Here is a 57,671-nt window from a genome sequence, read left to right as displayed (position 1 = left end):
GCATCCTGGAACGCCTCCGGCGGCGGCTTGTCCGTGACGATGCTCAGTTTCTCGGCAAGGCCGAAGGTGCAGAGATTGGCCTGGCGCCCGAACTTGCGGGAATCGGCGAGAAGGACGGCGCGGCGCGACTGTTCCCTCAGGGTTCGCCGAAGGACCGACTCGTGCTCCTCGTAATCCATCCAGCCGTGATCGAGATCGCAGGCGGCGATCCCCATGAAGGCGAGGTCGAAGAAGTAGCGCTGGGCATAGGCCACGGTCTCGTAGCCCACCAGCGCGTTGTCGTTGCTGCGCAAGGTCCCGGGCGTCAGGTTGATCCGGGCCGGACCGCCGCCGAGATGCAGCGCCACGTCCACCGAATTGGTGGTGATCGTGAGGTTGCGCCCGGTGAGCCGCCGCGCCAGGGCCAGCGTGGTGGTCCCGGTGTCGATGAAGACCGACATGCCGTCCAGGATCAGGGCCTCGGCCAGAATCGCCACCCGTCCCTTCTCGCGGGTATTCAGCTTGCCGCGCTCCTGAAGCGGTCGCTCCTGGTCCAGACGCGGCGGCACCGCGCCCCCGTGGATGCGCCGGAGAAGGCCCCGTGCCTCGAGCACCTTCAGATCGCGCCGGATGGTTTCTTCCGAGACCTTGAGGAAGAAGGCCACGTCCGCAACGCCGACCCGGCCCGTCCCATGGAGGCGGGACAGAATTTCCTGGTGGCGATGATCCGTCAGCATGCGCGATGGCCGTTCTCGGGTTCACCGGATGATAACGACGATCCGGCTCCGCGGTCGCGCGGGAATGCGGATGCGGGAAGCCGTATCCCATGCTCGTTTGCGTTGTAATGCAACCTCTGTATCGAATATTAGTCTGATCTGCACTCTGAACGTGTGTGTCGGATCCGTCAGAAGCCACATGCGTGGATTCGGTCTCCGAGCCCCGATCGCCCCTGGGAACGAGCGCGGCTCGCGTGCATCCGGCCCCGTTTCGCGTCCGAATGCACGATCCTGTGGAGATCGTCCGGACGGGACACATCGTGGCCGGCGACGCGCATCCGTCCAGAATTTGAATTTTGTGGTCTTTGTGGAGTTATTGCTCAGGTTTGCGGCAGCCTGCCGCTGCGCTGGGCAGCCTCGGCCGGCGGTTGCCGGCCGGACGCATCGCCTGCGCAAACCAGCACTCGCGCGCCGCGCCCGCTCGGCCTAGCTTGGCCCATCCTCTCCCCTCAGGCGCGACCACATCATGCCCCAATGCCTCGTCTTCCGCGTGCCGACCCGGCATCCCGCCGACGTCTCGGGGGTGATGGATCTCATCGCCGCCGGAACCGTCGCGGCGGACGAGATCGTGGCGATCTTCGGCAAGACCGAGGGCAACGGCTGCGTCAACGACTTCACCCGCCAGCTCGCCGTGATGGCGCTGGAGACCGCCCTCGCCGACGCGATGGGCTGCACGCCGGCGGCGGTCGGCGCGCGGGTCGCCCTGGTCATGTCGGGGGGCACCGAGGGCGGCCTCTCCCCTCACCTCCTCGTGCTGGCGCGCCGCGCGAGTCCCGACGAGGCCGGCACGACGGCGCTCGCCGTCGGCACCGCCTTCACCGCCGATTTCCGCCCCGAGGAGATCGGCCGCATGACGCAGGTGCGGGCGACGGCGGCGGCGGTCACCGAGGCCATGGCCCGGGCCGGGCTCGACGAGGCCGGGGACGTCCACTTCGTGCAGGTGAAGTGCCCGCTCCTCACCAGCGCGCGCATCCAGGAGGCCGCCGAGCGCGGCCAGGGCGTGGCGACCCACGACACCTACGCCTCCATGGGCCTGTCGCGCGGCGCCTCGGCGCTCGGCATCGCCCTGGCGCTGGGCGAGGTGCCGGGCGAAGACCTTTCGGATGCGGCCATCGGCGGGCGGCGGGACCTCTATTCCGGTCGCGCCAGTGCCTCGGCGGGCATCGAGCTGATGCGCAACGAGATCATCGTGCTGGGCAACGCCCGCGGCTGGTCGGGCCCCCATGCCATCGCCCATCGCGTCATGCGCGACGGTATCGACTTGTCCGCGATCCAGGGGGCCCTGGCCGATCTCGGCCTGCCCGCGGCCGGTCAGCTGGAGCCGGAGGCCGCCGGGCGCGTGGTGGCCCTGCTCGCCAAGGCCGAGCCCTCCCATGACGGGCTGATCCGCGGACGCCGCCACATCATGAACGACGACAGCGACATCAACGCCACCCGGCACGCCCGCGCCCTCGTCGGCGGGGTCGCCGCCGCCGCGATCGGGCGCACCGACCTGTTCGTCTCCGGCGGCGCCGAGCACCAGGGGCCGGATGGCGGCGGCCCGGTGGCGATCATCGCCCGCGTGAGGAGCTGAGAGAGATGCCCGACTTCGACCTCGCCATCCGGGGCGGCACCCTGGTCACCGCCACCGACACCTTTCCCGCCGATCTCGGCATCCGCGGCGGGCGCATCGCGGCGATCGGCGCGCGGATCGCGGATGCGGCGCGCACGATCGACGCCTCCGGCCTCCTCGTCCTGCCCGGCGGCATCGACAGCCACGTCCACATCGCCCAGGAATCCGGTCCCGGCATCGTCATGGCGGACGACTTCGCCTCCGCGACCCGTGCGGCGGCGGCCGGCGGCAACACCTGCGTGATGCCCTTCGCGCTCCAGCCCCGCGGCGCCTCCCTGCGCGCGGCGACCCATGCCTACCGCGCCCTGGCGGAGGGGCAGTGCCACATCGACGTGGCCATCCACCTCATCGTCTCGGACCCGACGCCGGCCGTGCTCGGCCAGGAACTGCCGGCGCTGATCGCGGAAGGCTACACCTCGTTCAAGGTGTTCATGACCTACGACGACCTCGTCCTGAACGACCGCCAGATCCTCGACGTGTTCGACCTGGCGCGCCGCGAGGGCGCGCGCGTCATGGTCCATGCGGAGGGCTACGACGCCATCCGCTACATGACCGAGCGGCTCGAGAAGGCCGGCGAGACCCGCCCCTTCGGCCATGCCCTGTCCCGGCCGCAGGTGGTCGAGCGCGAGGCGGCGCACCGGGCGATCAGCCACGCCGAGCTCGTCGACCTGCCGATCGTCATCGTCCACGTCTCCGGCGAGCAGGCCATGGAGCAGATCGCCTGGGGCCGGGAGCGCGGCCTGAAGATCCATGCCGAGACCTGCCCGCAATACCTGACCCTGACCGCCGACCACATGAAGGGCCTCGGCTCCGACGATCCGATGGCGGGGGCGAAGTACGTCTGCTCGCCGCCGCCGCGGGAGGCCTCCAACCAGGCCGCGATCTGGCGCGGGATCCAGACCGGATTGTTCGACGTGGTCTCCTCCGACCATTGCCCGTTCCGCTACGACGATCCGGCCGGCAAGCTGAACCCGAAGGGCCGGACCTCCTTCCGCTGGGTGCCCAACGGCATCCCGGGCATCGAGACGCGCCTGCCCATCCTGTTCTCGGAAGGCGTCTCGGCGGGACGCATCTCCCTCAACCGCTTCGTGGCGCTCACCGCCACCAACCACGCCAAGCTCTACGGCCTCTATCCGCGAAAGGGCTCGATCGGGATCGGCTTCGACGCCGACCTGACGCTGTGGGACCCCAACCGCCGCGAGACGATCCGGCAGGCCGACCTCCACCACGGGGCGGACTACACCCCCTGGGAAGGGTTCGCGGTGACGGGCTGGCCGGTGATGACGCTCGCGCGGGGGACGATCGTCGCCGAGGACGGCCGGGTCACGGGGGCGATCGGGCACGGACGCGTGATCGACCGGGCCGTGGACGCGCCCTGAACCGGCCGGCCGCAGCCCTCTCCTCGCACGAGAGCGGACGGCGCGCGGCGGCATCGGAGGGCGTCTGGCCCGCCCCTTGCTGGAGATCGGGCGGGGAGACCATCATGGACGTCGAGCTGATCCGCCTGACCAAGCGCTACGGCGGCACGACCGCCGTGGACGGCATCGACCTGAAGGTGCGCTCGGGCGCCTATTGCTGCCTGCTCGGCCCCTCGGGCTGCGGCAAGACCACGACGCTCCGGATGATCGGTGGCCACGAGACCGTGTCCTCCGGCGACGTGGTCATCGGCCCGCGCGCCGTGGGCGACGCCACGCCGGCCGAGCGCGGCACGGCGATGATGTTCCAGAGCTACGCCCTGTTCCCCCACCTCAATTGCCGCGACAACGTCGCCTTCAGCCTGAAGATGCGGGGCATCGCGAAGGCCGAGCGCCGCGCCAAGGCGCTGGCGATGCTCGACCTCGTTCAGATGGCCCATCTGGCGGAGCGCTTGCCGGCGCAACTCTCCGGTGGCCAGCAGCAGCGCGTGGCGCTCGCCCGTGCGCTGGTCACCGGACCCAAGGTCCTGCTCCTCGACGAGCCGCTCTCGGCCCTCGATCCGTTCCTGCGGGTGCGGATGCGGACCGAGCTGAAGCGGCTCCAGGCCGAGCTCGGCATCACCTTCATCCACGTCACCCACAGCCAGGAGGAGGCGATGGCGCTCTCCGACCTCGTGGTGGTGATGAACGGAGGCCGCATCGAGCAGGCGGCGGACCCCCGCACCGTGTTCGAGCGCCCCGCCACCGCCTTCGTCGCCCGCTTCATCGGCGGCCACAACATCATCCGGCTGCCCGACGCGACCGAGGTGGCGGTGCGTGCCGACCGCATGCGCCTCGGCCCGCAGGCCGGCCCGGAGGCGGTGCCGGCCCGCGTCGTCTCCGTGGAGTACCAGGGCACCAGCGTGCATGTGGGCTTCGAGGCGGACGGCCTCGGCGGCGAGGCCGCCACCGCGCTCACGGCGGTGATCGACGACCGCGCCTACGCGGGTCATCCCCTGGCCCTCGGCCAGACCGTACCGCTGGGCTGGGACGCCGACGCCGCCCATCGCCTGAGCGCCTGACCCGATCTCGTTTCCCCAGAGGACCCTGCATGACGACCACGATCAAGCTGAGCCGCCGCACCCTGCTCCAGGGCGCGGGTGCCACCGGACTGGCGCTCGGCGCCGGGCCGATCACCGGCTTTCCCAACGTGATCGCCGCCGAGCCCGTGACCCTGCGCTACCTCGGCACCGCCGTGAACCAGTCCGGAGACATCGCCCGCAAGGTGAAGGAGGATCTGGGGATCACCATCGAGTACATCCCCGTCGTCACCGACGAGGTGACGAAGCGCGTGGTGACCCAGCCGAATTCCTTCGACCTCCTCGACACCGAGTTCTTCAGCCTGAAGAAGCTGATCCCGTCGGGCAACATCCAGGGCATGGATGCCCGCCGGATCAAGCAGGCCGACAACATCACCCCGGTCTTCACCAAGGGCGAGGTCGGCGGCAAGAAGATCGGCGACCAGGGCACGGCGCCCAGGAAGGTCTTCTATCTCGAGGGGCAGAACTCGAAGAACTTCGCGGGCTCGCCCACCGAGTGGATCACCCTGATCCCGACCACCTACAACGCCGACACGCTCGGCATCCGCCCCGACCTGATCAAGCGCCCGATCGCGAGCTGGAAGGAGCTCCTGAACCCCGAATTCAAGGGCAAGGCCTCGATCCTCAACATCCCCTCGATCGGCATCATGGATGCCGCCATGGTGATCGAGGCCACCGGCGACTACACCTATCCCGACAAGGGCAACATGACGAAGGCCGAGATCGATCGCACCATCAAGCTGCTGATCGAGGCCAAGCGCGCCGGCCAGTTCCGCGCCTTCTGGCAGGACTTCAACGAATCCGTGAACCTGATGGCCTCGGGCGAGACCGTGATCCAGTCGATGTGGTCGCCCGCCGTCACCAAGGTCCGCAGCCAGGGCGTGGCCTGCACCTACCAGCCCCTCAAGGAGGGCTACCGCGCCTGGGCCACCGGCTTCGGCCTGCCCAAGACCCTGACGGGCCGCAAGCTCGATGCGGCCTACGACTTCATCAACTGGTTCCTCTCCGGTTGGGCCGGGGCCTACCTCAACCGCCAGGGCTACTACTCGGCGGTGCTGGAGACCGCCAAGGCGCATATGGAGCCCTACGAGTGGGCCTACTGGATGGAGGGCAAGCCCGCCGAGAAGGACATCAAGGGGCCGGACGGCAGCGTGCTGGAGAAGGCCGGCGCCACCCGCGACGGCGGCTCCTTCGAGACCCGCATGGGCAGCGTCGCCTGCTGGAACGCCGTGATGGACGAGAACACCTACATGGTCCGCAAGTGGAACGAGTTCATCGCCGCGTGAGCGGCGGCGTAGCACGCCCCTCTCCCCTCGGCGGGAGAGGGGGGTCGCGGAGCGACCGGGCGCGGGGGCGACCTCTCCGGACAGGGCGCTCCCCTCTCCCGACCCGCGCGCACGCGCGGGCCACCCTCCTCCGCAGAGGGGGAAGGGTTTCGCGTGTCACGAGGGCCGAGCCATGACAGACACCGCCCTCTCCTCCCTCCCCACGATCGCGGAAAGTCCGGCCGCTGCAGCCTCCACCGCCAGCCTCACGGCCAAGACCCGGCGCCGGCAGGCGCTCGCCTATCTCCAGGCGGCGCCGATGGCGCTGGTGTTCCTGGTGTTCTTCGTAGTGCCGCTGGCGCTGACCTTGATCGTCAGCTTCTGGGAGTACAACGAGTACGAGATCATCCCGTCCTTCACGGTGCAGAACTACATCGACGTGTTCGAGGGCTGCCTCAACACCGCGGATGCCTGCACCACCGTGCGGACCTATCTCTCGACCCTGAAGTTCTGTGCGCTGACCTGGGCCTGCACCCTGCTGATCGGCTTCACGGTGGCGTATTTCGTCGCCTTCCACGTCCGCTCGAAGACCATGCAGATGGCGCTGTTCCTCGTCTGCACAATCCCGTTCTGGACCTCGAACGTGATCCGGATGATCTCCTGGATCCCGCTGCTCGGCCGCAACGGCCTCGTCAACGACACCCTGATGGGCATGGGGCTGATCAGGGCGCCGATCGAGGGCCTGCTCTATTCCGACTTCTCGGTGGTGCTCGCCTTCGTGCACCTCAACACCGTCTTCATGATCGTGCCGATCTTCAACAGCATGGCGCGCATCGACCGCTCGCTGATCGAGGCGGCCTATGATTCCGGGGCCACCGGCTGGCAGACGCTCTGGAACGTGGTGGTCCCCCTCGCCAAGCCCGGCATCGCCATCGGGTCGATCTTCGTGATCACCCTCGTGATGGGCGATTTCGTCACCGTCGGCGTGATGGGCGGCCAGCAGATCGCCTCGGTCGGCAAGGTCATCCAGGTCCAGATGTCGGCCCTGCAGCTTCCGGCGGCGGCCGCCAACGCGGTGGTGCTGCTGGGCGCCGTGATGCTGATGATCGTGGCCATGACCCGGCTCATCGACCTGCGCAAGGAACTCTGATCGTGAGCGACCGCCCCCGCTCCCCGGCCTTCTATGCCCTGGCGGCGTTCTTCGCCCTGTTCGTCGCCTTCCTGTACGGGCCGACGCTGACGATCCTGGTGCTGAGCTTCCAGGGGCCGCAGGGCGGCCTCACCTTCCCGATGAACGGCGTCTCGACGCACTGGTTCGGCAAGCTCTGGGCCGGGCTCGGCATCGTCGACATCTGGGGCGCCCTGTGGCGCTCGCTCCGCCTCGGCCTCGTGGTCATGCTGCTCACCGTCGTCGTCGCGTTCTTCGCAGGGTTGGCCTTCCGCAAGCGCTTCCGCGGCGAGAGTGCGCTGTTCACCATCGCGGTGGCGAGCCTGGTCGTGCCCTCCATCGTGGTCTCCCTCGGCATCGGCCTGGAATTCCGTCTCCTCGACGAGGCGGTGAAGTGGGCCGCCGCCGAGACCGGCTGGGGCTGGCTGCAGGAGCACGGCACCCTGATGGGGCTCTACACCTCGGCGCTGGGCGCGCACCTGACCTGGACCCTGCCCTTCGGCCTCCTCATCATGTTCGCGGTCTTCAACCGGTTCGATCCGGCCTACGAGGAGGCCGCCCGCGACCTCGGCGCCAGCGGACCCCAGACCCTGCGCCACGTGGTGGTGCCGATCCTCGGACCGTCGCTGGTCGGCGTCGCGCTGTTCGGCTTCACCCTGTCCTTCGACGAACTCGCCCGCACCAGCCAGGCCATCGGCGGCCGCAACACCCTGCCGCTGGAGCTGCAGGGCCTCACCACCACCGTCACGACGCCGGAGATCTACGCGCTGGGCACCCTCACCACCGGCATGTCGCTGGCGGTGATCGGGCTGGCCCTCGGGGCGAGCCTGTATCTGCAACTGCGCAAGGCGAAGGCCGGGTTGCGGCTGGGGTAAGGATCGGGAAAGCCGCTCGCGGTAGGCTTCGGCACCGTTGCGTGACCGGAGCTCGCCCTCGCGATGACGCGTGCCTACCTCCTCGCCGCGGCGACGCCCGCCTGTCTGATCGGACTGTCCTGGGCGGCGAACGGTTACCTGGGTGGCCTGGATCGTCTGCCGATGCAGTGGGGCATCGACGGGCGTCCCAACTGGTTTGCGCCGAGATGGGTCGCGCTCGGCTTCGGGCCGGGGGTGGGCCTCTTCGCCATGGCGACGATGCTGGTGCGGTGCCGGAGGGACTCCGACGGGACGCGGGCGTTCCGGACCCTCTTGCCCATGAGCGCCCTCCTGATCGGCGGGCAGGTGTTCTACCTGTGCATGCTGTGGACGAAGGGAATCGCACAGCCGGGCTGATCCGCGCGACGCCTTCGCGTTTACACCGCCGCGTCCGCCAGCACCGGCGCCCGGTCCCCCTGGAACGCCGCGTGGGCCGCCTCGGTCCGCCAGCAGGCGGCCCGGTGGCCGGGCTGCACGGCCACGGCGGGCGGCGCCTCGACCCGGCAGCGTTCCTCGGCGAGGAAGCAGCGCGGGGCGAAGGGGCAGCCCGGCGGGCGGTTGGCGAGGTCGGGCGGGCTACCGGGAATCGTCTTCAGGCGCGTGCCCTTGGCGAGCGCGCCGTCGGCGCGGCTGCGCAGCAGGCCGATCGTGTAGGGATGATGGGGATCGAGCACCACGTCGCGGGCGGAGCCCTCCTCGACGATGCGGCCGGCATACATCACCGCGATCCGGTCGGCGACCTCCACGGCGGCGCCGAGGTCGTGGGTGACGAAGATCGTCGAGAGACCGAGTTCGGCCTGCAGCTCGCGCAGGAGCAGCAGGATCTGGATCTGCACGGTGGCGTCCAGTGCCGTCGTCGGCTCGTCGGCGAGCAGGACCTGCGGCCGGCAGGCCAGCGCCAGGGCGATCATCGCGCGCTGGCGCATGCCCCCCGACATCTCGTGCGGATAGGCGTCGAGGCGCCGCTCCGGACTCGGGATGCGGACCCGCTCGAACAGCGCCAGGGCGCGCTGGCGCGCCGCCGCCGAGCCGATGCGCTCGTGCTGGCGGATCGCCTCGGTGATCTGCTGGCCCACCGTGTAGACCGGGTCGAGGGCGAGCAGCGGTTCTTGGAAGATCATCGCCACGGCCCGGCCGCGCAGGGCCCGCAGGGCTTTCGGCGACATCGCCATCACGTCGGCGCCGCCGACCCGGATCTCTCCGCCGATCCGCGTCCGGCGCTCCGGGTTCAGGCGCATGATCGCCCGCAGGGTGACGCTCTTGCCCGAGCCCGATTCGCCGATCAGCGCCACGGCCTGGCCGCGCTCGAGGGTGAGGTCGACTCCGTCCACGGCCTCGACCACGCCGCCGAAGACCACCGTCAGGCCGCGGATCGCCACCGCCGGGCCGGGTTCGGATGCGCTCATGCGGCCACCGCCAGGTCTGGGGCGAGCGCGTGGCCCGAGCCCGGCTGGCGGGCGAGGCAGGCGACGCGGTGGCGGGCATCGAGGGCGTCGAGGGGCGGGACCGTACCCCGGCAGACGGGCTCAACCAGGGTGCAGCGGGGATGGAAGCGGCAGCCGGCGGGCGGGTCGATCGGGTTCGGCGGGTCGCCGGCGAGGGGCGCCACCTGCGTCCGGGCATCCGGATCCATCGAGGGCATCGAGGACAGGAGGGCGGCCGTGTAGGGGTGGGCGGGGCTCGCCAGCACCATGTCGGCGGGGCCGATCTCGACCACCTGCCCGAGATACATCACCGCCACCCGGTCGCAGATGAAGCGCACCACGTTGAGGTCGTGGGAGATGAACAGGTAGGTGAGGTTGAATTCCTGCTTGAGGTCCATCAGTAGGTTCAGCACCTGCGCCTCCACCGACTTGTCCAGCGCCGAGACGGCCTCGTCGAGCACCACGAGGCGGGGTTCCAGCGCGAGCGCCCGGGCGATGTTCACGCGCTGGCGCTGGCCGCCGGAGAGCTCGTGCGGATAGCGCGCGGCGAAGCGCGCGGGCTCCAGCCCCACCCGGGCGAGCAGGGAGCGGGCGCGCTCGATGGCCTGGCGCTTCGGGACTCCGTGCACCCGCGGTCCGAAGGCGATGGAGCCCTCGATGGTCATGCGCGGATTGAGGGAGGAGTAGCTGTCCTGGAACACCATCTGGGCCTGGGCCCGGAAGTCGCGCAGGGGCAGCGCCCGGCCGCCGATGCGCTCGCCGTCGAAGAGCAGATCGCCGGAATCGTGCCGGATCAGCCCCATGATCAGCCGGGCGGTGGTGGACTTGCCGCAGCCCGACTCGCCGACGACCCCGAGGGTCTCGCCCTTCAGTATCTCGAAGTCGACGCCGTCCACCGCCCGCACCACCGCCTTGGTGCCGCCCAAGCCCGTCTTGACGGGGAAGTGCTTCACGAGCCGGTCGACGGTGAGGAGGGGCTGGGCCGGGCCGCCCCGGTCGCGGGCGATCGGGACGGTGGGAGCGCCGATCGGCATGCTCATGCCTTCACCTCCATGGCGGACCGCAGGCCGTCGGAGAACAGGTTGAACGAGATCGAGACGACGAAGATGGCCAGCCCCGGCAGGGCCGCGACCATCGGGTTCACGTAGATCGCCGTGCGCAGGGTGTTCAGCATCAGGCCCCATTCGGGCTCGGGCGGCTTCACGCCGAGGCCGAGGAAGGACAGCCCCGAGGCCAGGATCATCGACACGCTGATGAGGCTGGTGGCGTAGACGAAGATCGGCCCGAGCACGTTGCCGAGCACCTGCACCCGCAGGATCGTCAGGGTCGAGGCGCCCGAGAGACGCGCCGCGTCGACGTAGTCGCGGGCACGGATCTGGGTGGTCACGCTCTCGGCCACGCGGGCGATCTGGGGCACGAACACGCAGGTCAGCGACACGATGGAGTTGACGATGCCGGCGCCCAGCGCACCCGAGAGCGCGATGGCGAGCAGGACCGAGGGGAAGGCGAAGAACACGTCCACCGTGCGCATCAGGACGGTGTTGACCCAGCCACCGACGTAGCCGGCCAGGATGCCGATGCCGGAGCCGATGAAGAAGGCGAGGATGACGGGGGTGACGCCGATGAACAGGGACAGGCGGCCACCCATCATCAGGCGGCTCAGCATGTCGCGGCCGAGCTCGTCCGAGCCGAGGCGGTAGGTCGCGTCGCCGATCGGCTTCAGGCGCCGCAGCATCGAGCCGCGATAGGGGTCCATCGGGGTGATCCAGGGCGAGAGCAGCGCGATCGCCACGATGGCGAGGATCACGCAGGCGGCGGCCATCGCCACGGGATCGCGCAGGAGCTTGTGGCCGACCTGCCCCCAGAAGCCGCGCGAAGGCACGAAGGCGTCGGGCGCGGCCGGCGCGGGCGCGGCCCCGCCGGCGATGTCGAGGACCGGCGCGCCGGCCTGTGTCGCGAGTGCCATCAGCCCCTCTCGATGCGCGGGTCGAGCGCCGTCTGCACGACGTCGACGATGAGGTTGAGGGCGACGAAGAACATCGCCAGGACGAGGATCGAGCCCTGGAGCAGGGGCAGGTCGCGCTGGAAGATCGCGGCGTTGAGCAGGAAGCCGGTGCCGGGCCAGGCGAACACCGTCTCGATCAGGATCGAACCGCCGAGCAGGTAGCCGAGCTGCAGCCCCATGATGGCGAGCGCCGTCGGGGCGGCGTTCTTGACCACGTGCTTGAACACGCCGAACTCGCTCATGCCCTTGGCCCGGAGCGCACCCACGAAGTCCTGGGCCAGGATGTCGCCCACCAGCGCCCGGATGGTGCGGGCGATCACCCCCATGGGGATCACCGACATCGTGAGCGCGGGCAGGACGATGTAGCGCAGGTGATCGAGGTCGGGCCGCCAGTTGCCCGAGCCGTCCGGCCCGGCGCCGGTGGGCGGCAGCCAGCCGAGCTGGGCCGAGAACACGATGACCAGCACCATGCCGAGCCAGTAATGCGGCACGCTCACCCCGAAGACCGACACCGCCGAGGCGAGCCGGTCCAGGATCGAGTTGCGGAAGTAGCCGGCCACGAAGCCGAACAGGCAGCCGAAGGTGAAGCCGATCAGCGTCGCCACGAAGGCCAGGATCAGGCTGTTGACCACCGCCCGGCCGACCTCCTGCGCCACCGGGCGGCCGGTGGCGATGGAGATGCCGAGATCGCCCTGGAGCACGTGCCAGAGCCAGATGACGTACTGCACCGGCAGCGGCTTGTCGTAGCCGTAGGCCGCCCGCATCGCGTCGATGGTCTCCTGCGTGGCGTCCACCGGAAGCACGGCGCTCAGGGGGTCGCCGGGGGCGAGGTGGACCAGCAGGAAGCAGACGACGCTCACGCCGAGCGCCACCGGCGTCACGGTGAGCAGGCGCTGGAGGATGAACTTCAGCATGGCCAGGCCCCGTCCCCGCGGAAGGGGGCGGGCCTGCGTCCCAGGGCGACCCGGATGTCCATCACTTGCCCATCGAGATCGGCGAGAAGTCCTGGAACCAGTTCTGCGCCTGCACGAAGCCCTTCACCTTGGGGCTCATCGCGCGCGGATTGGTGTCGTGGGCCACCATCAGGAACAGGGCGTCGTCGACGTACTTCTCGTGGACCTTCTCCAGGACCTTGGTCTGCTCGGCCGGGTCGAAGGTGGTGCGGACCTGATCGAACAGCTTGTCCATCTCGGGGTCGCAATAGTGGCCCCAGTTGGTGCCGTTCGGCGCCGCGAGATTGCACTGGAGATGGCGGATGAAGCCCGTGAAGGGGTCCTGGATGAAGTAGGAGAAGTTCATCCCCGTCGCCTTGCGCGACATGTCGGACTTGGCGCCCGCGCGCCAGAGGTTGATGAGCGTGTTCCACTCGACCACCTCAAACTCGACCTTGATGCCGACATCCGCGAGGTTCTGCTGGATGAACTCGTTCATCGGCAGGGGCTGCATCTGCCCCGAGCCCGAGGGCGCGATCAGGATCTTGGTGACGATGGGCTTGTTCGGCCCGTAGCCGGCCTCGGCCAGGAGCTTCTTGGCGGCTTCCGGATCGTAGGTCGGCTTGAAGGTCGGGTTGCCGAACCAGGCCGAGCCCGGCGGCATGAAGCCCTGGGCCGGGATCATCAGGCCGTTGAGCAATTCCTTCATGCCCTCGCGGTCCACCGCGAGGTTGGCCGCCTTGCGCACGCGGATGTCGTTCCAGGGCGAGCCCTCGGCGCGGGAGAGGTGCCAGGTCCAGTTGTGCGGGTAGGCGTTGGTGACGATGCCGAACCCGGCGGCCTTGAGGGAGGCCACCGCGTCCGGCGGGGGCGCCTCGATCCAGTCGACCTGGCCGGAGCGCAGGGCCGCCACGCGGGCATTGGCCTCGGGCAGCGGCACGAGCACGAGCTTGTCGAGCTTCGGCACCCGGGCCGTGTCCCAATACGCCTTGTTGGGCGCCATCTCGGCGCGCTCGCGCGGGGCGAACAGGGTCAGCTTCCACGGGCCGGTGCCCGAGGGCGTCTTGGCGAAGGCGTCCCAGCTCTTGCCGACCTTCTCCCACTGGGCGGGCGACGAGATCATGATCCAGGCGATCTGATAGGGCAGCGTCGCGTCGGGGTTCTTCGTGACGACTTCGAGGGTGGTCGGATCGACGGCGCGGTAGCTCGCCACGGCCGGGATGCGCGAGCGACCTTGCGCCGACTGGCGCGGGTCGAATTGCGGCGCGTCGTTCTTCAGGAGCTTGTCGAGGTTCCACACCACCGACTCGGCAGTGAAGGGCGAGCCGTCGTGGAAGGTCACGCCCTCGCGCAGCTTGAAGGTCCACCTGGTGTTGTCGGCGGGGTCGACCGTCCAGCTCGTGGCGAGGCCCGGCACCAGCACGGAGGGCTTGGTGGCGGAGGAGAGGTCCCAGTTGATGAGCCCGTCATAGACCGTATAGCCCGTGAACCGCATGCCCTCGCCGCCATTGTCGGCCTGGCCGGTGGTGAGCGGGATGTCGGAGGCGGTCATGCCGATCTTCAGCACGCCCTGGGCGAGGGCGGCGGGCATCATCACCCCGGACAGCAGGGTGGCGGCCAGAAGGCGGGACTTCGACCAGCGGGAGACGGAAGCGAACATGCGGGGACGGGTTTCCATGGGCTGCGTACGGCTTGACGAAACCGTGAATGCAATCCGCCGGCCAAACCGCCGCGCAGATCTCGCGGGCCGGGAGCGATCGTCCGCCCGCGATGTCGTCGCGTCTGCGCTTTCCGGACGCGCAGCCGCCCTGCCTCATGAATAGTCAGGAAGAATAGTCGGGACGTTCCGGCCCGTCGTCGCTGTCGGCCGGACTGCCTCAGGGACGTGCGAAAACCTGGCCGTACCCGCCGACATCTTCGCGGAATGCCTGCTTCGTGGGCATTCTTGCTGCCATCCGCTTCGCAACCGCCGACGCGACCAGAACGACAGCTTCAGGCCGCCGACGACGTCGCGCGGGGGCCGGGCGGCGAGGCGGAGGAAGGGCGGCCAGGCCGATGTCGACCCGGGAATGGGCGCGGATGGCGCCGCGGCGGGAGAGGCGAATGAGGGCGGTCCGGACACGACCCGCCGCCGCCACCCTAGATCATCGGAACGACTTGTAACCCGTGGAGCGCGGCCGACGAGGCCGATATCCTGTGGTCGTGACCTGCGGCGCCCGGACCACGTCGATCGCCCTGCCCGGCTGCGGCGACGTCGTCACCGCGCCGCCTCGCGGTCGAGGAGCGCGCGCTTGCGGGCGACGCCCCAGCGATAGCCGGACAGCGCCCCGTCCGAGCGCACCACCCGGTGGCAGGGAACGACGACGGCCAGCCGGTTGGCGCCGCAGGCCTGGGCCACGGCGCGCATGGCCGTGGGAGCGCCGATGGCCCGGGCGATCTCGACATAGGTCGTCGTGGTGCCGATCGGAACGGCGCGGAGCGCGTCCCAGACCCGCTGCTGGAAGGCGGTGCCGCCGATGTCGAGGGGCAGGTCGAGCCCGCGCCCAGGCGCCTCGACGAGGCCGACGACCGCGGCCACCCAGAGGTCGAACGCCGCATCGCCGGGTGACAGGTCGGCCCGCGGGAAGCGGTCCTGGAGGTCGCGCACCAGGGCGTCGGGATCGTCGCCGAGGAGGATGGCGCAGACTCCGCGCGGCGTCGCCGCGACCAGGATGGCGCCGAGGGAGCAGGCGGCCACCGCGAACCGGATCGCGACGCCGGGGCCGCCCTTGCGGTAGGCGGACGGCGTCATGCCGAGCCGCCCGGAGCCCTGGGCGTAGAACCGGCTCGACGCGTTGTAGCCCGCCGCGAACACCGCCTCGGTCACCGTCCCGGCCGCCGGCAGGCGCCGGGCGACGCGCTCGGCGAGCCTGGCCGACGCGTAGGCCTTGGGCGTGATGCCGGTGACCGTCCGGAAGACGCGGTGGAAGTGGAAGGCGCTCAAGCCCGCCGCCGCCGCGAGCGACTCGAGGGTCGGCAGGGTCTCGGCCGCGTCGATCAGGCGGCAGGCCCGGGCGACCGCCGCCGCCTGCCGCTCGGCCAGGGGGGCTTCGTCGGGCCGGCAGCGCCGGCAGGGCCGGAAGCCCGCCGCCTCGGCGGCGGCGCAGGTGGCGTGGAAGGTGACGTTGTCCGGCTTGGCCGCCCGCGACGGGCAGCTCGGACGGCAATACACGCCGGTGGTGCGGACCGCGTAGACGAACAGGCCGTCGGCCCCGGCGTCCCGGGCCGCGAGCGCGGCCCATCGCTGCGCGCTCTCGCTCTCGGACGTGCCGGAGGCCCCGGGCCGTGGTTCCGCTTCGGCGCGCCGCATGGGGATGTCCTTCGTCGTCGGGGACCGATTCCGGCCGGAATCGGCTCGGTCACCGTATCCTTGCCCCGGGAGCCTCGGGGCCGCATCCCGATCCTTGCTTTCGAATCCGCTCCACGTCGATTTGTCCCGGAGGCGCGTGGCGCGCGCTCGGCGCCCTTCCCCGTGGGCACCCTCCCCTGACCGCGTGCCGATGACGGCCGGCCCCGGCCGAGGCGCAAAAGCATCGGGGCGAACGGAAACTCGGCGCAGATCCTGAGTTCTTTCCATCAACCACAGGAGTGACGATGAAAACGCTGACGCTCTCGACCTGCGTGCTGGTCCTGTCTTCCTTCGTTCTCGTGCAGATGGGCACGACGGCCGATGCCCGCTCGCGGCACAAGAAACGCGGTGTCGCGATCTCGAGCAGCCAGAACACCACCGGCGGCCGCCGCGGACGGACCCTCTCGCGCGGGGCGACCGGCGCCGATACCGCGACCTCGAATTCCGCGGCGGGCGGAAATGCCGGCCAGCCGTCGCGCGCGAGCGGCACCGGCAGCGCCGGGGGTGGATCCGGAGGCAGTGGCGGTCTGTAGGGAAGCGGACGGTCGACAGGGTCCGACGAGACCCTGTCGATCCGACGAGATTCGGATCTGCGGTGAACCGATGGGGCTGGCCGGTCAGGCCAGCCCCTCTCCGTTCAGGCGCGGCGGGCGTCGTATCCGGCCACGAGGGTGTCGGGCTTGGGGGCGCCGAGGCGGCCGCCGAGGAAGCCGGCGAGCGCGCCGAGGATCAGCGCCAGCGCGCCGTAGAAATGCCGCTGCAGCTCGATTTCACGAGTATTCTCGTCCNGGGGAGCGCCGGTCCAGTGCACGCTCTCCGTTCAGGCGCGGCGGGCGTCGTATCCGGCCACGAGGGTGTCGGGCTTGGGGGCGCCGAGGCGGCCGCCGAGGAAGCCGGCGAGCGCGCCGAGGATCAGCGCCAGCGCGCCGTAGAAGGCGCCCTGGGTGGCCGCCGACTTGGTGGCCAGGGCGGCGGCCTCGGCCTTCTGCTTGGCGCTGGCCACGGCCGCGTCGTACTGCTTGCGGTAGTCCTGGATCTGCGCCTTGGCCTGCTCGGCCGGGATGCCCTGCGCCTTGGCCAGCGCGTCGGCCGCGCGGGTCTCGGCCTCGGCCTTCTGGGCCGGATCRCCGGTGAACAGCGCCCGGATGGCGGCCACSGCCGCGTCCYTGGCCGCCTGCGGGTCCTGGCCGGCCGCCTGCTGGCGCACCGTCTGCTCGATGCCGTCCAGCGGGTTGGYGATCTTCGACAGGGAGGGGGCGGCCGCCTGGGCGGCCGTCTGCACCGTGCCGCCCACCAGCGAGCCGGCCCCGCCCAGCGTGCTGGTCACGCCCGAGAAGGCGCCCCCGATCAGGCCGCCGGCCGCCGAGGTCAGGAGGTAGAGCACCACCAGGGTGGTCACCGCCCAGGAGACCAGCCCGTGCAGGCCGGCCGCGCCCGCGACGGGCTTGCCCGAGAGGCGCCCGGCGATGAGGCCGCCGGCGAGCGCGGCGACCACGCCCGAGNCAGGAGACCAGCCCGTGCAGGCCGGCCGCGCCCGCGACGGGCTTGCCCGAGAGGCGCCCGGCGATGAGGCCGCCGGCGAGCGCGGCGACCACGCCCGAGGCCACGAACCAGAGGCCGGCGCCCAGCGAGAGGGTGGAGGCGGCCGGGTTGTCGGCGGCGTGGGCGCCGACGCTCGACAGGCCGACGCCCACGCCGACCATGTTGAGGATGACCTGGCTCACCAGGGCGGTGACCGCACCGGCGAAGATCGCGCCCCACGACACCTGATGAAGCAGGACCGTGCGGACGTCGGCTGAGGCGGCGGGCGTGGGGGACAGGATGGGCGAGGCGGCCACGGGATGCTCCGGATCGTTCGGGTGGCGGAAATGCGGGTGGGGATCGTCAGAGCTTCGCGACGAGGAGGCCGAGGCCGAAGCCGACGAGGCCGGCCACGAGGAGCGAGGCGTGGGGCCACGCCACCGAGCGCTCGTGGACGTCGTGCAACTGGCGCTTGCCCTGGTCGTAGGCGTCCTCGGCGTAGTCCGAGACCTCGTCGGCGACGTTGCGGACGGCGTCCTTGGCCTGGCCGTAGAGGTTCTCGGCCGAACCCTGGACTTCCCGCAGGCGCCCCTTCGCCGAATCCTCGCGCGACCCGACCAGATCGCCGATGGCGCCCTGGGCCTTGCCGGCGATCTCCTGGGCGGCGCCCGTCACACGATTGGTGTCGACCATGATGTTCTCCAGTCTTCGTCGGGAAAGAGGCTGCGCCGGGCCGGACCCGATGGGGCCGGGGATGCGGCCGGGGCGCGTCGGTCACGGGGCACAAACGGGTTGTGCGCAATCCTGTTCCGGCCACGCTCACGATTTCTGGTACGTACGCACTAGCGAGGCCGGACGGTGCATCAGGGGCGCGCCGGACCGGGTCCTACCCGTCCGCCCGGCCGGACCCTGCGACGGGCCTGCGACCACGCGCTCTCCGTCTGCCGTTCAACTTTTGTTCAGTGGCCATTCACGGCTTGCGGCCCGTATGTCGTCGGCCCATCTGGAATGGTTCAAGGCGCCCCCGGTGTCTCGAATACCGGAGCCTCGATTTGACGACTTCCCCCGAGAAGCCGAAGACCTATGGCCCGAAGACCCCTGTCAGCGGCAGCGGTCCCTCGGGCGTCGTCGACCAGCATCACGACATCTTCTTCGCGGCCGTCGAGACGACGCGGATGCCGATGATCGTCACGGATCCGCACCAGGCGGACAACCCGATCATCTTCGTCAACCGCGCCTTCGAGCGCATGACCGGCTACACCCGGGACGAACTGATCGGCACGAACTGCCGCTTCCTCCAGGGACCCGAGACGGATCGCGAGGTCGTCGCCGACCTGCGCCTCGCCATCCACGAGCAGCGCGAGTTCTCGACCGAGATCATCAACTACCGCAAGGACGGCGCTTCGTTCTGGAACGCGCTCTTCGTCTCCCCGGTGTTCAACCGGTCCGGCGAGCTCGTCTACTTCTTCGGCTCGCAGCTCGACGTCTCGCGTCGGCGCGATGCGGAGGAATCCCTGCATCAGGCGCAGAAGATGGAGAGCCTGGGCCAGCTCACCGGCGGCATCGCCCACGACTTCAACAACCTGCTCCAGGTGATCTCCGGGCACAACGAGGTCATGCTCGCGCTGATCGACCATCCCGACATCGACGTCGGGCGCCTGCGCCGGGCCGGAGAAGCCATCCGCGACGCCTCCGAGCGGGCCGCCAAGCTGACCCACCAGCTCCTCGCCTTCTCGCGCAAGCAGCGCCTGGAGGGCCGGCTCCTCAACCTCAACGGTCTCGTCCACAGCATGAGCGAGATGGCCGCGCGCACGCTGGGCGACCACGTCACCCTGCGCCAGGAGCTGCTGCCCGACCTCTGGAACACTCGCATCGACCCGACCCAGGCCGAGGTGGCGCTGCTCAACGTCATGCTGAACGCGCGCGATGCCATGCCGGGCGGCGGGACCGTCACGGTGAAGACGGAGAACCTCCTGGTCGAGGACGAGGACGCCGCCCTGTTCAAGACGGTCGGACCCGGGGCCTACGTCGTGGTCTCCGTCACCGATACCGGGAGCGGCATGCCGCCCGAGATCCTGAGCCGCGTGATGGAGCCGTTCTTCACCACCAAGAGCGAGGGCAAGGGCACCGGCCTCGGCCTCGCCATGGTCTACGGCTTCGCCAAGCAGTCGGGCGGCTCGGTGAAGATCTATTCCGAGGTCGGGCACGGCACGACAGTGCGGCTGCTGTTCCCGGCGAGCGACCAGAAGATCGAGGAGGAGCGCAAGGCGTCCCAGCGGGCCGCGGACCGGCACGGGACCGAGACGGTCCTCGTCGTCGACGACCGGCCGGACGTGGCCGAGACCGCGGGCATCATCCTGGAGGATTTCGGCTACAAGGTCGTCGTCGCCGACGGCCCCCGGGCCGCTATCGAGATCCTCGACGGCGAGCGCCGGATCGACCTCCTGTTCACCGACCTGATCATGCCGGGCGGGATGAACGGCGTCATGCTGGCCCGGGCCGCGCGCGAGCGCCAGCCGCGGATCAAGGTGCTGCTGACCACGGGCTACGCGGAGGCGTCCCTGGAGCGCACCGATGCCGGCGGCACCGAGTTCGAGATCATCAACAAGCCCTACAAGCGTCTCGAACTCGCGCGGCGCGTGCGACGCGTCATCGACGGTCCCACCGGCGTCGGCTGAGCGGGCGGGCGCCCGGGCCGGTCGCGACCGGGAACCGCTTCGGCCGGCCTGGTGCGGCGATGGCGGAGCGGAGCCTCATTCCGCGCGAAGATCGCATTCCGCGCGAAGATGGTCGCGGACATGCCGGAGGGTCGTCAAGGTGTCCATCTCACGCCACAGCGCCTCCATGGCGTCCGTCGCGTCGTAGCCGGTCCGGGCCAGGATCCTGACGGTGGCGGCCTTGGCGGAGGAGGACGCCTCCACCTCGGCGATGCAGGCGCCGATCTCCGCCAGGCAGGCCGCCCGGTCGAGGCCGGGTCCGAAGCATTTCCCGATGGACGGGCGCAGGGACATATCGGGGTTCCGTGGTTCGATTCGGTGCGCTGCTCCTATCACGCTTCGCGGCGTTGTGTATGAAATCATACATTCTGTCCCGCGGCATGGCGGACCCCGCGCCGCCCTCGTGGCGATCGGCGCGCGAAAACTCGGGCCCGACCCGTCCGCCTCGCCTCGGGGTCGGTGCGACGGGCGTCGAGCCGAGGACGGGTCGCCGTGCTCAGGCGGCCGACCGCGCCAGCAGGATGACGACGACGATCGCCAGGACGAGCGAGACGAGCTTCCAGAACAGCACCGGATCGCGTTCCAGAAGGGCCGTCCGTCCGAGACCGGGCAGCGACGGGTTCGGATGGCGCAGGTCGTGGACGAACGCCGAGAGGACCTCGTAGCGCTGGGCCGGGTTCGGATGCACCGCCTTGCGCAGGGCCGCGTCGACGTAGGGCGGCAGGCCGGGGCGTGCCGCGGCGACCGAGACGTAATGCAGGCGCCGCGCGCGCGCCTCGCTGAAGGCCCGCGTCGCCTCCGCGCCGTAGGGCAGGCGTCCGGTGAGCATCTGATAGGCGATCACGCCCACCGAGAAGATGTCCGATTGCGACGTGGCGGGCCGTCCGGCCAGGCATTCCGGTGCGGTGTACTGCACGGTCCCCAGGACCGTCTCGTCGATGGCCGGATCGTCGTCCGCGAGCCCGGCGATCCGGGTGGAGCCGAAATCGATGATCTGGACGGTGCCGGCGGCATCGATCAGGACGTTGTGGGGGCGCAGGTCCCGGTGCACCATCTCGCGCCGGTGGAAGGCCCGCAGGCCGACCGCGATCTGCTCGACGAGGCGCCGCACCGCCTCGAGCTCCGGGGCCGGGTTGTCGCGCAGCCACTGGGCGAGGGTCCGGCCTTCGACGTAGTCCATCACCGTGTAGAGGTGGCTGCGCCGCCGCGTCCGGGGCGGGGCGCCGAGCACGTGCGGGCTGTCGATGCGCCGCGCGACCCATTCCTCCATCATCAGCCGCTGCAGGCCGGCCGGGTCGGCGTGCAGGTCCGTCGACGGCACCTTGAGGGCGACCTTGCGTCCGCTCTCCGCGTCGATCGCCAGGTAGACGTGGCTGCGGTGGCTGCCATGCAGGGTCCGCAGCACGCGGTAGCCGTCGAACGTGGTCGGCGGATCGAGCAGCGGCGCCGGAGGCAGGTCGTCGATCCGGCCGGAGACCTCCGCGAGCGCGCCGTCGGGCACGGCCTCGACGCGCACGATCTGGACGGTGAGATTGTCGCCGCTGCCGTTCTCGTAGGCATCGCGGACGATCGCCTGGGCAGCCCGGTCGAGGTCGTCGCCGTGTCGCCGGATCAGCGCGACGATCGCCTCCGGCCGCACGTGCTCGTGCACGCCATCCGTCGTCAGGACGAACACGTCGCCCCGCTCGATCGCGACCGTGCGGTGGTCGATCTCGACATGCGCGGCCGCGCCGAGCGCCCGACCGAGATAGGACTCGTCGGCGGAGAGGGTGACGCGATGGTCCTCGGTCAGCACTTCGAGCGAGCGCTGGACGACGCGCGCGATGCGGGCGTCGCCCACGTGGAAGATGTGGGCGGTGCGCGACCTGAGGACGAGGGCGCTGAAGGTGGTGACGTAGCCGCGCTCGCCTGCCCCTTCGGGATCGTGCCGGTGCCGGTTTCGGCGGGTCTCGGCATGGAGCCACGAATTCGTCGCGGCGATGATCCGGCTCGCCGCCGTCTTCACCGACCAGGTCTCGGGCGTGTCGTAGTAGTCGGACAGGAAGCTCCTGACCGCCGTCTCGCTCGCGACGTGGCTGACGGGGCTGCTGCCGATCCCGTCCGCGATGGCGATGGCGCTTCCCCGCAGGGCCAGCGCGGCGTGCTCGGGGACGAGGGCGCCGTGGAAATCCTGGTTGGTCTCCTTGCGGCCGCGCTCGCTGCACTGGCCGAGGGAGAGGGTCAGAGTCGAAGGCATCGGCAGATCCCGGCGGTCGGGCCCGGCGCCGTGCGGCGCGCGGCCCGACCGTTCGAGCCGGCGATCAGGCCGCGAGGCGGCGCTCCGCGTTGCCGACGGTCCGCTTCGGGGCCGTGCGGACGTGGGTGGTGTAGAGCGTCAGGCCCGTGAAGGCGAGGCCGCCGACGAGGTTGCCGAGGACGGTCGGGATCTCGTTCCAGAAGAAGTAGTCGCCGATCGAGAACTGGCCGCCCATGAGCAGGCCGAAGGGGAACAGGAACATGTTCACCACGGAATGCTCGAAGGTCATGTAGAAGAACACCATGATCGGCATCCACATGGCGATCACCTTGCCGCTGACGGTGGTCGAGATCATCGCGCCGACGACGCCGGTGGAGACCATCCAGTTGCACAGCATGCCGCGGATGAAGATCGTGAACCAGCCGCCCACGCCGTGCGCGGCATAGCCGACGGTGCGCCGCTCGCCGATATGGGCGATGTATTCACCGACCTTGTCGGCCGGCGCCGTGAAGCCGAACGTGAACACGAAGCCCATCATGACGGCCACGGTGAGCGCGCCGAGGAAGTTGCCGAGGAAGACGAGGCCCCAGTTGCGCAGCACGCCGGCCCAGGTCACGCCGGGCCGGCGATCCAGGAGGGCGAGGGGCGCCAGCACGAACACGCCCGTGAGGAGGTCGAAGCCCAGGAGGTAGAGCATGCAGAAGCCGACCGGGAACAGGGCGGCGCCGAGGATGGGGATGCCGGTCTGCTGCGTGATGCTGACCGCGAAGACCGCGGCGAGCGCCAGGATCGCCCCGGCCATGTAGGCGCGGATGACGGTGTCGCGGGTCGACATGAAGATCTTGGATTCGCCTGCATCCACCATCTTGGTGACGAACTCAGCAGGAGCGAGATAGGCCATTGCGGGTCCTTTTCGGGTTCGGGCGTCTGCGAGGCTCGCCGGACCGGCCGGGCGTCGGCCCGGAATCCGACCACGCTCCGTTGCGCGGCCTGCAGCCGGGGACGCGCCTGCGGGCAGGCCCCCCGTCCAGGACGGGCATGCAAGATCCAGACCCGGCGCGATCCGATCCGCGTCCTCCGGATCGCTTCGGCGGACATCGATCCGGAGGACGCGCCCGGCCCGCCCCCACGCGCCGGCCCGGGGTCGGACGTCGCGCACCGCCGGTCGCGTGAAGATGATGGGGTGGTGAGCGGCCGGACGCCGTCGTCAGCGCTTCGGCTCCTGGGCATCGCAGGATCACCAGCAAGATCCCTTCCGGCGCCCTGCCCGCGTCCACGCGGACGCAGCCGACCTCCGTCCGAGCCGGCGCCTCTTCAGGAGGGGATGTCCGACGCAAAGAAAAAGGGCCCCGTACGGAGCCCTTGTTTTCTTCGGCCATTCCAAGAGTTTGGAATGGTGGGCGCGACAGGGATCGAACCTGTGACCCCTACCATGTCAAGGTAGTGCTCTCCCGCTGAGCTACGCGCCCTCACCGGTGCCGCTCGGCGCCGGTGGAGGGGGCTATAGCGTGGGGTTCCGGGGGGCGCAAGGGCTCTCGCGCCTGGATTTTCCGGCCTGCCGCCGGGCCGCGCCGTGTGTGGTCTGCGGCGCTGCGCAGGCGGTGGAAATGCGCTATGGCCGACGCGGCCCGGCGCGTGAGGGCGCATGCCGGTCCGGTCCGCTGCGCAGGGGACCGGGAGGCGAGGTGACGGTCGGGGCATGCGGTTCAACGAAGAGTGCGATCCGGCCCGCCGCCGATCCCGGAGACGGGCGATGATGCGCGCTGACGAGCGGGGCGCGTGACCATGCCCGCACCGGTGCTCACCGCCGCCCTCCCCCGCTCCCGCAAGGGGCCGGCGACGCGGCCCTTCGCGGCCGACGGCGCCGCCCTCGACCTCGACCTGGGGGAGGCCGGCCTCGGCGGCACCTGGGCGACGATCCGGTTCCGGGACGTCGGGAGCGGGGGTGTCTGCCGGCTGGTCCTGAGCGCCCGGTTCGTCGGGCGGGACGGCGCGGCCGGGACCGTGGTCCTCGCCGAGGAGGCGGAAGGGGGGGACCGCTTCGCCTGGACGGGGCGCCTTCCCGAGGGATTGCTGGCCCTGCGCCTGACGCCCCTCGCCCGCGAGACGGCGTTCCGCCTCGATGGATTCGTGATCCGCCGGCGCCGGCGCCCCGGCCTCGTCGCCCGCGCCCTTCGGCGGAACCCGGGCCTCGCGGCGCGCGCCGTCTACTGGCGCGCCCTCGGCCTCAAGGTGCGCGGACGGGCGCTGCTCCTGCGCGCGCTCCACGACCGGACCGAGACCGGTTACCAGACCTGGATCGCCCGCTTCGACACCCTCACCGAGGCGGACCGGCGGCGCATCCGCGGCGAGGTCGCCGCCTGGGCGGACCCGCCGCGGATCTCGGTGGTGATGCCGGTCCACGATCCGGCCCCCCGCGTCCTGGAGGCCGCCATCCGGTCGGTCCGCGCCCAGCTCTATCCGAACTGGGAGCTCTGCATCACCGACGATGCCTCCACCGATCCGGCGATCCCGCGCCTGCTCGCCCGCCACGCGCAGCAGGAGCCGCGCATCCGCGTCCACCGGCGCCCGGAGAACGGCCACATCGCCCGCGCCACCAACGACGCCCTCGCGCAGGCGGACGGCGCCTTCGTCGCCTTCCTCGACCACGACGACGTCCTGGCCGAAGGCGCGCTCTACCACGTGGCAGCCGCGATCCGGGCCGCGCCCGACCTCGTCGTGATCTACAGCGACGAGGACAAGATCGATGCGCGCGGGCGCCGGTTCGAGCCCCACTTCAAGGCGGGCTTCGACCGCGAACTCCTCTACGGACAGAACTACATCAATCACCTCACGGTGATCCGAACCGAGGCGATCCGGGCCGTCGGCGGGCTGCGCCCGGGCTTCGAGGGCAGCCAGGACCACGATCTCCTCCTGCGGGTCACGGCCGGGCTCGAGCCCGCGCGCATCCGCCACATCCCGCGGGTGCTCTACCACTGGCGCGCGGCGGGCGGCTCGGGGACGTTCTCGGACCGGGCGCTGGAGCGGACCGAGGTGGCGCGGCTGCGCGCCCTGGCGGAGGTCGCCGCCCCCCTGGGGGCGACGGCGGCCCGGGGACCCCTCGGTTTCAACCGGCTCGTCCGTCCTGTCCCGGAGCCGGCTCCCCTGGTCTCGGTCGTCATCCCGACCCGGGACCAGGCGGACCTGCTCGCCGTGGCTCTCGCGGGCGTCCTCGATGCGACTGATTACCCGGCCATCGAAGTCATCGTGGTCGACAACGAGAGCCGCGAGGCGCGCACGCGCGACCTCTTCACGCGCTTGTCGGTATACGACGCGCGCGTCCGCATCCTGCCTGTCCCGGGATCCTTCAACTTCTCCGACCTGTCCAACCGCGGCGCCGCGGCGGCGCGGGGATCGCTCCTCCTGTTCCTGAACAACGACATCGAGGTGATCGAGCCGGGCTGGCTGCGCGAAATGGTCTCCATCGCGCTCGCACCGGATATCGGCGCGGTGGGAGCGAAGCTGCTCTATCCCGATCGCACGCTCCAGCACGGCGGCATCGTTCTCGGGATCGGCGGCGTCGCCGGCCACAGCCATCCCGGCCTGCCCGCGGACGATCCGGGCTACTTCGCCCGGATGGTCCTGACCCAGGAGGTCTCGGCGGTGACCGGCGCCTGCCTGCTCCTTCGGACGGCGGTCTTCGCGGCGAGCGGCGGATTCGACGCCGACGCCCTCGCCGTCGCCTTCAACGATGTCGATCTCTGCCTGCGGTTGCGCGCGCGAGGTCTTCGCAACGTCTGGACGCCCCATGCCCGGTTGATCCACCATGAATCGAAGAGCCGGGGGGCGGAGGATACGCCCGAGAAACGCGAGCGCTTCGAGCGCGAGGTTCGTGTGATGCAGGCTCGCTGGGCCGCAGAACTGCGCGCCGATCCCTATTACAATCCGAATCTTTCTCGGGATGCGGCGCGCTATCGGCTCTGATGCTGCGCTGCGGCGGCGTTCCGTCGCACCGCAAAGTCGCCGCAATCGGCCGCTTAATCCGCAATCACGCGGCGTAAGAGAGGGTTCGTCGCGTCGAAGGCCTTCCTCGGTATCCCAAACTCCGGGGATCAGCGCCGACCTCTCGATCCATCCTCTGGCTCAGCGCAGTGGACCGCGTCGGCGCCGGATCGAGGCACGATACCCGGATTATGGCAATTGTTTGAAATTAACCGTCTGCGATAGAGACGAAGTCATCGGTCATTACGGTGCTTTGCTCCTTCGTCTTGCCGGAATGATTGATGAAGACGTGCAACAGGGTCGGTGTTCCAGACCGGTGACTGCCCTGATTCGGGCCTCTCCGGTTGGACAGTAGCCTAGAGCCATACTAAGGATCAGGCTGGTTGCCGCCGGTGGTACAAATCGATCCTGTCCCCCGTTCAAGAGCGTGTGCGAATCGAACGTGACACAACGTACAGACATCGCGATCATCGGCCGTGCCTGCCGGCTTCCCGGCGCCTCGAGTGTCGACGGACTTTGGCAGCTTCTCACCGAGGCGCGATGCGCCGTCGGTCGCATCCCGGATGATCGGTGGTCGCTGGAGCGATTTGGGCATCCGCGCGCGCAGGAGCGTGGCAAGAGCTACACGTGGTCGGCCGGTGTTCTCGACGACATCTGGTCGTTCGATCCAGGCGTCTTCGGCATCTCGCCCCGCGAGGCCGAGCAGATGGACCCGCAGCAGCGGCTGCTCCTGGAACTCACCTGGGAGGCCCTGGAGGATGCGGGGCTGCGCCCCTCGGACGTGGCTGGCAGCCAGATCGGCGTGTTCGTCGGCGCCTCGTCCCTCGATTACGGCAATCTGCGCGTCCTCGACACCTCGTCGGGCGATGCCTACGCGGCCACCGGCAACACGCTTTCGATCCTGTCGAACCGCATCTCCTACATCTACGACCTGAAAGGGCCAAGCTTCACCGTCGACACGGCCTGTTCGTCGTCCCTCGTCGCCCTCGATGCCGCGGTCGCGGCCATCTCCAGCGGCCGGATCGACACTGCCGTCGTCGCCGGCGTGAACCTGCTGGCGAGCCCCTTCAACTTCATCTGCTTCTCGAACGCGCAGATGCTCTCGCGCACCGGCCTGTGCCAGGCCTTCTCGTCGAGCGCCGACGGCTACGTGCGCTCGGAAGGCGGTGTCGTCCTCGTGTTGAAATCCGCCAAGGCGGCGATCCGCGACGGCAGCACCGTGCGGGGCGTCATCGCGGCGAGCGGCGTCAATTCGGACGGCCGCACCACCGGCATCTCTCTCCCCTCCGGCTACGCGCAGGGCGCGCTGCTGGAGCAGGTCTACCGCGAGGCCGAGATCGACCTCGATTCCGTGGTCTTCGTCGAGGCCCACGGCACCGGTACGCCCGTGGGCGACCCGATCGAAGCGAGCGCCATCGGCGGCAAGCTGGGCCGTCCGCGCAAGGCGCCCCTGCCGATCGGCTCGATCAAGAGCAACATCGGCCATACCGAGCCGGTCTCGGGCCTCGCCGGCCTGCTCAAGGCGAGCCTCGCCCTCGAGCATGACCTGTTTCCGACCTCGTTGCATGCGGCCGAGCTGAACCCCGAGATCCCGTTCCAGGATCTCAATCTGTCGGTGACGAACAAGCCTCTGCCCCTCGCCCGCGACGGCAAGGCGCGCTTCGCCGGGGTGAACTCCTTCGGGTTCGGCGGCACCAACGCCCACGTGGTCCTGACCGATGGTCAACCGACTCGCGCTGGCGGCGCCACTCCCGAGGTGACCCGCACCCCGGAGGTGCTGCTGCTCTCCGCCCAGAGCCGCGCCGCCCTCAACGAACTCGCCCTCGACTACGCCGAACGCTTCGACGGCGCGGACAAGGCCGAGATCGCCCGGATCGCCGCCGCTGCCGCCCATCGTCGCGAGCGGCTGTCCTCTCGCTTGGCCGTGACCCTGGACGCCGACCTCTCCGCGGTGCTGCGCGCCGTCGGCGAGGCCGAGGATGCACCCGACGCCCTGCTCGGGACCGCCGTTGACCGCGCGGCTGAGGTCGCCTTCGTCTATTCCGGCAACGGCAGCCAATGGGCCGGCATGGGTCGCGAGGCCTATGACCAGAACGCCGTCTTCAGAGAGGCCTTCGACCGCATCGACGGCCTGTTCGATGCCCTCTCCGGCTGGTCGCTGAAGGAAGCTCTGTTCGCCGAAGATCTGGACGAGCGCCTCGTCCTCACGCGGGTGTCGCAGCCCCTGATCTTCGCCATCTCGAGCGCCTCGACGACGGCCCTCCGGGCCCGCGGCCTGACGCCGAGCTACGTCCTCGGCCACAGCGTCGGCGAGATTGCGGCGGCCGAGGCCGCCGGCATCCTCAGCCTCGAACAGGCCGTGAAGGTCATCTTCTACCGCAGCAAGCACCAGGAGACGACGCGCGGCTTCGGCACGATGGCGGTGCTGCTCGCGCCCGCCGACGAGATCGAGCTGTTCCTGAAGGACTATCCGAGCCTCGACATCGCCGCCTACAACAGCCCCAAGGCCATCACGGTGGCGGGCCCGGTGGCGGATATCGACGCGGCCATGAAGGCGCTGGCACGCAAGCGTCGGCGCGGGCGCAAGCTCGACCTCGAATACCCGTTCCACGGCCGTCTGATGAACCCGACCGAGAAGCCGCTGCTGCGGGATCTCGCCGGGCTGAAGCCGCATGCCGCTACGACCCCGATGGTGTCGACCGTCACCGGGAAGGTGCTGGCCGGTGACCAGTTCGGAGCCGGCTACTGGTGGCGCAACATTCGCGAGCCGGTGCGCTTCTGCGAGGCCGTGCAGGAGGCGACCCGGCAGGGCGCCCGCGTCTTCATCGAGGTCGGCCCGCGCGCGACGCTGCTCTCGCATATCGGCGACGCCATCGAGCCGCTCGGTATCGAGAATGCCACCATCGGCGTCCTCCATCGCAAGCCGGCGGGCGGCGACCCGATCGCCCGCACCGTCGCGGCCGCCCTCGTCCAGGGTGCCGCCGTCGACGAGGTGACGGTGTTCGGAGAGAACCCGGCCGGCGATGTCTCGCTACCGCTCTATCCCTGGCAGCGCCGGACCTTCCGGCTGGCGGAGACCACCGAGGGGGTTGGCGCGGCGACTCCGCGCCCCTACCACCCACTCTACGGTTCTCGCGTCGCGCCGGACGGCCTCGAATGGCACGGCCACCTCGACATCGCGACGTTGCCCGAGCTCGATGATCACCGCATCGACGGCCAGGCGATCCTGCCCGGCGCGGCCTTCATCGAGATGGCGCTCGGCGTCGCCCGCGAAGCGATGAAGACCGATAGTGTGGTCCTCGCGGAGTTCGAGATCCAGTCGCCGATGGTGTTCGGTGAGGAATCCCTGCGGGAGGTCGCGGTGCGCGTCGCTGGTTCCGGCAACGCGATCCAGATCCTCAGCCGGCCGCGCCTGACCCAGGCCGCTTGGCAGCTTCACGCCGCAGCCAAGATCATCGACGGCAGCTTCCCGGCGCCCGAGCCGGTGGACATGCACGTTCCCGACGAGCAGGCCGTCGCAGGTGAAGGCCTGTACCGCCTCGCCGCCGCCTCCGGCCTCGGCTTCGGTCCGACCTTCCGACAGGTCGCGGTGAGTGCACGCCTCGACGAGACCACCATCGTCTCCGAGCTGTTGCCCGCCGAGGTCGATGCCCGCTTCGGGCTGGTGCCCGCGCGCCTCGATTCCTGCTTCCACGGCCTCATCCTGCTCTTCGCCGGGCTGATGGGCGAAGGCTCGACCAAGGCCTACGTCCCGGTTCGCTTCGGTGAGATCCGCCTCGTGAAGCCCGGCGCCGTCATCGCCCGGGCGATGATCCGGACTCGGCGGGCGAACGAGCGCAGCATCCTGGCCGACTTCACCCTGGTGGATGCCGAGGGCGCGGTCATCGCCACGCTCCGGGAGGGCCGCTTCCAGGCCCTTCGGGCCAAGAACGGCAGCGATCTCGCGGCCTACGCCATCGCGCAGCGGCCCGAGCTCGCCACCGAGCCGACTGCTATCGCGATGGAGCGTGGAAAGCGCGTCGCGGACGCGATCCGTCCGGCCTTCAAGGTCGCCGTGGCACCGGCCGAGGCGCCGCTGGCGCCGGGGCACCTCCTTCTCGAAGGGTGGGCGACCTCGATGGCCTACCGTCTCGCGGAAGGCCTGCAGCGCTCCGGCACCGTGGCCATCGACGAGCGCTTGCCCGAGGCGATGCGCCCCTGGCTCCTCAATGCCCTCTACGCCCTCGAGAGCAGCGACCTTGCCACCCTCGACGGCGAGCGCTGGACGCTGCGCAAGGACGTGTCCCTGCCGGCGCCCGACGAGATCATGCGCTGGATCGCGGCGGACCATCCCGAACTCTCGGCCGAGCTCGTGCTCACCGCCGACATCGGCGCCGTGGTCGGACGGCTGCTCTCGGGCGGCCTGACCGAGGCCCCCAGCCTCTCGCAGAACGCCCTCGACGCCTTCATCCTGCGCAGTGCGACGGCGCGGGCTTCCGCCGACGTGATCGCCGATCTCACCGAGTCCGGCCGTGCCGCCCTGCCCCGCGACCGCGCACTGCGGGTGCTTCAAGTCGGTTTCGGCCCGCTCTCCGCCCAGGCGGCCGCCTTCGCCGGCGGCATCGAGGCGCAGCTGACGGTGTTCGAGGCCGACCGTCGCCTGGCGGAGCGCGCACGCCTTGCCCTGCCGCGCGGCGTCACCGTGATCGAAGACGCGGCCGAACTCACGCCCGGCAGCTTCGACGCGATCCTGGCGAGCAACGTCCTGCACCGCTCCGAGCGGACGCTGCTCGGCACGGTCGCCGACGCCCTGGCCACGGGCGGTTTCCTCGTCGCCGTCGAGCCCGGCGCTTCGCTGTTCCGCGACCTCGTCTTCGGCCTGACGCCGGACTGGTTCGAGGCCACCGCCGACATGCCCGTGGGCCGCCTTGACGACATCACCGGCTGGCAGCGTGCGCTGAGCGACACGGGCCTGGTGCGGGTGGCGGTCGACCGCGCGGTCTCCGCCAACGGCGACGACCTCCTGTTCCTCGCCGAGGCTCCGGTGCGGGCGAAGCCCGCCCCCGGACAGACCTTCGCTTTCGTCATCGGCTCGCACGACGCCTTCGCGGCGGAGACCGCCTCGTCGCTGGCGACCCTCCTGGTGGCGAGCGGCGTCCACGTCTCGATCATCCTCGACTCCGAGCAGTCCCTGCTCGAACTGGAACGCGAAACGCCGGACACGGTCGTGTTCCTCGCCGGCGCCTTCAATCAGGGTGGCGCGGCAGCCGATCGCCTGCGCGAGCGCTGCCTGAGCCTGAAGCGCTGCGTCGAGCATCTCGGCAGCCGCCAGACCCGGCTCTGGGTCGTCTGCCCCGGAGCGACCCGCGATGCCGGCGACCCGAGCGGGTCGGTGGAAGCCGGCGTCTGGGCCTTCAGCCGGACGCTCGCCAACGAGGTGGCCAATCTCGACGTGCGTCGGATCGATCTCGCCGAGGCCCTCTCGACCAAGGTCGCCGCCGAGCGTCTGCGCGACCTGATCCTGTCGGGCACACTCGAGACCGAGATCATCCTCGATGCCGACCGGACCCGAGTGATCCGGTTCTCGCCGGGCCAACTGGCCCGTCGTCCCGGAGCCGACGCGGTCCCGGCCCCGGCCGCACGCCTGGAGCGCAGCAACACGGGCGGCCTCAACGAGATGGCCTGGGGACCGGCGACGCGCCGGACGCCCGGTCGCGGCGAGGTCGAGATCGCGGTCGAGGCCACCGGCCTCAACTTCCGCGACGTCCTCTGGGCCCTTTCGATGCTGCCCGAGGAGATCCTGGAGGATGGCTTCGCCGGGCCTCGCCTGGGCCTCGAAGTGGCCGGACGGGTTCTCTCCGTCGGCAAGGGTGTCGAGGCGTTCAAGCCCGGCGACCGCGTCGTCGCCTTCGCGCAATCGGGTTTCGCGACCCACATCGTCGTGCCCGAACTCGTGGTGGCCCCGAGCCCGCCCGGCCTCGATCCGCAGGCGGCCGCCACCGTGCCGGTCGCCTTCCTCACCGCCTATTACGGCCTCGTCAGCTGCGCCCGCCTGCGCCGCGGCGAGTGGGTGCTGGTCCATGGCGGCGCCGGCGGCGTCGGCCTCGCGGCTCTGCAGATCGCCAAGCTCAAGGGCGCGCGCGTCATCGCCACCGCGGGCTCGCGGGAGAAGCGCGCCCTGGTCAAGGCGCTCGGAGCCGAGCACGTGCTCGACTCGCGTTCCCTCGCCTTCGTGGACGATGTCCGCCGGATCACCGGCGACGGCGTCGGCGTGGTGCTGAACAGCCTGTTCGGCGAAGCGATGGAGCGAAGCCTCAACGTTCTCAAGCCCTTCGGCCGCTTCATCGAGTTGGGCAAGCGCGACTACGTCGCCAACACCCATATCGGCCTGCGCCCGTTCCGCCGGAATCTCTCCTACTTCGGTGTCGACCTCGATCAGGTGCTCCAGCATCAGGGCGAGGACGGGGCCCGGCTGTTCCGCGAAGTCATGTCCCTGTTCAAGGAGGGCGGCCTGAAGCCGCTGCCCTTCCAGCCCTTCACGGCGGACGAGGTCTCGGACGCCTTCCGCCTGATGCAGCAATCGGGTCACGTGGGTAAGATCGTCATCGCTCCGCCGAAGCCCGGCAGCGTGATGCAACCCGAGAAGTCCGCCTTCGCGATCTCCCCGGAAGGTGTCCACCTCGTCACCGGCGGCCTCGGCGGCTTCGGCATCGAGGCGGCCCGCTGGCTCGCGGACCGGGGCGCGAAGCACATCGTCCTCGTCGGACGCAACGGGGCGGCAAGCCCGGACGCCAAGCAGGTGGTGGCCGATCTCGGTGCTCGCGGCGTCAACGTCGCCGCGATGGCCTGCGACATCACCAGCCGCAAGGCCGTGGACGCGCTGCTGGACGACGTGGAGCGCAAGGGCCGGTCCCTGGCCGGCGTGATCCACGGCGCGATGGTGCTGCAGGACGGTCTGATCGCCAACATCGACGCCGCCGCCCTCGATACGGTCATCCGGCCGAAGGTCATCGGTGCCGAGCATCTCGATGCGGCGACGCGCACGCGCGCGCTCGACTACTTCGTGATGTTCTCCTCGGCCACGACCTTCATCGGCAATCCGGGCCAGGGCGCCTACGTCGCTGCGAACGGGTTCATGGAAGGTCTCGCCCGGCGTCGGCGCAAGCTCGGCCTACCGGCGCTGGCCGTCGCCTGGGGTGCCATCGGCGATGTCGGCGTGCTGGCGCGAAACCGTGCGGTGATGGAGACCCTGGCGGGTCGCGTCGGCGTGACCCCGATGGATGCCCGCCACTGCCTCGACCTCATGGCCGACGCGCTGGAAGGCCAGGGGACGAACCCGGACGACGCCGTGATCGCCATCGCGTCGATGCATTGGGGCAAGGCACGCGAGCGCCTCGCCACGATGAAGAGCCCGAGCTACGCCGAGCTGGGTTCGGACCAGCAGATGGAAGCCGGCACGGTGGCGGCCATCAACATCGGTATGCTGCTGAAGACGCAGGACATCGACACGGTGCGCAAGACGGTGGCCGACGCCATCGTGGAGGACATCGCGCGCATCCTTCGCCTGCCCAAGGACGACATCAGTCGCGTGCGCCATCTCTCCGAGATCGGCCTCGACTCGCTGATGGGCGTGGAACTCGGCGCCAGCCTGCAGGAGCGCTTCGCCCTGGAGGCGCCTCCGTCCGGCATCTCCTCCGGCCTCACCGTCAACGAGCTCACCGAAACCCTGATCCAGTCGATCGCGGCTCCGGTGGACGAGGCGGCGGCGGCCGTCATGAGCCTGGCTCAGCGCCATGCCAGCGAGGGCGTGGACGTCCGTACCCTCGAGCCCTTCCACGCGATGGTCGAAGAAAACAGCCTCGCCATCAAAGAAATCCTTCCGTGAACGATTCCCCTCTGAGGCATGCCGCATGAGCAATTCCGCGAGACCGGACGGCGGACGCGCGGCCCTGGCAGGCTTCGTGACGAACCGCCTCGGGCGTAACGCCAACCGGACGGCTCCTGCCCGTCCGGCGCAACGCCCGTCGGGTGATCCCTCCGTGCAGAACTTCGAGTCGCTTCCGGGCTACCGGGAACTGCGCCTCCAGCGCTCGGCCGCCGACCTGATCGGCCTCGGAAACCCGTTCTTCCGGGTGCACGAGACCAAGGCCGGCGCCACGACGCGCATCGCGGGCAAGTCGTTCGTCAACTTCTCGTCCTACGACTACCTCGGTCTCAACGGGCACCCGGACGTCAACGCGGCGGCATCACGGGCGATCGAGACCTACGGCACCTCGGCTTCGGCGAGCCGGATCGTGGCCGGCGAGCGCCCGGGGCACCTGTCCCTCGAGAAGGCCTTGGCGGACCACTACGACACCGAGGCCTGCGTGGTGATGGTGAGCGGCCACGCCACCAACGTCACGACGATCGGCGCCCTGCTGGAGCCGGGCGACGTCATCTTCCACGACGCCCTGAGCCACAACAGCATCGTCACCGGCGCGCAGCTCTCTGGTGCCCAGCGCCGCTCGTTCTCGCACAACGATCTCGACGCCTTGGAGACGCTGCTCGGCGCCACCCGCCACGAGCACCGCCGGGCCCTGATCGTGGTGGAAGGCCTCTACAGCATGGATGGCGACGCGCCGGACCTCGCGGCCCTGATCGCCCTCAAGCAGCGCTACGATGCCTGGCTGATGGTCGACGACGCCCACGGGCTCGGCGTCCTCGGGCGCACCGGCATCGGCCTCGCCGAGCATTGCGATGTCGACCCGCGCGGGGTCGACATCTGGATGGGCACCCTCTCGAAGACGCTCTCGACCTGTGGCGGCTACGTCGCCGGACCGGCGCCGCTGATCGAGTACCTCAAGTGCACCGCCGGCGGCTTCATCTACAGCGTCGGCATCTCGCCGCCCCTCGCCGCCGCGGCCGAGACGGCCCTCGAGATCATGCATGCGGAGCCGCAGCGGGTGGAGAGGCTGCGCCAGAACGGTCACCTGTTCCTGTCCTGTGCGAAGAAGCACGGGCTCGATACCGGGACCAGCCTCGGCCTCGCGGTGATTCCGGTCATCGTCGGCGACTCCCTGAAGTCGGTGACGCTGTCGGACCGCCTCTACAAGCGCGGCATCAACGTGCAGCCGATCATCCACCCGGCGGTGCCGGAGCGGGCGTCGCGCCTGCGCTTCTTCATCACCTCCGAGCATACGCCCGAGCAGATTCGAGAGACCGTGGATGCTGTTGCAGAGGAACTGGCAGCCATCGAGAAGGGTGGTTCGCTGATCGAGCAGCTGATGGCCAAGCGCGGCAAGTAGGGTTCCGGGGGGCGTTCTCCGCCCCTTTCCGTCAGACTGCATTCTGTCCAGGCACCGGCGGCATCGCGCCGGTGCTTTTTTAAGCGCTTCGCACCGATGCGGCCGATTGCCCTCGACCCCTGAGCAGGAGACACTGATCTCGCTATCTGTGTCTCATCGCAACCGGAACCCGGCCCGGAATGCGACGTTCGTCCTCAGCCCGTCGGTCAGGAGCCCGTCATGAGACAATCGACTGTCGCCTCCATCGCGCGACGTCTGATCAAAACCGTCGCCGAGGCCAGCCGTTCGCTGATCGGCGCGCTTCTCGAAGGTCCGATGTCCGCGCCCCAGCCGGTTCCCGTGCGCGTCCGCGCCGATCGTCGCCGCTGAGCCCTGGGTGACGCGGGGCCTCCTCAGGCGCCCGTCACGGTATCGAGCAGAAGTTTCCCGTTCAGCCCCACGATCACGGCCGCGATGGTCCAGGACAGGATCTTGAGCCAGGTCGGGATCGTGTGGGCTCCCATCTTTCGCCTGTCCGAGACGAACCCGACCAGGGGGATGACGGCGAAGGGAAGCTGCATCGACAGCACGACCTGACTCAGCACGAGCAATTTTGCCGTGCCTTGCTCCCCGTAGAGAGCCGTCACGCCCACTACCGGCACGATCGCGATGGCGCGGGTGATCAATCGCCGTGCCCAGTCGGGGATGTGCAGGCGCAGGAATCCCTCCATCACGATCTGCCCCGCCAGCGTCGCGGTGACCGTGGAGTTGAGGCCCGAGGCCAGCAGAGCCACCGCGAACAGCGTCGAGGCGATGCCGGCACCGAGCAGCGGCGACAGCAACTCGTAGGCCTGCTCGATCTCCTGGACGTCCGTGCGCCCCTGCGCATGGAAGACCGAGGCGGCCATGATCAGGATCGCGGCGTTCACGAACAGGGCAAGCATCAGAGCGATCGTCGAATCCGCCACCGCGAAGCGGATCGCGCCGCGCCGGCCCGCCTCGGTCCGCGGATAGGCGCGGGTCTGGACGATCGACGAGTGCAGGTAGAGATTGTGCGGCATCACGGTGGCACCGATGATGCCGATGGCGATGTACAGCGCGGCTGGGTTCCTGACGATCTCCGCCGAAGGCAGGAAGCCGCCGAGGATTGCCTGGATCGGCGGTGCGGCCAGGGCGATCTGGATTCCGAAGCTGACGAAGATCACCACCAGCAGGGCGATCACGAAGGCTTCCAGGGCGCGAAAGCCCCGTCGCATCAGCAGCAGGATCAGGAAGACGTCCAGCGCCGTGAGCGTCGCGCCGACGACCAGGGGTAATCCGAAGAGGAGCTTGAGGGCGATCGCGGTGCCGATGACCTCGGCGAGGTCGCAGGCGATGATGGCCGCCTCGCAGGCGATCCACAACATTAGGCTGATGGGCCGCGGATAATGATCGCGGCAGGCCTGAGCGAGGTCGCGTCCCGTCGCGATCCCGAGCCGCGCGGACAGGGCCTGGAGCACGATCGCCATCAGGTTCGACAGCAGGATGACGGAGAGCAGCGTGTAGCCGAACTGCGCTCCGCCCGCGATGTCGGTCGCCCAGTTGCCTGGGTCCATGTAGCCGACCGAGACCATGTAGCCGGGTCCGATGAAGGCAAGGAGCCGGCGCAGCCACGTGCCGCTGGCCTGGACCGGAACGCTGGCATTCATCCGCCCGAGGCTCGGCTGGGCGTGCGTCTCCTTGCTGAAGCGCCAGGATCCCTCCGGTGGGGAGGCCTCCGGTCGAGATCCTCCTAGATCCGAGATCGGTCCCGAAGCCGTGACGTGTTCGTGTCGAGCCATGCCTGCGCGTGTTTCCGGCGGGGGAAATCCGGGCGCCTCGAGGCGACCCGCCGCGTTATAGCAGGGGCTATAAAAAGATCAAATGGCTAAATTCGGTGGGCGGATCGGTAGGGCCGCCGGCTGGAGCCTTAGGCTCAGGACACCAGTGACCGCGGGCCGCAATCGACGTCCGCGCTCTCGCGGGCCGCGGCCTGCATGCTCATGGAGATCTCGTGGATCACGGCACGCTGTTTCGCGACCGCCGAGGATGCGCCAGTGACGAAGCCCCGCACCGCGTCGATCGCCTGACCGATCGCCGTCAGGACCAGATCCACCGTCGCCGGCTGACTTCCGGGATGATGGAGCGAGCCGTGAAAGCCCGGAGATCCTCCCAAGGGCGCTTGTCTCGGTTGTCTACCGCCGTTGCGCCGTGTCCGCGATGATGTGTACCTGATGAAGCTGCATCTGCCCGGTGATGCGGTCGGGGCCGTCAGAGCGAAACAAGCGGAGCCAAGCGGTATGAAGTGGCAGCGTCTCGCTCCGGCCGGCACGCGTCAGCAGATGGCGGTGACCGCGCTCGCTGGCGTCCTGCTCGGGCTCGGTGGCGTCATGGCGGGCGCCACGATGGTCAAGGCCTCCGAACGAGGCGGGCTCTTCGATTTCCTGGAGACGATCTTTCGCGGACCGGTCGCGGCTCCGGCGGTGACGATGCCGGCGCGCCGCCGCCCCGCGCATTACGTCTCTCTGCCAGACGCCCGGCGTGTGACCGCCGCGCGCGTGGTTCGGCAGACGCCGAGACCCGTCGTCGATGCGACGGCACGTCCAGTCCGAGTCCGGCTCCCCAGGGAGGCGGCTGCGGCGAGGCGGGCCGCTTTCGTGCCGGGAGCGGGTTCGCCTACCGCGCTGGGCGCGCGCACCGTCTGCGTGCGCACCTGCGATGGCTACATCTTCCCCCTCGGACGTCTCGGCGCCCGGGCCGACCTGCCGATCCATGAGGCCGCCTGTGCGGCCGCCTGCCCGAATACGCCGACGCGCCTGTTCACTTTGGGAGCCGGCGAGAGGGAACTCGATCGCGCCGTCGGACTCGACGGGCAGCCTTACCGCAGCCTCGCGGTGGCCAATCTCTACCGCACGAAACGGATCGAGCACTGCGACTGCCAGCCCGAGCAGGGCGTCGCCGCACCGCTGCCGATCCTTCAGGACATGACCGTGCGCGCCGGTGACATCGTCACGACCGAAGCGAGCGCAGCGGTCGTCACCCCGGTCAGGGCTGGCGGCTTCACCGTCGTCGATTTCCGCGAGGCCCGGGGCCTGTCGCGCCGGGCGCGGCGCGAGATCGACGCCAAGGTCGACGTGGTTCGCCGCGACGCGGATGCCCGGGCCTTCCACAAGGCCCTGCGCAGTGCCGACCGCACAGGCCGCGTCCGGATCGCGGCGGCCGGGTTCGAACCGGTCCCGCCACCGATCGAGGTCGAGCCGCGCTTCGTCCCGGTGCGGGCCCAGGCGCGCGTCGTGGTGGCATCGCCCTTCGTATACTGAGGCGGTCTCGGGCCCGATCGCACGCGTTGTCCCTGGCGCGGCGATGGCTTAGGGCCGGATCCGGTCCCAAGCTTTCAGGAGCCGGCATGAGCGAGATCCAGTCCGATCCCGTGTTCGACGGGGCGCTGCCCCCGAGCGGCGAGACGGTGCGTCTGTCGCCCCTGGTCCGGCGGCGGATTGCCCCGAACGGCGGACCGTTCACGGCGACCGGCACCTGCAGCTACCTTGTCGGGAACGAGGCCGTCGCCATCATCGATCCGGGTCCGGCGGACGAGGGCCATATCGCGGCGCTCGTGGAGGCCTGCGCCGGTGCCACCGTCGTGGCGATTCTGGTCACCCATACGCATCGCGACCATTCGCCGGGGGCCCGCATTCTCCGGGCGCGCACGGGCGCACCGATCGTCGGCTGCGGTCCGCACCGGGCCGCCCGCGATCTGATCGAGGGTGAGATCCCCCATCTCGACGCCAGTGCCGACCGCGACCACGTGCCCGATCGGCCCATGCGCACGGGCGACACCGTCACGGGACCGGGCTGGACCCTGGAGGCCCTGGAGACCCCGGGCCACACCATGAACCATCTCGCCTTCGCGCTGCGGGAGGAGACGGCCCTGTTCTCGGGCGACCACGTCATGGCGTGGTCGACCACCATCGTGGCGCCGCCCGACGGCGCGATGCGCGCCTACATGGACTCTCTCGAGGCCCTGCGCGACCGCCACGAGACGATCTTCTGGCCGGGCCATGGCGGTCCGGTGCGCGATCCCCGCCGCTTCGTGCGCGGCCTCGCCGCCCATCGGCGCCAGCGCGAGACCGCGATCCGCAACCGCCTCGAAGGGGGCGACCGCGATATCCACGCCATCGTCGCTGCGATCTACCAGGGCCTGAGCCCAGCCCTGCACGGCGCCGCCGCCCTGTCGGTCTTCGCCCACCTGGAGGATCTGGTCGAGCGCGGGATCGTGCTCAGCGACGGTCCTGCCCGGCTCGACGGCCGCTACGCGCCGGCCTGATCCCCCATCACTTCACCGCGATGGCGAGGTTGGCGACCTCGTCGAGATAGGCGCGGATGCGGTCGGCGTTGCTGCCGAGGTCCCGCGTGCCGAGGCGCGAGGCGGAGCGGACGTCGATGCGTGCGCCGTCCGCCCGCGGGTGAACCCGAATGGTGACGTCGTCGGCGAGGTTGAGGATCGGGCCACGCGACACCGCCTCGATCCGCCCGTTACCGATGCGGCCGCCGGGGCGGATCGCCTCGACGATCTGCCAGCGCCGGTTCACCGCCGCCTTGCGGGCGAGCTCGAAGGCCTCGTCGGCATCGAGGTCGAGGGTGAGCGGTGCGATCTGCGGATAGGCGGTGCGCTGGGCGGCGCGCGCGGCGGGACCCGGATCGGGCGGATAGCGCCCGTCACGGGCCGCGAAGGCCACGCGCGAGCGCGAGAAGGCAGGTGGATTCTCGGTGTCGGTGGTCACGTCCGCGATGGCCGGGAGCTGTAGGCCGCGCAGGGCCGCGAAGGCCGGATAGGCGAGGACGAGGCTTGCCAGGAACAGGCCGGCCAGGGCCGCGCCAAGGCCGCGTGCGCCCTCGCGCCAGACCCGGACGAAGGCGACGATGGCGAAGAACACCGCGACCGCCGCCAGAACGAGACCGGCCCCGAGGGTCGCCAGGGCCGGGCCGGCCTCGGCGCGCGGGTCGCGCACCAGGAGCAGGGCGAAGAGGCAGACGAGCAGCGCCAGGACCGCGGTGGTTCGCGAGACCGGGCCGGCGCGGGTGACGGGATCCTGATAGGGCAGACGACGCATGCTGTGACGAGATTCGCTGTCCGGAAGATCCGCGGGGCCGTGCGCCTGGAGCTTTACCGGTCCGCGCTCCGCGGCGCCACCCGGGCCGTGCATCGCGATGCTTCCGGGAGCGGCACCCCGTCTGCTATAGCCGCGCGACGATGCCCGCGCCCCCGCTTTCCCCGACACCTGCCGAGGCCGCCGATCCGCTGCGGGTCTGGTTCCGCTTCATCCGCCTCAACCGCCGCGTCACCGCGGCGATGGCGGGGGAACTGCGCGGGCTCGGATTGTCCATCCCGCAATTCGATGCGCTCTCCACCCTCACCGAGCGGGAGGGCATGACGCAGCAGGATCTGGCGGCACGCCTCTACGTCACCAAGGGCAACGTCTCCGGGCTGATTGATCGCCTCGTCGAGGCGGGCCTCGTGGAGCGTCGCCCGATTCCGGGGGATCGGCGCTCCCATGCCCTGTACCTGACGCCTGCCGGAACCGACCTCGCGACCCGCGGGATCGTGGCGCAGAAGGCCTACGTGGCGCGTACCCTGGGACAGTTGCCGGCCAACGACATCGCCGATTTCGAGCGCCTTGTCCTGAAGTGGCGCGATCTCGCGCGTGATCTGTCGCATGAGCCGCCCGTCACCGGCGAAGCGGGCTAGAGGCCCAGCAGCGCCGGCAGATCCGCGGCCGAACTCAGGACGTGGTCGGCCAGCGGCGCCATCTCGTCGCGGGCAGCCGCACCGAGGGGGCCGCTCAGCACCGCGATCGCCATCGCCCCGGCGGCTCGGGCGGCCACGAGGTCGTAGGGCGAATCCCCCACCATGGCGATCCGGTGCGCCGGCACCGCGAGATGGTCGGCAAAGGCCGTGACCATGCCGGGCTCGGGCTTCGACCCGTGCCCGGAATCATAACCCGCCACGAAGGCGCAATGAGGCGTGAGGCCGAGGGCCTCGCATTGCGCCCGGGCCGAGGCCTCGGCGTCGTTGGTGGCGATGCCCAGGGCGTAGCCGCCGGCGACGAGGCGTGCGGCGAGATCGGCCGGCGCTCCGATCTGCGTCAGCGCGGCGAGGCCGGCCGCGCGGAACAGTGCATCCATCTCGGCGTAGAGCGCCGGGCCGGCGGGACGGTCCAGCACCTCGGCCCAGATCGGGCCGTAACCCGCCGAGGAGCCGGCGATGAGCGGCGAGGTCGGTGCGAAGCGCCGTCCGGCCTCGTCGTAGTGGCTGACCCGCATCAGGGCCTCCAGGCGCGCCCGGTCGCCGCCCGAGAGGTCGGACATCACCGAGTAGGCGGCGGGTCCCCAGGTCCGGTCGAAATCGACGAGCGTCCCGTCCTTGTCGAACAGGATGCCGCGGATCGTGCTCCCGAGAGGCTCAGGCCGCATCGCGGACCTTCTCGACCTCAATGACGACGCCCTGCGGCGTCACGCGCTCGCGGGCCACCATGCGGTCACCGGGTTCGAAGACGCCGAGGGCCACGTCGCGGTCCGGTAGAACCACGGTGGTGGTCTTGTTGAGGTGGACGAGGACATGGCGCTTCTGGGCCAGGGACGCCGTCGCCCAGCGCTTCAGCTGGCCATAATACGGCTCGCGGCGCCAGGCGTTCGGCTGGCCCGGATCGACCTGCACGTTCATGTGCCGCGAGACCGGATCGAGGCTCAGCACCATCTTGGCGCGTTCGGGCTTCCATTCCGAGCCGAGCCAGACTTCCGTCATCCAGAGGCAGTGGAAGGCACGGCAATGGTCGGGCCGTGTCGCATGGATGGCGCAGCCCCGACCCTGCTTGGTGTGCCGGCACCATTGCCCGGCGACGGACTCGACCGCGGGGACGTCGTAGACCTTGCAGCAGAGCGTACAGGTTCCGCAGGCGCGGCCCGGGGCCGGATGGGCCACGATGGTTGCAGGGTCGAGCATGGCATCGGATCCGGTTGCGACGTCGCGCGGGTTTATACCGGGTGCGCCTCTCGTTACAGTCGTGCACCCATGTCGGCCATCGGCCAACCGTCAGGCAAAAATATGCTCTCGAACCTCGCGACCCGCGACGTCGAAACCTTGATCCATCCCTACACGAACCTGGAGACCTTCCGCGAGACGGGACCCCTGGTGATCGAACGCGGACATGGGGTCTGGGTCTACGACAGCGATGGTCGGCCTTATCTCGAAGGCATGGCGGGGCTGTGGTGCACGGCGCTCGGCTATTCGAACGAGGAGTTGGTGGAGGCGGCCAGTGAGCAGATGGCGCGCCTGCCCTTCACCCACCTGTTCTCGGGGCGCAGCCACGATCCGGCGATCGAGCTCGCCGAGACCCTGAAGGAGCTGATGCCGGTTCCGACCTCGAAGATTTTCTTCACATCCTCGGGTTCGGAGGCCAACGACACCCAGGTCAAGCTGACCTGGTACATGAACAACGCGCTCGGCCGGCCGCGCAAGAAGAAGATCCTCTCGCACATCAAGGGCTACCACGGCGTCACGGTGGCCACGGCCTCCATGACGGGCCTGCCCGCCAATCACGCCGATTGGGACCTGCCCCTGCCGGGCTTCCTACACGTGGGCTGCCCGCACCATTACCGCTTTGGTCAGGAGGGCGAGAGCGAGGAGGCCTTCACGACGCGCCTCGCCACGGAGCTGGAGGCGGTGATCCTGCGCGAGGGCCCCGAGACCGTGGCGGCCTTCGTGGCTGAGCCGGTGCTCGGTGCCGGCGGCGCCATCCTGCCGCCCACGGGCTACTATGCCAAGATCCAGGCGGTGCTCCACCGGCACGACGTGCGCTTCATCGCCGACGAGGTGATCTGCGGATTCGGCCGCCTCGGCACCTGGTTCGGCTCGGAGGCGATGGGCATGCGACCCGACAGCCTCTCCTTCGCCAAGGCCCTCACCTCCGGCTACTTGCCGCTGGGCGGCGTCTCGGTGGACGAGCCGCTCTACCGCCTGATGGTGCAGCAGAGCGCCAAGCTCGGCACCTTCGGCCACGGCACCACCTATTCCGGTCACCCGGTCGCCTGCGCCGTCGCCCTCAAGACCATCGCGATCTACAAGCGCGACCGCATCGTCGAAGGTGTCGCCGAGAAGGCGCCCCAGTTCCAGGCCCGCCTCGCGGCCCTCGGCGATCATCCCCTCGTCGGGGAGGCGCGGGGCATCGGCCTCATCGGGGGCATCGAACTGGTGGCCGACAAGGCGTCCCGGCGACAGTACGAGCCGAAAGCCGGCGTGGCGGCGCGGGTCGTCGCCTTCGCGCAGGCCGAGGGACTGATCGTGCGCTTCCTCGCCGGAGACCGGGTCGCGGTCTGCCCTCCCCTCGTGATCGCGCCGTCGGAGATCGATACCCTGTTCGACCGGTTGACCCGAGCCCTTGACCGGACCTTGGGATGGATCTCGGAGCAGAAGCTCGAGGCGGCTCCGATCCGCAGCTGAGAGATAAAGCGCGTCCTGCGGCTTTATTTTTCGCAATGCATCATGTCTTTCGCGCTGCAATCTCAGAACTGCTTAGGTGATATTGAAGACAGTACCTGTTTTCGATTCGCGCAACGGTCGAGGGATCGTGAAGGTCTTAAGCTTTCGTTCAGGTAGATTGCGGCTGTATAGTCTCAATGTCGCTCGAGAAGCGTCCGGGTGGAGCCGTAAGGTGCCCGTGAGACGCGCATGGCTGAAATTCAGGCATCAGACCTGATCAGGCTTGTCGAGCGCAACGAGGCAGCCGTCACATGTACCCGCGCCAACAGACCTCAAGCACTGCTCAACGGTCCGGCCGATCGACGATCATGGTCGATCAGCAGGCCGAGACGTTCCGGCCCGTCGCGCTTCCGGCCCTGGCGGCGGCCGTGCAGGCCGTTTCCGCCACCCGGAAATCGGCGCGGACAAGGCTTCTGAGCAGCGCGGTCTCCGCGCGCTTCGAGCACGAGGACACGCCGCTCTCCTGAGGACATCGGGATCGTCCGCACCGGAAGACGCCTTTCCACAGGCGCGGTATCCCTTCCTCAACGCCTCGGGCCTATGCGTCCGCAGAAGCGCGTCACGCTCCTCGATTTCGTCATCATTGCCGGTGAGAGGACTGTGCCGCGCCCTTTGCGCGACCGAGGAGCCTGCCGATGTTGATCCTGCCGAGCCGCCGGCAGTTCCTGACCGGGCTCGGGGCGAGCGCGGGCGTCGTCGGGTCGACGGGCGTCTATGCCTTCGGTATCGAGCCGCTCTACCGCCTCGTCGTCACGCCCTATGCACCGGTTCTGCCGAACTGGACGCCCGGCCTGAGTCTGCGCGTCGCCGTGCTGGCGGACTTCCATGTCGGCGAGCCGTTCATGCCCCTCGACCGGATCGCCGAGATCGTCGACACCACGAACGCGCTCAAGCCCGATCTCATCTTGATGCTGGGCGACTACCCGGCCGGCCCGAGCGTCACCTACCGGAAGATCCCGCTCACGGACTTCGCCCGGGTGGTCTCGGCGCTGCGCGCTCCGCTCGGCGTCTACTCGATCCTCGGGAACCACGATTGGTGGGACGACAAGCTGGCTCAGGCGCGCCTCGACGGGCCTGTCGCGGCCCAACGTGCGCTCGAGAACGTCGGCATTCCGGTCATGGAGAACGACGCCCTGCGCCTGGAGAAGGACGGCAAGCCGTTCTGGATCGCCGGCGTCGGCGACCAGATCCCGTTCATCCTGCAGGACGTGGATCAGGGTCGCGACGATCTGCCGGGTACGCTCGCGAAGGTCACCGATTCCGCGCCGGTGCTCCTGATGATCCACGAGCCCGACCTGTTCGTCCACGTGCCGGACCGGGTCTCCCTGACGCTCGCCGGCCATACCCATGGAGGTCAGGTCCGGCTTTTCGGCTACTCGCCCGCCATCCCGTCCGTCCACGGCAATGATTTCGCCTATGGCCACGTCGTCCGTAAGGGGCGGAACATGATCGTCTCCGGCGGCTTCGGCGTCAGTCGCATCCCCGTGCGCCTGGGTGTGCCCCCCGAGATCGTGCTGCTGAACCTCGGCACTGCCTCCGATCCGGCAGGCAAGACCGTTCAGGGGGCGAGGCTCATCCACGGCTGAGCCCTGACACTTGGACCCGGCACCGGGGGCGGGATCGTCCCGCTCCGGCGCCGGCGACGCCTACTTCTTAGCGGCCTTCGGTGCGGCGACCACCGTGCCCTTGGTCGACGGGGCCGCCGCGATCGTCTTCGTCACGGGCTTCTTCGGCTTCTTCGCCTCGCGACTTCCACGCTTCTGTTCGGCCGCCATGACATGTCTCCTCCCGGTATGGGTGAGGGATCATGGCACTCTTCCGCGAAGAGGGCACTGGAATGTTTCGCGCGCCTTCTCCGCCGGGCGGGTCGCCGACCTCAGAGCGGAATGTTGTCGTGCTTCTTCCAGGGCTGCTCCATCTCCTTGGTGCGCAGCATGCTGAGCGCCCGGGCGACGCGCTTGCGGGTAGAGTGGGGCATGATCACCTCGTCGATGTAGCCGCGCTCGGCGGCCACGAAGGGCGAGAGGAAGCGGTCCTCGTACTCGCTGGTGCGCTCGGCGATCTTCTCCGCATCGCCGATCTCGCTGCGGAAGATGATCTCCACCGCGCCCTTGGCGCCCATCACGGCGATCTGCGCGGTCGGCCAGGCGTAGTTCAGGTCGGCTCCCACGTGCTTGGAGGCCATCACGTCGTAGGCGCCCCCGAAGGCCTTGCGGGTGATGATGGTGACGAGCGGCACGGTCGCCTGGGAATAGGCGAAGAGCAGTTTGGCGCCGTGCTTGATCAGGCCGCCGTATTCCTGCGCCGTGCCCGGCAGGAAGCCCGGCACGTCCACGAAGGTGACGATCGGGATCGAGAACGCGTCGCAGAAGCGCACGAAGCGGGCCGCCTTGCGGGACGCGTCCGAGTCGAGCACGCCGGCCAGCACCATTGGCTGGTTGGCGACGAACCCGACGGTGCGGCCCTCGATGCGGCCGAAGCCGGTCATGATGTTGCGGGCATAGGTCGCCTGGATCTCGAAGAAGTCGCCCTCGTCGGTTACGCGCCGGATCAGCTCGCCCATGTCGTAGGGCTTGTTCGGATTGTCCGGGATCAGCGTGTCGAGGCTCATGTCGAGGCGCAGGGGATCATCGAAGCTCTCGATTTCCGGCACGCCGTCGATGTTGTTGGCGGGCAGGAAGTCCACGAGGCGGCGGATCTGCAGGAGCGCTTCGACGTCGTTCTCGAAGGAGCCGTCGGCGATGGAGGACTTGGTGGTGTGGACCTTGGCGCCGCCGAGCTCCTCGGCCGTCACGACCTCGTTGGTGACGGTCTTCACCACGTCGGGGCCGGTGACGAACATGTAGCTCGTGTCGCGCACCATGAAGATGAAGTCGGTCATGGCCGGCGAGTAGACGTCGCCGCCCGCACAGGGGCCCATGATGACCGAGATCTGCGGGATGACGCCCGAGGCCGCGACGTTGCGGCGGAACACCTCGCCATAGCCGCCGAGCGCCGCGACGCCCTCCTGGATCCGGGCGCCACCGGCGTCGAAGATGCCGATGATGGGCGCGCGCATCTTCAGGGCCATGTCCTGGACCTTGACGATCTTGGCCGCGTGCGATTCCGAGAGGGAGCCGCCGAACACCGTGAAGTCCTTCGAGAACAGGAAGACGGTGCGGCCGTTGATCGTGCCCCAGCCCGTGACGACGCCGTCGCCCGGAATCTTCTGCTTCTCCATGCCGAAATCGGTGGAGCGATGCTGGACGAACATGTCGAATTCCTCGAACGACCCGTGGTCGAGGAGAAGTTCGATGCGCTCGCGCGCCGTCAGCTTGCCGCGCTTGTGCTGGGCCACGACGCGGTTCTCGCCGCCGCCGAGGCGGGCCTGGGCGCGCCGCTCTTCCAGCTTCTCGAGAATGTCCTTCATGCGCGCTAGGCCCTGGTTGGAGAGATGACGCCGCGCCCCCGACGAACCTTGGCGGTCGCGATTTGAATGGGCCTTAGCATGCGGCGCTTTGCGCGAAAATCGATTTAACGGCTGAGGCGCGCGAGTTGCGCGGCGGCCTCGAACTCTGCCTGCCGCGCGGCGTGGCGAGCTTCGGCCTCCGTGTCGCGGCCCCAGACGCTCGCCTGGTAGGTCTCGTCCACGTGGGCCGCCGCCCAGGCTTCGGTTGGATCGACCTGCCCGCGCAACACCGCGAGGGCGAGGACGAGCGATCCCGTCAGCGTCGTCAGCGTGTGGAGGGCGGCCAGCCGGAACGGTCCCTCGGTCTCCTCGATCGCCCGGCGCAGGGCCGCCACGGTGGTGTTCGGCTGGGCGACGTGCATCACGCCCTCGCCCAGGATGAAACGAGCGCCGAGTTCCGTGTGCGCCCAGTCGAGGATCGGATCCCAGGCCTCGGCCTGGGCGCGCACGAGGCGCTCGGGATCCCCCGCCCGGTAGGCCAGGAGGTCGGTGCCCGCATAGGCCGAAAGGTCGTCCACCACCGCGTTTCGGCGTTGCGCCACGCCGTCGATGGCCGTGTTGGCCAGTCGCGTCAGCGGCATGGTGGCGGGATCGATGACCGCGACCTGCGCTGCCCACTCGGCGGCCACGGCCTCGGCCAACGCTTGGGTTGGAAGGACGAGCGGGTTGCGGGCCGGCGTGTTCGCCGGACGTCCGTCGAGAGTCAACCGGAGGCCGTCGCCATGCGCGGTGAGGCCGGCCTCGCCGTAGAAGCGCTTCGGCAGGCTGGGCTTTCCGGGGCTTCGCGCCGCGCGGGTGGGATCAGGCTGTGAAGGGCTCTCGGGTTCGCCGAGCCAGTCGGGTTGGGATTCGTCGCTCATGTCCCTGCAGATAGGGCATCGGCGCGCGGGCTGCGAGACGCGCAGCGGACCTTCCAGGCTCTCAGGCCTCGATCGTAGGCCGCACGTGCGGATCGCCGGAGAACAGGGCGCCGAGGTCGTCCGCGGTGTCGACGACGATGGAGGCGCCGGCGCTGAACAATGCACCGACGGGGTGATAGCCCCAGGCCACGCCCACGGCGGCGGCGCCGGCATTCACCGCCATCGTCATGTCGTAGGTGGTGTCGCCGATCATCACCGTGGCGTTGGGCTCCGCACCGGTCGCGGCCATGGCCTGGAGCAGCATGGCGGGATCCGGTTTCGAGGGCGCGTCGTCGGCGCTCTGGGTGGTGGCGAACCAGCCTTCCCAGCCATGCGTCTCGATCAGGCGGTCGACGCCGCGCCGCGCCTTGCCGGTGGCGATGCCGAGCTGCACGTCGTCGCGGGCATGAAGCCGGGTGAGCAGTTCGCCCATGCCCGGGAACAGGGGCTCTTCGTAGTTCGGGTCGAGGCGCAGGATGTTGAAGGCGCGCTTGTAGCTCTCCGACAATCCCTCGATCGGACCGTCGTCGCCGACCAGGCGGCGGAACGCCTGCGGCAGGGACAGGCCCACCACCGAGAGCGACTCGTTGCGGCTCGGTGCCGTCAGCCCATGTTCGGCGAAGGCCATGCCCTGCGCGGCCACGATGAGGTGCTGGCTGTCGACGAGGGTCCCGTCGACGTCGAAGATGATGAGCTTCAAGGACGCGACCTCACACTGCGGACGGTGCTCCTCACGGCTGGCGGGCAGGAGCCGGTTGCGGCTGTCCGGCACGGGGACGGTCGTAGCCGAGCTTGCACCGGATGAGGAAGCGGCGCCGGGCGCCCCCGCGCAGCCCGCGGGCATGCGACATGCGATTGCAGGCCGCGTAGGACGGCCGGCGCGACCGTCCGACCTGCGCCGCGCCGCGGCCGCCGCCCGTGCCGGAAACCTGTCCCGCTCCCCCGGCTCGCGACGGACCCTGCGCCGGAGGCTGGGCGGCCGGTGCCGCCTGGGGCTGCCCTGCCGGCTGGGTTTGAACCTGTGCCGGGGTCTGGGACTGACCCTGGGGCCGGCTCTGCCCGGCAGGATTGCCCTGCGCCATCGCCGAAGTGCCGAGCGACGGGCCGACGCCCCAGGGTGCCAGGGCGAGGAGCGCGCAGGCGATCACGGTTGCGGGCGTCAGGATCGTGTCTCGATGCATCGTGGCGCGACGGTCCTTGGCCGGCGGCGAGGCGCCCACCGGGATGGATCGAGAGGATAAGGCATGGCGGGCGCTTGCCAAGGTGCAACCCCGACGCCCTCACTCCCAGTCCTCCGACGAGGTGCCGCACCTTCCGACGGGCGGGAGGGGGCCTCAGGCTTCGGGCGCCTCGACGATAGGGTCGTAGCGGGACGCATCGAATCCGAGCAGGTTCCAGCTCTGCGCCATATGCGGCGGAAGCGGGGCCGTGACGTCGACCGGCTGACCGGTGCGCGGATGCGGGATCACGATTCGGCGCGCGAGCAGGTGCAGACGGTTCTGGATGCCGCCGGGCAACTCCCAGTTCTCGATGCTGAAGTACTTCGGATCACCCACGATGGGATGCCCGATATGGGCCGCATGAGCCCGCAGCTGGTGTGTGCGGCCCGTCACCGGCTTCAGCGACAGCCAAGACAGCTTCTGCGCCGCGTTGTCGACCATGGCGTAGTAGGTCAAGGCGTGCGCGGCGCCCTCATCGCCGTGCTTGGCCACGCGCATGCGCGCATCCGCGTCCGTGGGCTCCTCCTTGGCGAGATAGGTCGAGATCCGACCCTGCGCCATGCGGGGGACGCCGGCGGTGAGTGCCCAGTAGACCTTGCGGGCCGAGCGGGAGCGGAAGCTCTTGGCCAGCGTCGCGGCGGCCAGTCGCGTCTTGGCCACGATCAGACAGCCCGCGGTGTCCTTGTCGAGGCGGTGCACGAGGCGCGGCTTCTGCCCGTCCTTGCCGGTCAGGGCCTCAAGCAGACCATCGACGTGCCGCACGGTACCGGAGCCGCCCTGCACCGCGAGGCCGAAGGGCTTGTTCAGGATCATCATCTCGGCATCCTCGTAGAGGATGAGCGAGCGGATGAAGTCGGCGTCGGTGGCGTCCTTCGCGGCCGAGCGGGGGCGCTCGCCCTGGGCCTCGAGCTTGAGCGGCGGCACGCGCACGCTCATGCCGGGCTCCAGCCGGTCGTTGGGCTTGGCACGCTTGCCGTCGACCCGCAGCTCGCCCTTGCGCACGATGCTCTGGACGCGGGTGAAGGGAAGCTGGGGGAAGCGCGTGGTCAGGAAGCGGTCGATGCGCATGCCGGACTCGTCCTCCTCCACCGTGAGGGTCTGGACGCCGGAGGCGAGGGTGGCGGAGGCGGCCGCGCGCTGCTCGCGCCGGGTCGGTCCCTCCGGTGCCGGTGCGGTCTCGCGCGAGGCGGCGCCCGGGCGCCGTGCCGGCGCCGGCCGCTCGGCCCGGGTCCGCGGTGCACGCCGGGGCGCCTCCTCGAACGTCTCGACGGCATCCCGCGGGGCCGACTCGCGGTCGCTCGCCTCCTGGCCGGGGCGCCAGGGCGCGTGCTTGGCCGCCGCATCGCCGCGGCCCTGCGCCGCGCGCTGGGCGGCATCGAGGGCGCTGGTGCGTGGTCCCGTGCGCTCGCGCTCCGGCCGCTTGAAGGTGCTCGGCTTGCCTGGCCGGGCGGGGCGGCCGGGAGGTGCGCCTCGGCCCGTACCGGCGCCCTTGCGCCCGGAACCGCCGCGTGAAGGTGGTCGTGTGGTCATGGCCTGCTCGTAGCATCGGCCGGCCTCGCCACAAAGCGCGCGCGGACCGTGCAGCCATGCGAGGCACGGTTTTCGCGTCGCTCACACCGCCTCAGGCCGCGCGCCGCGCCGCCTCCAGGGTCAGCCCGGTGCCGACGGAGCCGAAGGTGTCGCCCTCGACGACCCGGGCGTTCGGGACGCCGGCGGTCAGGGCGGCGCGGACATGGGGCAGGCCGGTGGACCCCCCCGTGAGGAAGAGCGCGTCGATCCGGTCCGCTGTCAGGCCGGCCTGGGATAGGCACCGGGCGATCCGCTCGGCGATGCGGCGGGCGAGTTCGTCCGTGTGTCCGACGAGCCCCGGCCGGTCGATCTCGGCCCCAAGACCCGCTTCGACCCAGTCCAGGTCGACCCGGCCCCGCCCCGCCTCCGAAGTCGCGATCTTGGCGCCCTCGACCTCCATTGCCAGCGAGTGGCCGCGCTCGGCCTCCACCACGGTGTGGAGCCGGGCCAGGAGGTCGGGGCGCTGCGCGTCGCGGCGGACCTCCTCGATCTCGCGCAGGGTCTTGGCATTGTATAGTCGGTTGATGCTCGACCAGGTGGCGAGATCGTGGAAGTAGCCCGAGGGCACGTCGATGTCGCCGCGATTCATCGCGCTGCCGAGGCCGAGGAGCGGCATCACGGTACCGAGGCTGAGGCGGCGGTCGAAGTCGGTCCCGCCGATCCGCACGCCGTCATTGGCCAGGATGTCACCGCTGCGGTCGGGCCGCGCATGCCGCTCCGGCGAGAGCCGCACGATCGAGAAATCCGAAGTGCCGCCGCCGATATCGGCGATCAGGGCGATCTCCTCCGACCGGACCTGCTGCTCGTAGTCGAGGGCCGCCGCGATCGGCTCGAACTGGAACGAGACGTGGCGGAAGCCGATCGCGGTGGCGATCGCCCGCAGGGCGTCCTCGGCCCGGGCGTCACCCTCGGGGTCGCCATCGACGAAGTGAACCGGGCGGCCATGCACGACGGTGTCGAGGGCACGGCCGGTCTCGGTCTCCGCCCGCGCCTTCACGGCGGCGAGGTAGCGCCCGATCACGTCGCGGAACTTGATGCGCTCGCGGCCGACGGGAGTCGTCTCCTCCAGCAGGGAGGAGCCCAGCACCGACTTCAGGCTCCGCATCAGCCGGCCCGGCGTCCCCTCGAGGTACTCGGTCATGGCGGCGCGACCGATGACGGCTGCCTGTCCCGGCGGGAAGAAGATTGCGCTGGGGATCGTGACGTGGCGTCCTTCCAGCGGCACGAGGTGTGGACGCTGACCGGTGACGAGGCCGAGTGTGGTGTTGGACGTGCCGAAATCGAGGCCGCAGGCCGCCATGGAGGTCTCCGGACACGGGTCCGCTGGATGAGGGGCCGCCGACCTACAGCCTGCGCCGTGCCGGGTCCACCTCTCTCAGCGCTCGAAATCGCCCGCCCGGCTCGCTTTCAACGCGGGGCTGCCGCCGCCGAAGCGGCGCTTGAGCCGCACGATCGCCTCGCGCTGCAACTCGCTGACAGGAGAGTGAGCGCCCGCCACCGCGGAGAGCATCTGGATGAACTGCTGGCGTTCGGCTTCGGTCAGGCTGTCCCGCAGGAGGGGAAGCAGTTCGTCCGCCACCAGGGAGAACGGGCGGCGGGCCTCGGTGAGGCGCCAGGCGCGCTCGAACATCGCCGAGATGGATTCGACGTCGAGCGGCGACTCCATGAATTCGAGGATCTTGGTCTTCTCGGCAGCGGTGACGGGGCTGCCGGTCCGCACGATCTGGATCATCAGGATCACGGCCGCGAGGCGCACGTCGCGCACACGCTTCAGGGGCGTTCCGAAGATGTCCTGCAGGCTCGAACGCGCCCGGCGCTGAAGGCCCTTCGTGTCCCGATTGACTTCCTCGAGAGCCTTCACGGTGCCGTGGGCGCGAACCACCCAGAACACGACTCCGCCCACGATTCCGAGCAGCGCGAGTATCACCACCATGCGAGCTTGCCTCCTGACCGAGGGAATTCTCGGATGCACGTCCGGGCGCGAACATAACGTCGCGGGTGGTGCGGCGCAGCCCCGCAGGAGCGAGCGGAGGGTGGATAGAGGCTGGGTCGCCGGAACGCCACCGAGAACCGTATCGGCCGCGCGGATCAGGTTTCGCCCAGATACCGATGGCGGAGGTGGCGCAGAAAATCCTCGGCTCCGAGGGGTTTGCCCGTCGCCGCGACGAGGAGCTCATCGGTCTCCAGCAGGCTGGCGCGCGCGTGCACGGTGTCCCGCAGCCAACGGCGCAAGCCCGAAAAATCTCCCGCTGCGAGGCCGGCCGGGATACCCGGCACCTCGGCAAGGGCGGCGCGGAAGAGCTGCGCGGCTGCCATCGCGCCGAGGGTATAGGTCGGGAAGTAGCCGAAGCTTCCGCTCGGCCAGTGAATGTCCTGCAGGCAGCCCTGCCGGTCGTCCGGGACGGTGAGATCGAGGAGGTCGCGCAGGCCGTCGTTGAAGGCACCGGGCAGGTCGGCCACCGCGAGGTCGCCCGCGATCATCGCCCTCTCCAACTCGTAGCGCAGCAGGATGTGGGCCGGATAGGTCACCTCGTCGGCATCGACCCGGATGAACCCCGGGGCGACCCGCGTGTAGCGGCCGTGCAGGGTCTCGGCGCTCCAGGCTGGACCCTCCCCGCCGAAGGCTTCCGCCAGGATCGGCGCCAGATAAGCGCAGAACTCGGCCGAACGGCAGGCCTGCATCTCCACCAGCAGCGACTGACTCTCGTGCAGGGTCATGCCCCGTGCCGTTCCGACCGGCTGGTGACGCCACGCAGCGGGCAGACCCTGCTCGTAGAGGGCATGGCCGGTCTCGTGCAGCACGCCCATCAGGGCACCTGTGGCATCGCCGACATCGTACCGGGTGGTGATGCGCACGTCGTCCGTGGCACCGCCGCAGAATGGATGCAGGCTGACGTCGAGGCGGCCCCGCTCGAAATCGAAGCCGACGGCGCGCATCAGTCGTTCGCCGACCACCTTCTGCGCCTCCACCGGGAAGGGACCAGGCAGCGGGCGTGGCGCCGGCTCGCGCGCCTGGCGGGCCCGGATCGTCTCGATCAGACTCGGCAACGTGGCCCGCAGGTCCGCGAATAGCGGATCGATCGCCGCGCGGCGCATGCCAGGGTCGTAGCCGTCGAGGAGGGCGTCGTAGGGATCGAGGCCGAGGGCGGCGCCCTTCGCTGCGCCGACCTCGCGCTGCAGGCGCAGGGTCTCGGCCAGGGCCGGGGCCAGCATCGCGAAGTCGGCCTGCGCCCGGGCTTCGCGCCAGATCATCCCGGATCGCGACGAGGCCTTGGAACTGGCCGCCACGAGATCGGCCGGCACCGCCGAGGCGTGGAGATAGGCCCGGCGCATCTCGCGCAGGTTTGCAAGTTCCCATTCGCCGAGGCTCGGCGCCGCGTCCAGGGCGCGTGCGATCAGGTCGCCGGTCTCCGCCGCCGTCAGGATTTCGTGGCCGATCACGGCGAGTTGCGCGAGTTGCTCCGCCCGCATGGGAGCCGCACCGCCGGGCATCAGCGTCTGTCGGTCCCAGTGAAGGAGACCGGCGGCATCACCAAGTGCGCCGAGGCGCGCGAATCGGGCGGAGAGGAGCGGATAGGCCTGCATGGGCGTATGGGGGCATCCTGTTCATGGCCTGCGCCCGGCGCCTGCCGCCCGGCGGCGGGGAGGCCGTTTCGAGGCCTCTCGCGCCAGGAGCCGTGCGATGCCACCGGAGGCATCCGGGTGAACCCACCATGTCGGGGATCCGGGTGCAAGGTCCGCACGCGCGGACCGGACGTGCGGAGATCCCGTTGCGCCGGTTTCGCGATCGGCCAAAACAGATCGGCTTGCGCAGGTAAGCAGTTAACGCAGCATTAGCGGATTGGCGCTACTTTGATCCACATGGATCAGCCGTCCCTTCCATTCAGCCACGACCACGCCGTCTTCGATTTCAGCGGCTTGCCGCCGTCGCGGATCGCCCGGGGGGGCACGGTCCCCGGGCCGGTAACGATGGCGGAGGCCGCATCGGACGATTTGGACCTGCGGCCTCTCCTTCGGAAGCTGTTTCCTTGGATTTCCGCGCAGGTTGCGGTCGCCATCGGGCTCGGTACCTGCCTCGCGCAGGCGATGCCGCCGGTGGCTCCGGTGCTGATCCCGGCCGACGACATGAATTTCGCCTTGCGCCTCGGCGACGCCTCGGAGGGAATGCGGCCGGTGCCGAGCGCCATCCGGGATGGTTTCCATCTCCGGTTCAGCTCGATCGACTGACAAGTCCCTGTCCCTTCACGGATGGCGAGACCTGCCGTCGCCTGCGTCGGATGACGTGCTCCATCCGCCTGGAAGGCCTTGTGCGGGTCCCGCATCCGTGACGCGCGACAGGCCGCCGAGATGACGGGATGTGCCTGTCGGGCGCTGCGCCTAGTGCAGGTCGTAGTGGAACGCGAAGTTCGACGCCGCCAGGCTCTCGGCGACCACACCCTTCAGGAGGATGTGATCGGCGGGGCTGAACGTGATCAGCGTGTCGTGCCCCGTGGTCTGCATCAATCCCTTCAGTTGAGCGAAGTCTGAAGCCAGGGTGGCATTGAGATCGATCACATCGTGACCGGCACCGGTCCCTGCGTCGAAGCCGGTGACCGCGCTGCTTCCGAACGCCTTGTCGAAGACCAGCGTGTCGCTCTGTCCCTTCAGGGAGATCGCCTCCGCAGGCCCATCGACCTTGAAGGCGATGTTCGACCCGTAGATCGTCACCGCGTGTGAACCGTCCGCTTTCGTGGTGTCGAGGTAGAGGGTCTTCGCGTCGGCGCCGTAGCTTGCATGGGAGGCCACGTAATCCTTGCCGGTGACGCCGCTGGCATAGACGTCGTAGGACTTGTCGGAGTGCTGGACGGTCTTGTTGGTGAGCGCACCGGCCGCGTCGTAGGTCTCGGTGGTGGTGTCGAGCCCAACGACCTTCTTCATCATCAGGCTGCCGTCGGTGCGGAACTGCTCCAACAGCACAGCCTTGCCGGCGCTGTCATAGCTCGTGTGCGAAGACGCGTAGTCCTTGCCGGTGATGCCGCCGAGATAGACGTCGTAGGACTTGTCGGAGTGCTGGACGGTCTTGTTGGTGAGCGTACCGGCCGCATCGTAGGTCTCGGTGGTGGTGTCGAGCCCGACGACCTTCTTCATTAGCAGGCTGCCGTCGGTGCGGAATTGCTCTACGAGCACGGCCTTGCCGGCGCTGTCATAGCTCGTGTGCGAAGACCCATAGTCCTTGCCGGTGATGCCGCTGGCGTAGACGTCGTAGGACTTGTCGGAGCGCTGGACGGTCTTGTTGGTGAGCGTACCGGCCGCGTCGTAGGTCTCGGTGGTGGTGTCGAGCCCGACGACCTTCTTCATTAGCAGGCTGCCGTCGGCACGGAACTGCTCCAACAGCACGGCCTTGCCGGCGCTGTCATAGCTCGTGTGCGAAGACGCGTAGTCCTTGCCGGTGATGGCGCTGGCATAGACGTCGTAGGACTTGTCGGAGCGCTGGACGGTCTTGTTGATCAGCGTGCCGGCCGCGTCGTAAGTCTTCGTGATCTTGTCACCGTCGACGATGGTTGTCGATGTGGTTGGCGTCGGGACAGGCGCCGGGGCCTGGACCAGCGGCGGTTCGATCGGCGGCGCGCCGATCGGAGTGGTTTCGACGACGACCGGGGGTGGCACGATCGTGACCGACTTGTCGGAGTTCAGACCGACCGAACTCGCTGCTACGAAAGTGGCGCCGAGGTCACCTGTGAGATTTTTCAGCGTCTCGACGATTGAGGCGCCACCGGGTGGTGCGACCGTAATGTACTTTTCACCGGAATTCAGCGTCATCGACCAGTTATTGTAGAGATGGGTCGCCTTGGAGGGCGCATAGAAGACGTTATCGTAATGATAGCTACCGACTTGTTTAAAGAAAGAATCTCCGTTATTCAGATACATCACGTTATTGTGGAAGGAAATCTCACCTTTCTGATAGGGAGCATCCAGGAAGACGCTAGCCATCTGCTTCGCAGCGTTGTTCTGTTCGATGATGGTGTTTTGGCTCGCGTCGACGTTCTTGAACGTGCTGGCGAAGTTGCCACCGCCATTGTGCAGGACAAGGAAGCCGTTGTTGTTCAGGCTGACGTTGTTCGTGATGGAGATGTTCGTCAGGACACTCTTGGTCCCTCCGGCCTCGATGAAGCCGACGCTGTTCTCGATCCAGTTGTCGTGGATCTTGATGTTGTCCATCGTGCCGAACAGCTCGATGCCGCCGCCATCATGGCCGTAGTCGAAGCTCGGCGCCTTGGCGTTGACGATCTTGGTGTACGAGACCTCGTTGTTGCTGTTGCCGATCATCACCCCGACCGCGCCGTAATC

Annotated in this window: 44 protein-coding genes, 1 tRNA gene and 3 pseudogenes (1 of these 48 running past the window's edge); 19 read left to right on the top strand and 29 right to left on the bottom strand. The window is 69.6% G+C overall.

What is annotated here, in order from left to right; all coding sequences use genetic code 11:
- A protein-coding gene (locus ASF49_RS05105) for a DeoR/GlpR family DNA-binding transcription regulator (RefSeq protein ID WP_056468811.1) crosses the window boundary here: on the bottom strand, positions 1-716 show its 5' portion. It extends 37 nt beyond the left edge of the window; 716 of the gene's 753 nt are visible here — the first part of the coding sequence; it begins with the start codon at positions 714-716; the stop codon falls past the left edge of the window.
- Positions 717-1,221: 505 nt separating this feature from the next.
- Here ASF49_RS05105 and ASF49_RS05100 point away from each other — a divergent pair.
- The 7 genes from ASF49_RS05100 (at position 1,222) to ASF49_RS05070 (ending at position 8,565) form a co-directional block, all read left to right on the top strand.
- Positions 1,222-2,328, top strand: a complete 1,107-nt coding sequence (locus ASF49_RS05100) for a ring-opening amidohydrolase (RefSeq protein ID WP_056468807.1) — start codon at positions 1,222-1,224, stop codon at positions 2,326-2,328.
- 5 nt (positions 2,329-2,333) lie between these two features.
- Complete coding sequence (gene hydA, locus ASF49_RS05095; RefSeq protein ID WP_056468804.1) at positions 2,334-3,746, top strand: dihydropyrimidinase; 1,413 nt, start codon at positions 2,334-2,336, stop codon at positions 3,744-3,746.
- A 104-nt stretch (positions 3,747-3,850) separates the two neighbouring features.
- The gene (locus ASF49_RS05090) at positions 3,851-4,843 is read left to right on the top strand and encodes an ABC transporter ATP-binding protein (RefSeq protein ID WP_056468801.1); all 993 of its coding nucleotides are present in this window, start codon (positions 3,851-3,853) and stop codon (positions 4,841-4,843) included.
- A gap of 29 nt (positions 4,844-4,872) precedes the next feature.
- Positions 4,873-6,147, top strand: coding sequence for an ABC transporter substrate-binding protein (locus ASF49_RS05085; protein WP_056468799.1), 1,275 nt, complete (start codon positions 4,873-4,875; stop codon positions 6,145-6,147).
- 172 nt (positions 6,148-6,319) lie between these two features.
- Positions 6,320-7,276: an ABC transporter permease gene (locus tag ASF49_RS05080; RefSeq protein ID WP_056468797.1), complete on the top strand. Its 957-nt coding sequence runs from the start codon at positions 6,320-6,322 to the stop codon at positions 7,274-7,276.
- The gene (locus ASF49_RS05075; protein ID WP_056468788.1) at positions 7,276-8,169 is read left to right on the top strand and encodes an ABC transporter permease; all 894 of its coding nucleotides are present in this window, start codon (positions 7,276-7,278) and stop codon (positions 8,167-8,169) included. Before ASF49_RS05080 ends, ASF49_RS05075 begins: the two co-directional genes overlap by 1 nt.
- Positions 8,170-8,232: 63 nt before the next feature.
- Positions 8,233-8,565 (top strand): hypothetical protein, encoded by a 333-nt coding sequence (locus ASF49_RS05070; protein WP_056468785.1) that lies wholly within the window; start codon positions 8,233-8,235, stop codon positions 8,563-8,565.
- Between the two features lie 20 nt (positions 8,566-8,585).
- Here ASF49_RS05070 and ASF49_RS05065 read toward each other — a convergent pair whose 3' ends face one another.
- The 6 genes from ASF49_RS05065 to ada all read right to left on the bottom strand — a co-directional run bounded on the left by ASF49_RS05065 (position 8,586) and on the right by ada (position 15,918).
- Positions 8,586-9,614 (bottom strand): ABC transporter ATP-binding protein, encoded by a 1,029-nt coding sequence (locus ASF49_RS05065; RefSeq protein ID WP_056468781.1) that lies wholly within the window; start codon positions 9,612-9,614, stop codon positions 8,586-8,588.
- Entirely contained in the window at positions 9,611-10,672 is a 1,062-nt protein-coding gene (locus tag ASF49_RS05060; protein ID WP_056468778.1) for an ABC transporter ATP-binding protein, read from the bottom strand. The genes ASF49_RS05065 and ASF49_RS05060 overlap by 4 nt, the downstream gene beginning before the upstream one ends.
- The gene (locus tag ASF49_RS05055; protein ID WP_056468775.1) at positions 10,669-11,598 is read right to left on the bottom strand and encodes an ABC transporter permease; all 930 of its coding nucleotides are present in this window, start codon (positions 11,596-11,598) and stop codon (positions 10,669-10,671) included. The genes ASF49_RS05060 and ASF49_RS05055 overlap by 4 nt, the downstream gene beginning before the upstream one ends.
- Positions 11,598-12,551 carry an ABC transporter permease gene (locus ASF49_RS05050; RefSeq protein ID WP_056468772.1) on the bottom strand — a complete coding sequence of 318 codons (954 nt, stop codon included), beginning with the start codon at positions 12,549-12,551 and terminating at the stop codon, positions 11,598-11,600. The genes ASF49_RS05055 and ASF49_RS05050 overlap by 1 nt, the downstream gene beginning before the upstream one ends.
- Positions 12,552-12,612: 61 nt before the next feature.
- The gene (locus tag ASF49_RS05045) at positions 12,613-14,163 is read right to left on the bottom strand and encodes an ABC transporter substrate-binding protein (protein WP_243214481.1); all 1,551 of its coding nucleotides are present in this window, start codon (positions 14,161-14,163) and stop codon (positions 12,613-12,615) included.
- Positions 14,164-14,826: 663 nt separating this feature from the next.
- Positions 14,827-15,918: a bifunctional DNA-binding transcriptional regulator/O6-methylguanine-DNA methyltransferase Ada gene (gene ada, locus ASF49_RS05040; protein ID WP_056468766.1), complete on the bottom strand. Its 1,092-nt coding sequence runs from the start codon at positions 15,916-15,918 to the stop codon at positions 14,827-14,829.
- A 284-nt stretch (positions 15,919-16,202) separates the two neighbouring features.
- Between ada and ASF49_RS05035 the strand changes: the two genes are divergently transcribed.
- Positions 16,203-16,490, top strand: a complete 288-nt coding sequence (locus tag ASF49_RS05035) for a hypothetical protein (RefSeq protein WP_056468764.1) — start codon at positions 16,203-16,205, stop codon at positions 16,488-16,490.
- A gap of 287 nt (positions 16,491-16,777) precedes the next feature.
- On the opposite strand, the pseudogene ASF49_RS24385 reads toward ASF49_RS05035, so the two are convergent.
- The 3 genes and pseudogenes from ASF49_RS24385 to ASF49_RS05025 form a co-directional block, all read right to left on the bottom strand.
- Positions 16,778-17,459: pseudogene (locus ASF49_RS24385) on the bottom strand (PhnA-like protein); the annotation flags it as partial.
- 1 nt (position 17,460) lies between these two features.
- Positions 17,461-17,795 (bottom strand): annotated as a pseudogene (locus ASF49_RS24380) (PhnA-like protein); the annotation flags it as partial.
- Positions 17,796-17,841: 46 nt separating this feature from the next.
- The gene (locus ASF49_RS05025; RefSeq protein WP_056468761.1) at positions 17,842-18,171 is read right to left on the bottom strand and encodes a CsbD family protein; all 330 of its coding nucleotides are present in this window, start codon (positions 18,169-18,171) and stop codon (positions 17,842-17,844) included.
- Between the two features lie 359 nt (positions 18,172-18,530).
- On the opposite strand from ASF49_RS05025, the gene ASF49_RS05020 reads away from it, so the two are divergent.
- Positions 18,531-20,156, top strand: a complete 1,626-nt coding sequence (locus ASF49_RS05020; protein WP_056468758.1) for a hybrid sensor histidine kinase/response regulator — start codon at positions 18,531-18,533, stop codon at positions 20,154-20,156.
- Between the two features lie 75 nt (positions 20,157-20,231).
- Here ASF49_RS05020 and ASF49_RS05015 read toward each other — a convergent pair whose 3' ends face one another.
- The 4 genes from ASF49_RS05015 to ASF49_RS05000 all read right to left on the bottom strand — a co-directional run bounded on the left by ASF49_RS05015 (position 20,232) and on the right by ASF49_RS05000 (position 23,900).
- Positions 20,232-20,489 (bottom strand): hypothetical protein, encoded by a 258-nt coding sequence (locus ASF49_RS05015; protein WP_056468755.1) that lies wholly within the window; start codon positions 20,487-20,489, stop codon positions 20,232-20,234.
- Positions 20,490-20,691: 202 nt separating this feature from the next.
- A complete protein-coding gene (locus ASF49_RS05010) occupies positions 20,692-22,431 on the bottom strand; it encodes a bifunctional protein-serine/threonine kinase/phosphatase (protein WP_056468752.1) in 1,740 nt (579 codons plus the stop codon).
- Between the two features lie 64 nt (positions 22,432-22,495).
- On the bottom strand, positions 22,496-23,332 hold the full coding sequence (locus ASF49_RS05005) for a formate/nitrite transporter family protein (protein ID WP_056468749.1): 837 nt from the start codon (positions 23,330-23,332) through the stop codon (positions 22,496-22,498).
- A 493-nt stretch (positions 23,333-23,825) separates the two neighbouring features.
- A tRNA-Val gene (locus ASF49_RS05000) sits at positions 23,826-23,900 on the bottom strand.
- Between the two features lie 316 nt (positions 23,901-24,216).
- On the opposite strand from ASF49_RS05000, the gene ASF49_RS04995 reads away from it, so the two are divergent.
- The 3 genes from ASF49_RS04995 (at position 24,217) to ASF49_RS04985 (ending at position 35,675) form a co-directional block, all read left to right on the top strand.
- Positions 24,217-26,394, top strand: a complete 2,178-nt coding sequence (locus tag ASF49_RS04995) for a glycosyltransferase family 2 protein (RefSeq protein ID WP_082510882.1) — start codon at positions 24,217-24,219, stop codon at positions 26,392-26,394.
- A 460-nt stretch (positions 26,395-26,854) separates the two neighbouring features.
- The gene (locus ASF49_RS04990) at positions 26,855-34,276 is read left to right on the top strand and encodes a type I polyketide synthase (protein WP_156652863.1); all 7,422 of its coding nucleotides are present in this window, start codon (positions 26,855-26,857) and stop codon (positions 34,274-34,276) included.
- Positions 34,277-34,301: 25 nt separating this feature from the next.
- The gene (locus tag ASF49_RS04985) at positions 34,302-35,675 is read left to right on the top strand and encodes an aminotransferase class I/II-fold pyridoxal phosphate-dependent enzyme (protein WP_056468743.1); all 1,374 of its coding nucleotides are present in this window, start codon (positions 34,302-34,304) and stop codon (positions 35,673-35,675) included.
- A gap of 392 nt (positions 35,676-36,067) precedes the next feature.
- On the opposite strand, the gene ASF49_RS04980 is transcribed toward ASF49_RS04985, so the two are convergent.
- Both ASF49_RS04980 and ASF49_RS04975 read right to left on the bottom strand, forming a co-directional pair.
- A complete protein-coding gene (locus ASF49_RS04980) occupies positions 36,068-37,474 on the bottom strand; it encodes an Nramp family divalent metal transporter (RefSeq protein ID WP_082510880.1) in 1,407 nt (468 codons plus the stop codon).
- Between the two features lie 134 nt (positions 37,475-37,608).
- The gene (locus ASF49_RS04975) at positions 37,609-37,788 is read right to left on the bottom strand and encodes a hypothetical protein (protein ID WP_056468737.1); all 180 of its coding nucleotides are present in this window, start codon (positions 37,786-37,788) and stop codon (positions 37,609-37,611) included.
- A gap of 118 nt (positions 37,789-37,906) precedes the next feature.
- Between ASF49_RS04975 and ASF49_RS04970 the strand changes: the two genes are divergently transcribed.
- Entirely contained in the window at positions 37,907-38,992 is a 1,086-nt protein-coding gene (locus ASF49_RS04970) for a DUF2865 domain-containing protein (protein WP_082510878.1), read from the top strand.
- A gap of 86 nt (positions 38,993-39,078) precedes the next feature.
- A complete protein-coding gene (locus ASF49_RS04965; protein ID WP_056468731.1) occupies positions 39,079-39,996 on the top strand; it encodes an MBL fold metallo-hydrolase in 918 nt (305 codons plus the stop codon).
- Positions 39,997-40,003: 7 nt separating this feature from the next.
- Here ASF49_RS04965 and ASF49_RS04960 read toward each other — a convergent pair whose 3' ends face one another.
- Entirely contained in the window at positions 40,004-40,783 is a 780-nt protein-coding gene (locus ASF49_RS04960) for a DUF1499 domain-containing protein (RefSeq protein WP_056468728.1), read from the bottom strand.
- A gap of 140 nt (positions 40,784-40,923) precedes the next feature.
- Between ASF49_RS04960 and ASF49_RS04955 the strand changes: the two genes are divergently transcribed.
- Positions 40,924-41,418, top strand: a complete 495-nt coding sequence (locus ASF49_RS04955) for a MarR family winged helix-turn-helix transcriptional regulator (RefSeq protein WP_056468725.1) — start codon at positions 40,924-40,926, stop codon at positions 41,416-41,418.
- Here the strand turns inward: ASF49_RS04955 and ASF49_RS04950 are convergent.
- Together ASF49_RS04950 and ASF49_RS04945 are read right to left on the bottom strand one after the other, a co-directional pair.
- Positions 41,415-42,143 (bottom strand): HAD family hydrolase, encoded by a 729-nt coding sequence (locus tag ASF49_RS04950; RefSeq protein WP_056468722.1) that lies wholly within the window; start codon positions 42,141-42,143, stop codon positions 41,415-41,417. The genes ASF49_RS04955 and ASF49_RS04950 overlap by 4 nt on opposite strands.
- Positions 42,133-42,672 (bottom strand): hypothetical protein, encoded by a 540-nt coding sequence (locus ASF49_RS04945; protein WP_056468719.1) that lies wholly within the window; start codon positions 42,670-42,672, stop codon positions 42,133-42,135. Before ASF49_RS04945 ends, ASF49_RS04950 begins: the two co-directional genes overlap by 11 nt.
- Positions 42,673-42,774: 102 nt before the next feature.
- Here ASF49_RS04945 and ASF49_RS04940 point away from each other — a divergent pair, with 102 nt between their 5' ends.
- The 3 genes from ASF49_RS04940 (at position 42,775) to ASF49_RS04935 (ending at position 45,794) form a co-directional block, all read left to right on the top strand.
- Positions 42,775-44,169 carry an aminotransferase gene (locus ASF49_RS04940; RefSeq protein WP_056468717.1) on the top strand — a complete coding sequence of 465 codons (1,395 nt, stop codon included), beginning with the start codon at positions 42,775-42,777 and terminating at the stop codon, positions 44,167-44,169.
- 347 nt (positions 44,170-44,516) lie between these two features.
- Positions 44,517-44,675 (top strand): hypothetical protein, encoded by a 159-nt coding sequence (locus tag ASF49_RS23500; RefSeq protein ID WP_156652860.1) that lies wholly within the window; start codon positions 44,517-44,519, stop codon positions 44,673-44,675.
- Between the two features lie 168 nt (positions 44,676-44,843).
- Positions 44,844-45,794: a metallophosphoesterase gene (locus ASF49_RS04935; protein ID WP_056468715.1), complete on the top strand. Its 951-nt coding sequence runs from the start codon at positions 44,844-44,846 to the stop codon at positions 45,792-45,794.
- Between the two features lie 60 nt (positions 45,795-45,854).
- Here the strand turns inward: ASF49_RS04935 and ASF49_RS24695 are convergent, their stop codons facing one another.
- The 9 genes from ASF49_RS24695 to ASF49_RS04900 all read right to left on the bottom strand — a co-directional run bounded on the left by ASF49_RS24695 (position 45,855) and on the right by ASF49_RS04900 (position 54,929).
- A complete protein-coding gene (locus tag ASF49_RS24695; RefSeq protein WP_272481492.1) occupies positions 45,855-45,983 on the bottom strand; it encodes a hypothetical protein in 129 nt (42 codons plus the stop codon).
- Positions 45,984-46,084: 101 nt separating this feature from the next.
- On the bottom strand, positions 46,085-47,617 hold the full coding sequence (locus ASF49_RS04930; RefSeq protein WP_056468713.1) for an acyl-CoA carboxylase subunit beta: 1,533 nt from the start codon (positions 47,615-47,617) through the stop codon (positions 46,085-46,087).
- 104 nt (positions 47,618-47,721) lie between these two features.
- Positions 47,722-48,516: an ATP12 family chaperone protein gene (locus ASF49_RS04925; RefSeq protein WP_056468710.1), complete on the bottom strand. Its 795-nt coding sequence runs from the start codon at positions 48,514-48,516 to the stop codon at positions 47,722-47,724.
- A 61-nt stretch (positions 48,517-48,577) separates the two neighbouring features.
- Positions 48,578-49,255, bottom strand: coding sequence for an HAD-IA family hydrolase (locus tag ASF49_RS04920; protein ID WP_056468707.1), 678 nt, complete (start codon positions 49,253-49,255; stop codon positions 48,578-48,580).
- 31 nt (positions 49,256-49,286) lie between these two features.
- Entirely contained in the window at positions 49,287-49,736 is a 450-nt protein-coding gene (locus ASF49_RS22915; RefSeq protein ID WP_082510900.1) for a hypothetical protein, read from the bottom strand.
- 153 nt (positions 49,737-49,889) lie between these two features.
- Positions 49,890-51,305 carry an RluA family pseudouridine synthase gene (locus ASF49_RS04915; protein ID WP_056468705.1) on the bottom strand — a complete coding sequence of 472 codons (1,416 nt, stop codon included), beginning with the start codon at positions 51,303-51,305 and terminating at the stop codon, positions 49,890-49,892.
- A 91-nt stretch (positions 51,306-51,396) separates the two neighbouring features.
- Positions 51,397-52,644, bottom strand: coding sequence for an Hsp70 family protein (locus tag ASF49_RS04910; RefSeq protein WP_056468702.1), 1,248 nt, complete (start codon positions 52,642-52,644; stop codon positions 51,397-51,399).
- Between the two features lie 75 nt (positions 52,645-52,719).
- Entirely contained in the window at positions 52,720-53,277 is a 558-nt protein-coding gene (locus ASF49_RS04905; protein WP_056468699.1) for a tellurite resistance TerB family protein, read from the bottom strand.
- A 155-nt stretch (positions 53,278-53,432) separates the two neighbouring features.
- The gene (locus ASF49_RS04900; protein ID WP_056468697.1) at positions 53,433-54,929 is read right to left on the bottom strand and encodes a carboxypeptidase M32; all 1,497 of its coding nucleotides are present in this window, start codon (positions 54,927-54,929) and stop codon (positions 53,433-53,435) included.
- A 276-nt stretch (positions 54,930-55,205) separates the two neighbouring features.
- Here ASF49_RS04900 and ASF49_RS04895 point away from each other — a divergent pair, with 276 nt between their 5' ends.
- A complete protein-coding gene (locus tag ASF49_RS04895; protein WP_056468695.1) occupies positions 55,206-55,571 on the top strand; it encodes a hypothetical protein in 366 nt (121 codons plus the stop codon).
- 150 nt (positions 55,572-55,721) lie between these two features.
- On the opposite strand, the pseudogene ASF49_RS24050 reads toward ASF49_RS04895, so the two are convergent.
- Positions 55,722-57,671: pseudogene (locus ASF49_RS24050) on the bottom strand (hypothetical protein); the annotation flags it as partial.

The sequence above is a fragment of the Methylobacterium sp. Leaf104 genome (assembly GCF_001422885.1).
In the GTDB taxonomy this organism is placed as follows: domain Bacteria; phylum Pseudomonadota; class Alphaproteobacteria; order Rhizobiales; family Beijerinckiaceae; genus Methylobacterium.
Note: the sequence above shows the minus strand (reverse complement) of the source record. Positions and strands in the feature narration are given on the sequence as shown.

Bases quoted from the DNA above. Each gene is read 5' to 3' on its own strand.
- ASF49_RS05100 (WP_056468807.1), top strand. From the start codon at position 1,222: ATGCCCCAATGCCTCGTCTTCCGCGTGCCGACCCGGCATCCCGCCGAC.
- hydA (WP_056468804.1), top strand. From the start codon at position 2,334: ATGCCCGACTTCGACCTCGCCATCCGGGGCGGCACCCTGGTCACCGCC.
- ASF49_RS05090 (WP_056468801.1), top strand. From the start codon at position 3,851: ATGGACGTCGAGCTGATCCGCCTGACCAAGCGCTACGGCGGCACGACC.
- ASF49_RS05085 (WP_056468799.1), top strand. From the start codon at position 4,873: ATGACGACCACGATCAAGCTGAGCCGCCGCACCCTGCTCCAGGGCGCG.
- ASF49_RS05080 (WP_056468797.1), top strand. From the start codon at position 6,320: ATGACAGACACCGCCCTCTCCTCCCTCCCCACGATCGCGGAAAGTCCG.
- ASF49_RS05070 (WP_056468785.1), top strand. From the start codon at position 8,233: ATGACGCGTGCCTACCTCCTCGCCGCGGCGACGCCCGCCTGTCTGATC.
- ASF49_RS05065 (WP_056468781.1), bottom strand. From the start codon at position 9,614: ATGAGCGCATCCGAACCCGGCCCGGCGGTGGCGATCCGCGGCCTGACG.
- ASF49_RS05060 (WP_056468778.1), bottom strand. From the start codon at position 10,672: ATGAGCATGCCGATCGGCGCTCCCACCGTCCCGATCGCCCGCGACCGG.
- ASF49_RS05055 (WP_056468775.1), bottom strand. From the start codon at position 11,598: ATGGCACTCGCGACACAGGCCGGCGCGCCGGTCCTCGACATCGCCGGC.
- ASF49_RS05050 (WP_056468772.1), bottom strand. From the start codon at position 12,551: ATGCTGAAGTTCATCCTCCAGCGCCTGCTCACCGTGACGCCGGTGGCG.
- ASF49_RS05045 (WP_243214481.1), bottom strand. From the start codon at position 14,163: ATGATGCCCGCCGCCCTCGCCCAGGGCGTGCTGAAGATCGGCATGACC.
- ada (WP_056468766.1), bottom strand. From the start codon at position 15,918: ATGCGGCGCGCCGAAGCGGAACCACGGCCCGGGGCCTCCGGCACGTCC.
- ASF49_RS05035 (WP_056468764.1), top strand. From the start codon at position 16,203: ATGAAAACGCTGACGCTCTCGACCTGCGTGCTGGTCCTGTCTTCCTTC.
- ASF49_RS05025 (WP_056468761.1), bottom strand. From the start codon at position 18,171: ATGGTCGACACCAATCGTGTGACGGGCGCCGCCCAGGAGATCGCCGGC.
- ASF49_RS05015 (WP_056468755.1), bottom strand. From the start codon at position 20,489: ATGTCCCTGCGCCCGTCCATCGGGAAATGCTTCGGACCCGGCCTCGAC.
- ASF49_RS05010 (WP_056468752.1), bottom strand. From the start codon at position 22,431: ATGCCTTCGACTCTGACCCTCTCCCTCGGCCAGTGCAGCGAGCGCGGC.
- ASF49_RS05005 (WP_056468749.1), bottom strand. From the start codon at position 23,332: ATGGCCTATCTCGCTCCTGCTGAGTTCGTCACCAAGATGGTGGATGCA.
- ASF49_RS04995 (WP_082510882.1), top strand. From the start codon at position 24,217: ATGCCCGCACCGGTGCTCACCGCCGCCCTCCCCCGCTCCCGCAAGGGG.
- ASF49_RS04985 (WP_056468743.1), top strand. From the start codon at position 34,302: ATGAGCAATTCCGCGAGACCGGACGGCGGACGCGCGGCCCTGGCAGGC.
- ASF49_RS04980 (WP_082510880.1), bottom strand. From the start codon at position 37,474: ATGGCTCGACACGAACACGTCACGGCTTCGGGACCGATCTCGGATCTA.
- ASF49_RS04970 (WP_082510878.1), top strand. From the start codon at position 37,907: ATGAAGCTGCATCTGCCCGGTGATGCGGTCGGGGCCGTCAGAGCGAAA.
- ASF49_RS04965 (WP_056468731.1), top strand. From the start codon at position 39,079: ATGAGCGAGATCCAGTCCGATCCCGTGTTCGACGGGGCGCTGCCCCCG.
- ASF49_RS04960 (WP_056468728.1), bottom strand. From the start codon at position 40,783: ATGCGTCGTCTGCCCTATCAGGATCCCGTCACCCGCGCCGGCCCGGTC.
- ASF49_RS04955 (WP_056468725.1), top strand. From the start codon at position 40,924: ATGCCCGCGCCCCCGCTTTCCCCGACACCTGCCGAGGCCGCCGATCCG.
- ASF49_RS04950 (WP_056468722.1), bottom strand. From the start codon at position 42,143: ATGCGGCCTGAGCCTCTCGGGAGCACGATCCGCGGCATCCTGTTCGAC.
- ASF49_RS04945 (WP_056468719.1), bottom strand. From the start codon at position 42,672: ATGCTCGACCCTGCAACCATCGTGGCCCATCCGGCCCCGGGCCGCGCC.
- ASF49_RS04940 (WP_056468717.1), top strand. From the start codon at position 42,775: ATGCTCTCGAACCTCGCGACCCGCGACGTCGAAACCTTGATCCATCCC.
- ASF49_RS23500 (WP_156652860.1), top strand. From the start codon at position 44,517: ATGGTCGATCAGCAGGCCGAGACGTTCCGGCCCGTCGCGCTTCCGGCC.
- ASF49_RS04935 (WP_056468715.1), top strand. From the start codon at position 44,844: ATGTTGATCCTGCCGAGCCGCCGGCAGTTCCTGACCGGGCTCGGGGCG.
- ASF49_RS24695 (WP_272481492.1), bottom strand. From the start codon at position 45,983: ATGGCGGCCGAACAGAAGCGTGGAAGTCGCGAGGCGAAGAAGCCGAAG.
- ASF49_RS04930 (WP_056468713.1), bottom strand. From the start codon at position 47,617: ATGAAGGACATTCTCGAGAAGCTGGAAGAGCGGCGCGCCCAGGCCCGC.
- ASF49_RS04925 (WP_056468710.1), bottom strand. From the start codon at position 48,516: ATGAGCGACGAATCCCAACCCGACTGGCTCGGCGAACCCGAGAGCCCT.
- ASF49_RS22915 (WP_082510900.1), bottom strand. From the start codon at position 49,736: ATGCATCGAGACACGATCCTGACGCCCGCAACCGTGATCGCCTGCGCG.
- ASF49_RS04915 (WP_056468705.1), bottom strand. From the start codon at position 51,305: ATGACCACACGACCACCTTCACGCGGCGGTTCCGGGCGCAAGGGCGCC.
- ASF49_RS04910 (WP_056468702.1), bottom strand. From the start codon at position 52,644: ATGGCGGCCTGCGGCCTCGATTTCGGCACGTCCAACACCACACTCGGC.
- ASF49_RS04905 (WP_056468699.1), bottom strand. From the start codon at position 53,277: ATGGTGGTGATACTCGCGCTGCTCGGAATCGTGGGCGGAGTCGTGTTC.
- ASF49_RS04900 (WP_056468697.1), bottom strand. From the start codon at position 54,929: ATGCAGGCCTATCCGCTCCTCTCCGCCCGATTCGCGCGCCTCGGCGCA.
- ASF49_RS04895 (WP_056468695.1), top strand. From the start codon at position 55,206: ATGGATCAGCCGTCCCTTCCATTCAGCCACGACCACGCCGTCTTCGAT.